At 51.6% G+C, this 55,406-nt stretch carries 63 protein-coding genes, 1 pseudogene and 1 riboswitch (2 of these 65 running past the window's edge); of the genes and pseudogenes, 28 read left to right on the plus strand and 36 right to left on the minus strand.

The genetic code is table 11. The annotated features are described in order from the left end of the window. Window positions 1-1,147, minus strand: partial view of an adenosylhomocysteinase gene (ahcY, locus tag J1836_RS07480; protein WP_207250443.1) — the 5' portion only. Its footprint begins 260 nt before the window's first position; 1,147 of the gene's 1,407 nt are visible here — the first part of the coding sequence; it begins with the start codon at window positions 1,145-1,147; its stop codon lies beyond the left edge, outside the window. 18 nt (window positions 1,148-1,165) lie between these two features. Next, a complete protein-coding gene (gene metK, locus J1836_RS07485; protein ID WP_207250444.1) occupies window positions 1,166-2,329 on the minus strand; it encodes a methionine adenosyltransferase in 1,164 nt (387 codons plus the stop codon). A gap of 23 nt (window positions 2,330-2,352) precedes the next feature. Beyond that, a riboswitch (S-adenosyl-L-homocysteine riboswitch) is annotated at window positions 2,353-2,433 on the minus strand. Window positions 2,434-2,796: 363 nt separating this feature from the next. On the opposite strand from metK, the gene tkt reads away from it, so the two are divergent. The 11 genes from tkt to J1836_RS07540 all read left to right on the plus strand — a co-directional run bounded on the left by tkt (window position 2,797) and on the right by J1836_RS07540 (window position 15,553). Continuing rightward, window positions 2,797-4,794 carry a transketolase gene (tkt, locus tag J1836_RS07490; protein WP_207250445.1) on the plus strand — a complete coding sequence of 666 codons (1,998 nt, stop codon included), beginning with the start codon at window positions 2,797-2,799 and terminating at the stop codon, window positions 4,792-4,794. 78 nt (window positions 4,795-4,872) lie between these two features. Next, a complete protein-coding gene (gene gap / locus J1836_RS07495) occupies window positions 4,873-5,877 on the plus strand; it encodes a type I glyceraldehyde-3-phosphate dehydrogenase (protein ID WP_207250446.1) in 1,005 nt (334 codons plus the stop codon). A gap of 106 nt (window positions 5,878-5,983) precedes the next feature. Then, window positions 5,984-7,165 (plus strand): phosphoglycerate kinase, encoded by a 1,182-nt coding sequence (locus J1836_RS07500; protein WP_207250447.1) that lies wholly within the window; start codon window positions 5,984-5,986, stop codon window positions 7,163-7,165. Window positions 7,166-7,273: 108 nt separating this feature from the next. Beyond that, complete coding sequence (gene pyk, locus J1836_RS07505) at window positions 7,274-8,716, plus strand: pyruvate kinase (RefSeq protein ID WP_207250448.1); 1,443 nt, start codon at window positions 7,274-7,276, stop codon at window positions 8,714-8,716. 51 nt (window positions 8,717-8,767) lie between these two features. Then, entirely contained in the window at window positions 8,768-9,832 is a 1,065-nt protein-coding gene (gene fba, locus J1836_RS07510; protein WP_207250449.1) for a class II fructose-bisphosphate aldolase, read from the plus strand. Window positions 9,833-9,972: 140 nt separating this feature from the next. After that, a complete protein-coding gene (locus J1836_RS07515; protein WP_207250450.1) occupies window positions 9,973-11,727 on the plus strand; it encodes an NADH-ubiquinone oxidoreductase-F iron-sulfur binding region domain-containing protein in 1,755 nt (584 codons plus the stop codon). Further along, entirely contained in the window at window positions 11,724-12,455 is a 732-nt protein-coding gene (locus J1836_RS07520) for a 2Fe-2S iron-sulfur cluster-binding protein (RefSeq protein ID WP_207250451.1), read from the plus strand. Before J1836_RS07515 ends, J1836_RS07520 begins: the two co-directional genes overlap by 4 nt. Further along, entirely contained in the window at window positions 12,448-12,984 is a 537-nt protein-coding gene (locus J1836_RS07525) for an NADH-quinone oxidoreductase subunit B family protein (RefSeq protein WP_207250452.1), read from the plus strand. The genes J1836_RS07520 and J1836_RS07525 overlap by 8 nt, the downstream gene beginning before the upstream one ends. Window positions 12,985-12,994: 10 nt before the next feature. Next, window positions 12,995-14,464: a Ni/Fe hydrogenase subunit alpha gene (locus J1836_RS07530; protein ID WP_207250453.1), complete on the plus strand. Its 1,470-nt coding sequence runs from the start codon at window positions 12,995-12,997 to the stop codon at window positions 14,462-14,464. Then, on the plus strand, window positions 14,461-14,922 hold the full coding sequence (locus tag J1836_RS07535) for a hydrogenase maturation protease (RefSeq protein ID WP_242632765.1): 462 nt from the start codon (window positions 14,461-14,463) through the stop codon (window positions 14,920-14,922). Before J1836_RS07530 ends, J1836_RS07535 begins: the two co-directional genes overlap by 4 nt. Window positions 14,923-15,001: 79 nt before the next feature. Then, on the plus strand, window positions 15,002-15,553 hold the full coding sequence (locus tag J1836_RS07540; RefSeq protein WP_207250455.1) for a hemerythrin domain-containing protein: 552 nt from the start codon (window positions 15,002-15,004) through the stop codon (window positions 15,551-15,553). On the opposite strand, the gene J1836_RS07545 is transcribed toward J1836_RS07540, so the two are convergent. From J1836_RS07545 to J1836_RS07570, 6 genes are all read right to left on the minus strand, one after another. Then, a complete protein-coding gene (locus J1836_RS07545; protein ID WP_207250456.1) occupies window positions 15,501-15,815 on the minus strand; it encodes a DUF2061 domain-containing protein in 315 nt (104 codons plus the stop codon). The genes J1836_RS07540 and J1836_RS07545 overlap by 53 nt on opposite strands. Further along, entirely contained in the window at window positions 15,805-17,094 is a 1,290-nt protein-coding gene (cysN, locus tag J1836_RS07550; RefSeq protein ID WP_207250457.1) for a sulfate adenylyltransferase subunit CysN, read from the minus strand. The genes J1836_RS07545 and cysN overlap by 11 nt, the downstream gene beginning before the upstream one ends. After that, complete coding sequence (cysD, locus tag J1836_RS07555; protein WP_207250458.1) at window positions 17,094-18,020, minus strand: sulfate adenylyltransferase subunit CysD; 927 nt, start codon at window positions 18,018-18,020, stop codon at window positions 17,094-17,096. Before cysD ends, cysN begins: the two co-directional genes overlap by 1 nt. Before the next feature lie 108 nt (window positions 18,021-18,128). Beyond that, complete coding sequence (locus J1836_RS07560; RefSeq protein WP_207250459.1) at window positions 18,129-18,668, minus strand: hypothetical protein; 540 nt, start codon at window positions 18,666-18,668, stop codon at window positions 18,129-18,131. 78 nt (window positions 18,669-18,746) lie between these two features. Next, entirely contained in the window at window positions 18,747-20,465 is a 1,719-nt protein-coding gene (locus J1836_RS07565; RefSeq protein WP_207250460.1) for an NADPH-dependent assimilatory sulfite reductase hemoprotein subunit, read from the minus strand. Further along, the gene (locus J1836_RS07570; protein WP_207250461.1) at window positions 20,465-21,199 is read right to left on the minus strand and encodes a phosphoadenylyl-sulfate reductase; all 735 of its coding nucleotides are present in this window, start codon (window positions 21,197-21,199) and stop codon (window positions 20,465-20,467) included. The genes J1836_RS07565 and J1836_RS07570 overlap by 1 nt, the downstream gene beginning before the upstream one ends. Before the next feature lie 169 nt (window positions 21,200-21,368). Here J1836_RS07570 and J1836_RS07575 point away from each other — a divergent pair, with 169 nt between their 5' ends. Both J1836_RS07575 and J1836_RS07580 read left to right on the plus strand, forming a co-directional pair. Further along, complete coding sequence (locus tag J1836_RS07575; protein ID WP_207250462.1) at window positions 21,369-21,701, plus strand: helix-turn-helix transcriptional regulator; 333 nt, start codon at window positions 21,369-21,371, stop codon at window positions 21,699-21,701. Then, a complete protein-coding gene (locus J1836_RS07580; RefSeq protein WP_242632766.1) occupies window positions 21,688-22,923 on the plus strand; it encodes a type II toxin-antitoxin system HipA family toxin in 1,236 nt (411 codons plus the stop codon). The genes J1836_RS07575 and J1836_RS07580 overlap by 14 nt, the downstream gene beginning before the upstream one ends. A gap of 15 nt (window positions 22,924-22,938) precedes the next feature. On the opposite strand, the gene J1836_RS07585 is transcribed toward J1836_RS07580, so the two are convergent. Then, on the minus strand, window positions 22,939-23,214 hold the full coding sequence (locus J1836_RS07585; RefSeq protein WP_207250463.1) for a hypothetical protein: 276 nt from the start codon (window positions 23,212-23,214) through the stop codon (window positions 22,939-22,941). 50 nt (window positions 23,215-23,264) lie between these two features. Here J1836_RS07585 and J1836_RS07590 point away from each other — a divergent pair, with 50 nt between their 5' ends. The 3 genes from J1836_RS07590 (at window position 23,265) to vapC (ending at window position 24,660) form a co-directional block, all read left to right on the plus strand. Then, complete coding sequence (locus J1836_RS07590) at window positions 23,265-23,558, plus strand: EamA family transporter (protein ID WP_207250464.1); 294 nt, start codon at window positions 23,265-23,267, stop codon at window positions 23,556-23,558. Window positions 23,559-24,025: 467 nt separating this feature from the next. Then, the gene (gene vapB, locus J1836_RS07595) at window positions 24,026-24,262 is read left to right on the plus strand and encodes a type II toxin-antitoxin system antitoxin VapB (protein WP_207250465.1); all 237 of its coding nucleotides are present in this window, start codon (window positions 24,026-24,028) and stop codon (window positions 24,260-24,262) included. Beyond that, the gene (gene vapC / locus J1836_RS07600; RefSeq protein WP_207250466.1) at window positions 24,259-24,660 is read left to right on the plus strand and encodes a type II toxin-antitoxin system tRNA(fMet)-specific endonuclease VapC; all 402 of its coding nucleotides are present in this window, start codon (window positions 24,259-24,261) and stop codon (window positions 24,658-24,660) included. Before vapB ends, vapC begins: the two co-directional genes overlap by 4 nt. Window positions 24,661-24,723: 63 nt before the next feature. Here vapC and J1836_RS07605 read toward each other — a convergent pair whose 3' ends face one another. The 8 genes from J1836_RS07605 to J1836_RS07640 all read right to left on the minus strand — a co-directional run bounded on the left by J1836_RS07605 (window position 24,724) and on the right by J1836_RS07640 (window position 32,427). Further along, complete coding sequence (locus J1836_RS07605) at window positions 24,724-26,541, minus strand: hypothetical protein (RefSeq protein WP_207250467.1); 1,818 nt, start codon at window positions 26,539-26,541, stop codon at window positions 24,724-24,726. A gap of 130 nt (window positions 26,542-26,671) precedes the next feature. Next, window positions 26,672-28,249: an IS66 family transposase gene (gene tnpC, locus J1836_RS07610; protein ID WP_242632653.1), complete on the minus strand. Its 1,578-nt coding sequence runs from the start codon at window positions 28,247-28,249 to the stop codon at window positions 26,672-26,674. 50 nt (window positions 28,250-28,299) lie between these two features. After that, window positions 28,300-28,614: an ABC-three component system middle component 2 gene (locus J1836_RS07615; protein WP_207250468.1), complete on the minus strand. Its 315-nt coding sequence runs from the start codon at window positions 28,612-28,614 to the stop codon at window positions 28,300-28,302. Beyond that, on the minus strand, window positions 28,607-29,695 hold the full coding sequence (locus J1836_RS07620) for an ABC-three component system protein (protein WP_207250469.1): 1,089 nt from the start codon (window positions 29,693-29,695) through the stop codon (window positions 28,607-28,609). The genes J1836_RS07615 and J1836_RS07620 overlap by 8 nt, the downstream gene beginning before the upstream one ends. A gap of 287 nt (window positions 29,696-29,982) precedes the next feature. After that, the gene (locus J1836_RS07625) at window positions 29,983-30,396 is read right to left on the minus strand and encodes a GNAT family N-acetyltransferase (protein WP_207250470.1); all 414 of its coding nucleotides are present in this window, start codon (window positions 30,394-30,396) and stop codon (window positions 29,983-29,985) included. A 7-nt stretch (window positions 30,397-30,403) separates the two neighbouring features. Next, window positions 30,404-30,799: a lactoylglutathione lyase gene (gloA, locus tag J1836_RS07630; RefSeq protein ID WP_207250471.1), complete on the minus strand. Its 396-nt coding sequence runs from the start codon at window positions 30,797-30,799 to the stop codon at window positions 30,404-30,406. Between the two features lie 86 nt (window positions 30,800-30,885). Then, window positions 30,886-31,485, minus strand: coding sequence for a flavodoxin family protein (locus tag J1836_RS07635; protein ID WP_207250472.1), 600 nt, complete (start codon window positions 31,483-31,485; stop codon window positions 30,886-30,888). A gap of 105 nt (window positions 31,486-31,590) precedes the next feature. Beyond that, window positions 31,591-32,427, minus strand: a complete 837-nt coding sequence (locus J1836_RS07640; protein ID WP_207250473.1) for an IolE/MocC family protein — start codon at window positions 32,425-32,427, stop codon at window positions 31,591-31,593. Window positions 32,428-32,468: 41 nt separating this feature from the next. Between J1836_RS07640 and J1836_RS07645 the strand changes: the two genes are divergently transcribed. After that, the gene (locus J1836_RS07645; RefSeq protein ID WP_207250474.1) at window positions 32,469-32,723 is read left to right on the plus strand and encodes a hypothetical protein; all 255 of its coding nucleotides are present in this window, start codon (window positions 32,469-32,471) and stop codon (window positions 32,721-32,723) included. Between the two features lie 38 nt (window positions 32,724-32,761). Here J1836_RS07645 and J1836_RS07650 read toward each other — a convergent pair whose 3' ends face one another. Genes J1836_RS07650 through J1836_RS07660 form a run of 3 tightly spaced genes read right to left on the minus strand, consistent with a single transcriptional unit; the run spans window position 32,762 to window position 34,877 of the window. After that, the gene (locus J1836_RS07650) at window positions 32,762-33,112 is read right to left on the minus strand and encodes a DUF695 domain-containing protein (protein WP_207250475.1); all 351 of its coding nucleotides are present in this window, start codon (window positions 33,110-33,112) and stop codon (window positions 32,762-32,764) included. Continuing rightward, entirely contained in the window at window positions 33,109-34,686 is a 1,578-nt protein-coding gene (tnpC, locus tag J1836_RS07655; protein ID WP_242632653.1) for an IS66 family transposase, read from the minus strand. Before tnpC (J1836_RS07655) ends, J1836_RS07650 begins: the two co-directional genes overlap by 4 nt. 50 nt (window positions 34,687-34,736) lie before the next feature. Then, the gene (locus J1836_RS07660) at window positions 34,737-34,877 is read right to left on the minus strand and encodes a hypothetical protein (protein ID WP_207250476.1); all 141 of its coding nucleotides are present in this window, start codon (window positions 34,875-34,877) and stop codon (window positions 34,737-34,739) included. Window positions 34,878-35,029: 152 nt separating this feature from the next. On the opposite strand from J1836_RS07660, the gene J1836_RS07665 reads away from it, so the two are divergent. Together J1836_RS07665 and J1836_RS07670 are read left to right on the plus strand one after the other, a co-directional pair. After that, complete coding sequence (locus J1836_RS07665; RefSeq protein ID WP_207250477.1) at window positions 35,030-35,320, plus strand: helix-turn-helix domain-containing protein; 291 nt, start codon at window positions 35,030-35,032, stop codon at window positions 35,318-35,320. Next, window positions 35,317-36,552, plus strand: coding sequence for a type II toxin-antitoxin system HipA family toxin (locus J1836_RS07670; RefSeq protein WP_207250478.1), 1,236 nt, complete (start codon window positions 35,317-35,319; stop codon window positions 36,550-36,552). Before J1836_RS07665 ends, J1836_RS07670 begins: the two co-directional genes overlap by 4 nt. A gap of 12 nt (window positions 36,553-36,564) precedes the next feature. On the opposite strand, the gene J1836_RS07675 is transcribed toward J1836_RS07670, so the two are convergent. Together J1836_RS07675 and J1836_RS21980 are read right to left on the minus strand one after the other, a co-directional pair. Continuing rightward, the gene (locus J1836_RS07675; protein WP_242632767.1) at window positions 36,565-38,601 is read right to left on the minus strand and encodes a COR domain-containing protein; all 2,037 of its coding nucleotides are present in this window, start codon (window positions 38,599-38,601) and stop codon (window positions 36,565-36,567) included. Window positions 38,602-38,637: 36 nt separating this feature from the next. Next, window positions 38,638-39,279 (minus strand): annotated as a pseudogene (locus J1836_RS21980) (leucine-rich repeat domain-containing protein); the annotation flags it as partial. A gap of 156 nt (window positions 39,280-39,435) precedes the next feature. On the opposite strand from J1836_RS21980, the gene J1836_RS07680 reads away from it, so the two are divergent. Further along, window positions 39,436-40,212, plus strand: coding sequence for a hypothetical protein (locus tag J1836_RS07680; RefSeq protein WP_207250479.1), 777 nt, complete (start codon window positions 39,436-39,438; stop codon window positions 40,210-40,212). 31 nt (window positions 40,213-40,243) lie between these two features. Here J1836_RS07680 and J1836_RS07685 read toward each other — a convergent pair whose 3' ends face one another. Both J1836_RS07685 and J1836_RS07690 read right to left on the minus strand, forming a co-directional pair. Then, entirely contained in the window at window positions 40,244-40,813 is a 570-nt protein-coding gene (locus tag J1836_RS07685; RefSeq protein ID WP_207250480.1) for a DUF2239 family protein, read from the minus strand. Between the two features lie 79 nt (window positions 40,814-40,892). Next, window positions 40,893-41,180 (minus strand): DUF1294 domain-containing protein, encoded by a 288-nt coding sequence (locus tag J1836_RS07690; RefSeq protein ID WP_207250481.1) that lies wholly within the window; start codon window positions 41,178-41,180, stop codon window positions 40,893-40,895. 135 nt (window positions 41,181-41,315) lie between these two features. Here J1836_RS07690 and J1836_RS07695 point away from each other — a divergent pair, with 135 nt between their 5' ends. Continuing rightward, complete coding sequence (locus J1836_RS07695; RefSeq protein WP_207250482.1) at window positions 41,316-42,983, plus strand: diflavin oxidoreductase; 1,668 nt, start codon at window positions 41,316-41,318, stop codon at window positions 42,981-42,983. Between the two features lie 14 nt (window positions 42,984-42,997). On the opposite strand, the gene purU is transcribed toward J1836_RS07695, so the two are convergent. From purU to hisF, 11 genes are read right to left on the minus strand one after another with little or no spacing between them, the layout of a single operon-like run. After that, window positions 42,998-43,858 carry a formyltetrahydrofolate deformylase gene (purU, locus tag J1836_RS07700; RefSeq protein ID WP_207250483.1) on the minus strand — a complete coding sequence of 287 codons (861 nt, stop codon included), beginning with the start codon at window positions 43,856-43,858 and terminating at the stop codon, window positions 42,998-43,000. A gap of 14 nt (window positions 43,859-43,872) precedes the next feature. Further along, window positions 43,873-44,562: a tRNA (guanosine(46)-N7)-methyltransferase TrmB gene (trmB, locus tag J1836_RS07705; RefSeq protein ID WP_207250484.1), complete on the minus strand. Its 690-nt coding sequence runs from the start codon at window positions 44,560-44,562 to the stop codon at window positions 43,873-43,875. A 15-nt stretch (window positions 44,563-44,577) separates the two neighbouring features. Continuing rightward, window positions 44,578-45,360: a thiazole synthase gene (locus J1836_RS07710; RefSeq protein WP_207250485.1), complete on the minus strand. Its 783-nt coding sequence runs from the start codon at window positions 45,358-45,360 to the stop codon at window positions 44,578-44,580. A gap of 17 nt (window positions 45,361-45,377) precedes the next feature. Then, a complete protein-coding gene (gene thiS / locus J1836_RS07715; protein ID WP_207251496.1) occupies window positions 45,378-45,578 on the minus strand; it encodes a sulfur carrier protein ThiS in 201 nt (66 codons plus the stop codon). Then, window positions 45,578-47,110, minus strand: coding sequence for a 2,3-bisphosphoglycerate-independent phosphoglycerate mutase (gpmI, locus tag J1836_RS07720; protein WP_242632768.1), 1,533 nt, complete (start codon window positions 47,108-47,110; stop codon window positions 45,578-45,580). The genes thiS and gpmI overlap by 1 nt, the downstream gene beginning before the upstream one ends. Window positions 47,111-47,162: 52 nt before the next feature. Continuing rightward, window positions 47,163-48,194: a twin-arginine translocase subunit TatC gene (tatC, locus tag J1836_RS07725; protein ID WP_207250487.1), complete on the minus strand. Its 1,032-nt coding sequence runs from the start codon at window positions 48,192-48,194 to the stop codon at window positions 47,163-47,165. Further along, window positions 48,178-48,477: a Sec-independent protein translocase protein TatB gene (tatB, locus tag J1836_RS07730; RefSeq protein ID WP_207250488.1), complete on the minus strand. Its 300-nt coding sequence runs from the start codon at window positions 48,475-48,477 to the stop codon at window positions 48,178-48,180. Before tatB ends, tatC begins: the two co-directional genes overlap by 17 nt. A gap of 13 nt (window positions 48,478-48,490) precedes the next feature. Further along, window positions 48,491-48,724: a twin-arginine translocase TatA/TatE family subunit gene (gene tatA / locus J1836_RS07735; protein ID WP_207250489.1), complete on the minus strand. Its 234-nt coding sequence runs from the start codon at window positions 48,722-48,724 to the stop codon at window positions 48,491-48,493. Window positions 48,725-48,759: 35 nt separating this feature from the next. Continuing rightward, on the minus strand, window positions 48,760-49,083 hold the full coding sequence (locus tag J1836_RS07740; protein WP_207250490.1) for a phosphoribosyl-ATP diphosphatase: 324 nt from the start codon (window positions 49,081-49,083) through the stop codon (window positions 48,760-48,762). A 15-nt stretch (window positions 49,084-49,098) separates the two neighbouring features. Further along, window positions 49,099-49,620, minus strand: a complete 522-nt coding sequence (locus J1836_RS07745; RefSeq protein WP_207250491.1) for a hypothetical protein — start codon at window positions 49,618-49,620, stop codon at window positions 49,099-49,101. Between the two features lie 4 nt (window positions 49,621-49,624). Then, the gene (gene hisF, locus J1836_RS07750; RefSeq protein WP_207250492.1) at window positions 49,625-50,398 is read right to left on the minus strand and encodes an imidazole glycerol phosphate synthase subunit HisF; all 774 of its coding nucleotides are present in this window, start codon (window positions 50,396-50,398) and stop codon (window positions 49,625-49,627) included. Between the two features lie 223 nt (window positions 50,399-50,621). On the opposite strand from hisF, the gene J1836_RS07755 reads away from it, so the two are divergent. Continuing rightward, on the plus strand, window positions 50,622-51,140 hold the full coding sequence (locus J1836_RS07755) for a hypothetical protein (RefSeq protein WP_207250493.1): 519 nt from the start codon (window positions 50,622-50,624) through the stop codon (window positions 51,138-51,140). 69 nt (window positions 51,141-51,209) lie between these two features. On the opposite strand, the gene hisA is transcribed toward J1836_RS07755, so the two are convergent. Continuing rightward, window positions 51,210-51,944, minus strand: a complete 735-nt coding sequence (hisA, locus tag J1836_RS07760; protein WP_207250494.1) for a 1-(5-phosphoribosyl)-5-[(5-phosphoribosylamino)methylideneamino]imidazole-4-carboxamide isomerase — start codon at window positions 51,942-51,944, stop codon at window positions 51,210-51,212. 61 nt (window positions 51,945-52,005) lie between these two features. On the opposite strand from hisA, the gene msrA reads away from it, so the two are divergent. The 6 genes from msrA to J1836_RS07790 form a co-directional block, all read left to right on the plus strand. Then, window positions 52,006-52,506: a peptide-methionine (S)-S-oxide reductase MsrA gene (msrA, locus tag J1836_RS07765; RefSeq protein ID WP_242632769.1), complete on the plus strand. Its 501-nt coding sequence runs from the start codon at window positions 52,006-52,008 to the stop codon at window positions 52,504-52,506. 1 nt (window position 52,507) lies between these two features. Next, entirely contained in the window at window positions 52,508-53,557 is a 1,050-nt protein-coding gene (gene queG / locus J1836_RS07770; protein WP_207250496.1) for a tRNA epoxyqueuosine(34) reductase QueG, read from the plus strand. Window positions 53,558-53,664: 107 nt separating this feature from the next. Then, the gene (locus J1836_RS07775) at window positions 53,665-53,958 is read left to right on the plus strand and encodes a hypothetical protein (protein WP_207250497.1); all 294 of its coding nucleotides are present in this window, start codon (window positions 53,665-53,667) and stop codon (window positions 53,956-53,958) included. 169 nt (window positions 53,959-54,127) lie between these two features. Beyond that, a complete protein-coding gene (gene pdxH / locus J1836_RS07780; protein WP_207250498.1) occupies window positions 54,128-54,760 on the plus strand; it encodes a pyridoxamine 5'-phosphate oxidase in 633 nt (210 codons plus the stop codon). Continuing rightward, window positions 54,757-55,221 carry a methyltransferase family protein gene (locus tag J1836_RS07785; protein WP_207250499.1) on the plus strand — a complete coding sequence of 155 codons (465 nt, stop codon included), beginning with the start codon at window positions 54,757-54,759 and terminating at the stop codon, window positions 55,219-55,221. Before pdxH ends, J1836_RS07785 begins: the two co-directional genes overlap by 4 nt. 10 nt (window positions 55,222-55,231) lie before the next feature. Further along, window positions 55,232-55,406 carry the 5' portion of a DUF3298 and DUF4163 domain-containing protein gene (locus J1836_RS07790; protein WP_207250500.1) on the plus strand. The gene runs 653 nt beyond the window's last position, so only the first 175 of its 828 coding nucleotides appear in the window; the start codon lies at window positions 55,232-55,234; the stop codon falls past the right edge of the window.

Raw genomic sequence — 55,406 nt, forward strand, 5'->3', positions numbered from 1 at the left:
AGCCTAAGTTCACTAAACGCCCTTTTGCCAGCAGCGTGATGCGCTTGCCGTCGGGGAAGATTACGTGGTCAACTTGTGGTTTGATTTCATCCCACTCGTACTGTTCCAGTGAAGCAACGTCAATTTCGTTATCGAAGTGACCGATATTGCAGACGATAGCTTCGTTTTTCATCGCTGCCATGTGGTCATGGTTGATGACGTGGAAGTTGCCCGTTGCGGTCACGAAAATGTCGGCTTTGTCAGCCGCGTATTCCATCGTTACTACGCGGTAGCCTTCCATTGCCGCTTGCAGGGCGCAAATCGGGTCAATTTCTGTGACCCAGACTTGTGCAGACAGCGCACGCAATGCTTGGCAAGAACCTTTGCCCACGTCGCCGTAGCCACAAACCAGTGCCACTTTGCCCGCAATCATTACGTCGGTAGCACGTTTGATGCTGTCGACCAGTGATTCACGGCAACCGTACAAGTTGTCGAATTTGGATTTGGTAACGGAATCGTTGACGTTGATCGCTGGGAATTTCAGCTCGCCGCGTGCGTGCATTTGGTACAAGCGATGTACGCCCGTGGTGGTTTCTTCGGTAACGCCACGGATTTCCGCCAAACGGGTGCTGTACCAGTTCGGTGAAGTTTCCAGACGTTTGCGAATTGCGGCGTACAGGAAGGTTTCTTCTTCAGACTCAGGTTTGGCAACCAAGCTAGGGTCAACTTCAGCGCGTGCGCCCAAATGCAGCAGCAGCGTAGCATCGCCGCCGTCATCCAGAATCATGTTGGCTTGTTCGCCATTCGGCCACTCGAAGATTTTGTGGGTGTAATCCCAGTACTCTTCCAGCGATTCGCCTTTGTACGCGAATACGGGGGTGTCAGTCGCCGCAATAGCCGCCGCTGCGTGGTCTTGCGTAGAGAAGATGTTGCAAGAAGCCCAACGCACGTCTGCTCCCAAGGCTTTCAGGGTTTCAATCAGCACGCCCGTTTGGATGGTCATGTGCAATGAACCAGCAATACGCGCCCCAGCCAATGGCTTGGTTTCAGCGTATTCGCGGCGAATCGACATCAAACCCGGCATTTCGTGTTCAGCCACGTTGAGTTCTTTACGACCCCAAGCAGCCAAGCCCATATCAGCGACGATATAGTCGTTAAAAGTAGTCATGTTGTAATCTCCTAAATCTTACAGGCCAGCGGCAGAGCGCAGGGCAGCAGCTTTGTCAGTACGTTCCCAAGGCAGGTCAAGGTCGTCACGACCGAAGTGACCATAAGCCGCCGTACCACGGTAAATCGGGCGCAGCAGATCCAGCATTTTGGTGATGCCATAAGGACGCAGGTCGAAGTGTTCGCGTACCAGATTTTCGATCAGGGTTTCATCGACCTTGTTAGTGCCGAAGGTTTCAACCGTGATGGAAGTCGGTTGCGCAACACCGATAGCGTAGGAGACTTGAATTTCGCAACGATCTGCCAAGCCAGCCGCGACGATGTTTTTCGCCACGTAACGACCTGCATACGCCGCAGAACGGTCAACTTTGGATGGGTCTTTGCCGGAGAATGCGCCGCCGCCGTGACGTGCCATACCGCCGTAAGTGTCAACGATGATTTTACGCCCGGTCAGGCCGCAGTCACCCACAGGGCCGCCGATTACGAAGTTGCCAGTGGGGTTGATGTGGAATTTAGTGTCTTTGTGTAGCCATTCAGTTGGCAGAACAGGGAAAATAACGTGTTCCATCACACCTGCACGCAGGTCATCCAAGCTGATGTCTGGGCTGTGTTGGGTGGACAAAACTACTGCGTCGATGGCAACGATTTTGCCGCCTTCGTAACGTACAGTAACTTGGGATTTTGCATCTGGGCGCAGCCAAGGCAGTGTGCCGTTTTTGCGCATATCTGCTTGTTGCTTCACCAGACGGTGGGCGTAAGTCAAAGCGGCTGGCATTAATACGTCGGTTTCATTGCTGGCGTAACCGAACATCAAACCTTGGTCGCCCGCGCCTTGATCTTCAGGTTTCGCACGGTCAACGCCCATCGCGATGTCAGGGGATTGCTTGCCGAGTGCATTGATGACAGCGCAAGTGTGACCGTCAAAGCCAATTTCGGAATTGTTGTAGCCGATATCATTGACCACGCCACGCACGATGCCTTCGTAGTCGATTTCAGCATTGGTGGTGATTTCGCCCGCGAGGACTACCATGCCAGTCTTAGTCAAGGTTTCGCACGCAACACGCGCCAGTGGATCTTTGGCAATGATTGCATCCAAAATGGCATCGGAAATTTGATCCGCCATTTTGTCTGGGTGACCTTCAGAAACAGACTCAGACGTGAAAAGATAACTTCTCTCAGTCATTACAGATTCTCCTTAAAAAAATAAATGACTGAGCGCCGTTAACCCTTACGACCACAGCTTGAGCCTGGCGGAAATAACCTTCCGTCGCAACGCTCCTCAAGGGTGGTATCTAAATTCAGTGCGATATGATAGACGAAACACTCACGACTTGCATCATACGATATGTCGTGCAAGTACAAAAAATCCCCCTAATGTTTGCGCTGTCTATCCAACAAGGGAGAGTTGCCCATGCCATAGAAGTCCGACACAATACAAGTACTTTACTCTTCCCTGAATAATAAATATACGGAGAGTTCCTGTTACTGCTTTAGGTCGCGCTTGAGTGGTAACAGTCTGTGAAAAAAATGTGAACCTGTTGCTGCGTTGCGTCATAATAGATGCAGCCAATACTAGGATTACGCCTTGCTGTTGCCCATCATTCCGTCGATGGGTTAAAACGAGACTTTGAAACTACAGGAGACCCGTCAATGACTACACGCCGTGAGCTGGCTAACGCAATCCGCGTCTTGGCTATGGATGCCGTACAAAAAGCAAATTCCGGTCATCCGGGCGCACCGATGGGCATGGCAGACATTGCCGAAGTCCTCTACAACGATTTCATGTCCCATAATCCACAGAATCCTACTTGGGCAAACCGTGACCGTTTCGTCATGTCCAACGGTCATGGCTCAATGCTGCCGTACTCCGTGCTGCACCTGACCGGCTACGACCTGAGCATGGACGACCTGAAAGCGTTCCGCCAATTGCATTCTAAAACCCCAGGCCACCCTGAGTACGGTTATGCACCGGGCGTTGAAACCACCACAGGCCCACTCGGTCAAGGTATCACCAACGCTGTCGGTATGGCATTGGCTGAAAAAATCCTCGCAGCGCAATTCAACAAGCCGGGTCACACCATTGTTGACCATTACAGCTATGTGTTCTTGGGCGATGGCTGCTTGATGGAAGGTATCTCCCATGAAGCGTGTTCATTTGCTGGCACAATGGGCTTGGGCAAACTGATTTGCTTCTACGACGACAACAATATCTCTATCGACGGTGAAGTGGATGGCTGGTTCACCGACAATACCCCTAAGCGTTTTGAAGCTTACGGCTGGCACGTGCTGAGCGTTGACGGTCACGATGCTGACGCGATCAAAGCAGCAACCGAAGCAGCGAAAGCAGAAACCGGTAAGCCTTCCATGATTTGCTGCAAAACCACTATCGGTTTTGGCTCTCCGAACAAGGCTGGTTCACACGATTGCCACGGCGCACCACTGGGTGACGCTGAAATCGCGTTGACTCGCCAAGCATTGGGTTGGACTAACGCTGAACCGTTTGCGATTCCTGACAATGTTTACGCAGGTTGGGATGCTAAAGCGAAGGGTGCTGCGGCTGAAGAAGCATGGAACGGCACGTTTGCAGCTTATGCAGCGGCTTACCCAGCAGAAGCGGCTGAATTCAAGCGTCGTATGGCTGGCGAATTGCCTGCTAATTGGGCTGAAGCATCTGCGGCAGCGATTGCAGCTATTGATGCGAAAGCTGAATCTCCGGCTACCCGCGTGGCTTCCAAAAATGCACTGGATGCGTTTGCACCATTGTTGCCGGAATTCCTCGGCGGCTCGGCTGACCTGACACCTTCCAACAACACTTTCAACAAGTCCAGCAAGCACATCAGTGCAGGCCACGGCAAAGCGCAAGATTTCAGCGGTAACTACCTGTCTTACGGTGTACGCGAATTCGGTATGAGCGCGATCATGAACGGTATGGCATTGCACGGCGGTTTGCTGCCTTACGGCGCGACGTTCCTGATGTTCTCCGAATACGCACGTAATGCCCTGCGTATGGCGGCGTTGATGAAGATTCAAAGCATCTTTGTTTACACCCACGACTCCATCGGTCTGGGCGAAGACGGCCCTACGCATCAGCCAGTTGAGCAAATCCCAACGCTGCGCATGATCCCGCGTATGTCGGTTTGGCGTGCGTGTGACGCGGTAGAAACTGCCGTTTCTTGGAAACATGCGATTGAATACAAAGGCCCTAGCACGCTGATTTTCTCGCGCCAAAACCTGAAGCATCAGGTACGTGATGCGGCGACGATTGCCAATATCGCTAAAGGCGGCTACGTGTTGAAAGACACCGACGGCACACCTGACGTGATCGTGATTGCTACCGGTTCTGAAGTCGAATTGGCAATGCAAGCAGCGGCGAAATCTGACAAGAAAGTGCGCGTGGTTTCCATGCCTTCTTGTGACGTGTTCGATGCGCAAGATGCGGCGTACAAAGAATCGGTGTTGCCTGCCGCCGTCACTGCTCGCGTTGCAGTCGAAGCAGCCATCGGCGATGCTTGGTACAAGTACGTGGGTCTGAACGGCAAGGTCATTTGCATGACCACGTTCGGCGAATCTGCACCGGCGGATCAGTTGTTCAAGCAGTTTGGTTTCACTGTTGACAACGTTCTGAACGCTATCAACAGCGTCGCGTAAGCAAAATGACACCCGGCGGCTTTTCTGAGGAGGGAAGCCGCCAACTATTTTATCTGGTTAATTTTCGAGGAGTTCTTCATGACAATTAAAGTTGGTATCAATGGTTTTGGCCGTATCGGTCGTATGGCTTTCCGCGCAATTGCAAAAGATTTCCCCGGTATCGAAGTAGTCGGTATCAATGACCTGCTCGCACCTGATTATCTGGCATACATGCTGAAGTACGACTCCGTACACGGTCGTTTCAATGGTGATGTTGCGGTTGAAGGCAGCAACTTGGTGGTAAACGGCAAGACTGTACGTCTGACGGCTGAACGCGATCCTGCTAACCTGAAGTGGAGCGACATCGGCGTAGACATCGTGCTGGAATGCACTGGCTTCTTCCTTGACGACGCTGGCTGCCAAAAGCACATCGAAGCGGGCGCGAAGAAAGTGGTTATGTCTGCTCCTTCCAAAGATAGCACCCCAATGTTCGTTTACGGCGTAAACCACACCACTTACGCAGGTCAAGCGATCATTTCTGCTGCATCTTGCACCACTAACTGCTTGGCTCCTGTTGCTAAAGTTCTGAACGACAACTGGGGCATCAAGCGTGGTCTGATGACGACTGTTCACGCTGCAACCGCTACTCAGAAAACTGTTGACGGCCCTTCCATGAAAGACTGGCGCGGTGGTCGTGGTATTTTGGAAAACATCATTCCATCTTCAACTGGTGCGGCTAAAGCAGTTGGCGTGGTTCTGCCAGAGCTGAAAGGCAAACTGACCGGTATGGCATTCCGCGTGCCGACTTCTGACGTTTCCGTGGTTGACCTGACGGTTGAGCTGAACAAAGAAGCAACTTACGCTGACATCTGCGCAGCTATGAAAGCAGCCGCTACCACTGGCGACATGAGCAAGACACTGGGCTACACCGACGAGAAAGTGGTTTCCACTGACTTCCGTGGCGTTGGCTTCTCTTCTATCTTTGATGCCGAAGCCGGTATCGCGTTGGATAGCACATTCGTGAAAGTCGTGGCTTGGTACGACAACGAATACGGCTACACCGCTAACATGCTGCGCTTTGTTGAGCACGTAGCAGCGAACTAAGGTTCAAGGGTGGGCGGGGAATCCCTCGCCCTCCTTCCTAGATCCGTCACATAAATCATCCCGCGCTTTATTTGACTGATTTGATTTCTGCAAGGAGTTCCACCACATGGCTTTCATCAAAATGACCGATCTGGATCTGAAGGGTAAACGTGTTCTGATCCGTTCCGACCTGAATGTTCCTGTCAAAGACGGCAAAGTCACTTCCGACGCACGTATTACTGCTTCAATGGCGACCATCAAGTTCGCAATGGATGCGGGTGCAAAAGTCATGGTGACTTCTCACTTGGGTCGTCCGACCGAAGGCGAGTGGTCTGAAGCGGTTTCCCTGAAGCCGGTTGCTGATAATATTGCAGCGCGTTTGGGGTCAGACGTGCGCTTGATCAAGGATTGGGTTGAGGGTGGTTTTGAGGTAGCTGACGGCGAATTGGTCGTGCTGGAAAACTGCCGCGTTAACAAAGGCGAAAAGAAAAACGTTGAAGAAACCGCCAAGAAATACGCGGCGCTGTGTGATGTATTCGTGATGGATGCGTTTGGTACTGCGCACCGTGCTGAGGCTTCAACTTACGGCGTAGGCATGTTTGCTCCGGTTGCAGCAGCAGGTATGTTGTTGACCGAGGAATTGCTGGCGTTGGATAAAGCATTGGCAAACCCGGCGCGTCCAATGGTGGCTATCGTTGGCGGCTCTAAAGTTTCTACTAAGTTGACCGTGTTGGAAGCGTTGTCTGAGAAATGTGAACAGTTGGTGGTTGGCGGCGGTATTGCGAATACTTTCCTGAAAGCTACCGGTCACAACGTGGGCAAGTCTTTGTGCGAAGATGATTTGGTTGACACAGCCAATGCGCTGATCACCAAAATGACCGCACGCGGCGCAATCATCCCCATCGCAGTGGATGTGGTTTGCGGCAAGAAATTCGACGCTAACGAACCAGCGGTTCTGAAAGACGCGAAAGATGTGGCTGACGACGACATGATTTTCGACATCGGCCCTAAATCTGCACAAGAACTAGTCGACATTATCATGAACGCTGGCACTGTCGTCTGGAATGGCCCGGTCGGTGTATTCGAGTTCGACCAATTCGGCGAAGGCACGAAAGCGATTTCAATGGCAATGGCTGAAACTAAAGCGTTCACATTGGCAGGCGGCGGCGACACTATCGCTGCGATTCAGAAGTACGATATTTACGACAAAATCTCCTACATCTCCACTGCGGGCGGTGCATTCCTCGAATACCTCGAAGGCAAAGTCCTCCCTGCGGTTGCCATGTTGGAAAAACGCGCTGAAGGTTAGTACCTTCCGTTAGGGGCAATTCATGAATTGCCCCTACAATCCCACACAAATGACATAAAACAAGCATAAACTTAAGCACTTTACAGCACACAGTTAATAGGTATTACATTGAGAAGGACTAAAATTGTAGCGACTATGGGGCCAGCTACAGACACGCCGGAAGCGATTGAAGCGATCATTCGGGCGGGTGTGGACGTGGTGCGGATGAACTTTTCGCACGGTACACATGCTGAACATGCTGCTCGCGCCCAATTAGTACGTGAATTAGCCGCTAAAGTGGGGCGCGTGGTGGCTATCCTTGGCGACTTGCAAGGTCCTAAATTACGCATTGCCCGTTTTAAAGACGGTAAAATTACCCTGAAAGTCGGTGATTCGTTCATTTTGGATGCGGAACTGGCGAGTGACGTTGGTGATCAAGAACGCGTCGGCTTAGGCTATAAGGAATTGGTCAACGACGTGAGCGCTGGGGATGAACTCTGGCTGGATGATGGACGCATTGTGTTGGAAATCGTTGCGGTGAAGGGGCAGGAAATCCATACCCGCGCCATCAACGGCGGTATTCTCTCCAATAACAAGGGCTTGAATCGGCGCGGCGGCGGTTTGAGTGCTGAAGCGTTGACTGACAAGGACAAGGAAGACATTGCGGCGGCGGCGAGCATTGGCGTGGATTTCTTGGCAGTGTCGTTTCCGCGTTGCGCCGATGACATCCACGAGGCACGGCGTTTGGCATTGGAAGCAGGCTGCAAAGCAGCGATTGTTGCCAAAATGGAACGCGCTGAAACGATGGAGGCGGCGGTTCGGGATGAAATTATCCTTGCCTCTGACGTGATTATGATTGCACGCGGCGATTTGGGCGTGGAAATCGGCGATGCGAAATTGCCGCAAGCGCAGAAATGCTTGATCAGCCGTGCGCGTACTTTGAATCGTGCGGTGATTACCGCGACGCAAATGATGGAAACCATGACCGAAAATCCGATCCCGACGCGGGCGGAGGTCTTCGATGTGGCAAATGCGGTAATGGATGGCACGGATGCGGTGATGCTATCCGGCGAAACGGCTACGGGGAAACACCCCGCGCTGGTTGTCAAAACCATGGCGGCAATTTGCAAAGAAGCGGAAAATTCTAACGAGACTCGTCAATCGGGACACCGTATGAATGAACGCTTTGGACGCATCGACGAAGGCATTGCAATGGCGACCATGTACACCGCGAATCACATGGGTGTGCGTGCGATTGCCGCCTTGACTGAATCGGGCGCAACTCCGTTGTGGATGTCGCGGATTCGTTCGGGGATTCCGATTTACGCGCTGACTTCCAACGATGAAGCGGCACGGCGGGTGTGCATGTATCGCGGGGTTTATCCGGTGAAATTGCATGAGCCGATGAAAGACCCGAAAATAGCGAATCGTCAAGCAGTCGAGTTAATGATAGAAGAGGGCATCGTGGAAAACGGTGATCTGGTTATTATTACCAAGGGCGATTTGATGGGCGCGAAGGGGGGTACGAACCAAATGAAGATCCTGCGCGTCGGCGAACACCAGAACGGTTAAGATAAATACTATAGATGTTAATAGTTTAAGCAACATTTCGAGGAGAACAACATGGCTCTGATTTCATTACGTCAATTACTGGATCACGCGGCTGAAAACGGCTACGGGATGCCAGCGTTCAACGTCAACAACATGGAGCAAATCCACGCCATCATGCAAGCGGCTGATGCGTGCAACTCCCCTGTTATCCTGCAAGGTTCTGCTGGTGCGCGTTCTTACGCAGGCGAACCATTCCTGCGTCACTTGGTACTGGCTGCGGTTGAAATGTACCCGCATATTCCAGTGGTTATGCACCAAGACCACGGTTCTGAACCAGCAGTTTGCTTCCGTTCCATCCAGTCTGGCTTCTCATCCGTGATGATGGATGGCTCGTTGATGGCGGATGCGAAAACTCCTTCAAGCTACGAATACAACGTTGAAACTACCCGTAAAGTGGTTGAACTGGCTCATGCTTGCGGCGTTTCTGTGGAAGGCGAACTGGGTTGCTTGGGTTCACTCGAAACCGGCATGATGGGCGAAGAAGACGGTCACGGTGCAGAAGGTGTATTGGATCATTCCCAATTGCTGACTGACCCAGAAGAAGCGGCTGATTTCGTGCGCAAAACTGGCGTTGACGCGCTGGCGATTGCGATTGGTACTTCACACGGTGCATACAAGTTCACCAAGAAGCCTACCGGCAATGTATTGCGTATCGACCGTGTGAAAGAAATCCACGCTCGCATCCCTACCGTTCATTTGGTTATGCACGGCTCTTCTTCTGTGCCAGAAGATTGGCTCGAAATCATCAATAACTACGGCGGCGATATGGGTCAAACCTACGGCGTACCGGTTTCTGAAATTGTTGAAGGTATCAAGCACGGTGTGCGTAAAGTTAACATCGACACTGACTTGCGTATGGCATCGACTGGTGCAATCCGTAAGCACTTGTTTGACAACAAGGCTAACTTCGACCCACGCAAGTTCCTGAAAGAAGCAACCAAAGCGATGTCAGGCATTTGTAAAGACCGCTTTGAAGCGTTTGGTTGTGCCGGTCAAGCCAGCAAAATCAAACCAGTTTCACTGGAAGTCATGTTTAATGAATACAAAGCTGGCAAGCTCGACCCGAAAGTGTCTTAATGCCGCTTAACGCATTGCGTTGAAAAGGGAGCTGCGGCTCCCTTTTCGTTTTGCCCAGATTGCTTGAGTTAAGTCATACATTGGTTGCAGGGTGGCGTTACAATGTCCATCTAGACACGCAATAAAACGAGTCATCTGCCATGCCAAAATCATTATCTTCTGGCGCAGGTCAGCAACCTCACGACCATTTATTACACCGCTTGCATGATTTGCAAAGTCGCTTCTTGCATATCCCTCCACTGGAAATAGCCCCTCTCGCTACCGAGCTGGATTTACCCGTCAGTCAGGTGGAATCCGTGATTGATTTCTACAGCTTTTTCCACCGCAGCCCACGCGGGCGTTTCGACATCCTGTTCAGTAATTGCACCAGTTGTGGCGGCCTGACGCTGATGCAGCAATTGTGCGGTTTGCTGGGTGTGCAACCCGGTGTGACCCGTGCCGATGGCATGGTCAGCATTGACCAGACTTCGTGCGTGGGCATGTGTGATCAGGGTGCTGCTGTGTTGGTCAATGGGCGTACTCTGGTCAGACTGACTGCCGCACAATTGCCGCATCTGGCGCAATTGGTGAACACCGCCACACCGCTGGATGAATGGCCTGCCGACTGGTTTGCAGTGCAGGACAATATCCGCCACGCCGGTTTGTTGCTCAACGATACCTTGTCCGCTGGCGACGGATTGCGGGCAGCGGTTCAGGCTGGTGCAGATCAGTTACTGGCTGAAATCAGGCAAGCCAGCCTGCGCGGGCGCGGTGGGGCTGGTTTCCCCACTGCCATGAAATGGCAATTCTGCCGCGATGCCACCGCCCCGGAACATTACGTGGTGTGCAATGCCGACGAAGGCGAACCCGGCACCTTCAAGGATCGGGTATTGCTGCACAGTTACGCACAGCAAGTGTTTGAAGGCATGGCGTTATGTGCTTACGTGATCAAGGCGCAGCATGGTTTCCTCTACCTGCGCGGTGAATACCGCTACCTCGTGCCATCACTGGAAGCCACGCTCGACGCAATGCGAACTGCCAATCTGCTGGGTGAAAATATCCTCAACCAGCCCGGTTTCAATTTCGACATCAGCATTGTGCTGGGTGCGGGCGCGTACATTTGCGGCGAAGAATCGGCGTTGCTCGAATCGTTGGAACAAAAGCGCGGTGTGCCACGGGTACGCCCGCCGTTTCCGGTGACGCACGGCTATTTGGGGCAGCCGACGGTGGTGGATAACGTAGAGACACTGGTTGCCGCTGTACACATTGCGGTGCACGGGGGGGAATGGTTTCGGGCGCACGGCACAGCGCAATCCGCAGGCAGCAAGGTCTTCAGCGTCAGTGGCGACTGCACTGCACCCGGCATTTACGAATACCCCTTTGGCATTAGCGTGCAAGATTTGCTGGAAGCGTGCGGTGGGCAAGACGCGCAAGCCGTACAAATCGGCGGGCCTTCTGGCACATTGATCGGGCGGGCGGAATTTGGGCGCAAACTGGCGTTTGAAGACCTCGCCACTGGCGGCTCGATCATGATTTACAGCGCACAGCGCGATTTGCTGGCGGTGGTGCGCAATTTCACCCATTTCTTTGCCCACGAAAGCTGCGGGTTCTGCACGCCTTGCCGCGTCGGGACACCGTTGTTGCGCAAGTACCTCGACAAGATCGCGTCAGGGCATGGCACGGTTTACGACCGTGAGGAAATGGCGCGGTTGGGCAAGCTGGTAAAACGCCGTTCGCATTGCGGGCTGGGGCAAACCGCCGCCAATCCGCTGCTGGATTTGCTGGCGAAATTCCCGCAAGTCTACGCCGAACGCTTGCTGCATCAGGATTACGAGCCGTTCTTTAATCTGGATGCGGCACTGACTACTACCCGCGAGTTGACCCACCGCGATGATGCGGAGGCACATTTGTCATGAGTAATACCTTGTTTATTGATGGGCAAGAAATCCCTTTCGCGCCCGGACAAACCATCATGGATGCTTCATTGGAAGCAGGCATCTACATCCCGCACCTGTGCCACAAACCGGGGCTAACCCCGCACGGCAGTTGCAAGCTGTGTACGGTGGAAGTGGACGGGCGCAGTGTTTCCGCCTGTACTTTGCCCGCTGCGGCTGGGATGAAAGTCGACAATAACACCCCCGCCTTGCAGGAAGTGCGCAAGACGCTGGTGCAGATGCTGTTCGTGGAAGGCAACCATTTATGCCCAACCTGTAGCAAAACCGGCGACTGCACCCTGCAAGCCCTCGGCTACCATTTCGGCATGTTGGACGGGCATTTCCCGCCGTTTTACCCGCGCCGTGAGGTGGATGCTTCCCACCCCGACCTGGTGCTGGATCGTGACCGTTGCGTGCTGTGCGAATTGTGCGTGCGTGCCAGCCGCGAACAGGACGGTAAAAACGTGTTCGCCATCAGCGGGCGCGGCGCAAGTGCACACATTATCGTCAACACCTCCAGCGGCAAACTGGGCGACAGCGATTTGACGTTGGACGATGCCGCCGCGCATATCTGTCCGGTCGGGGCAATCCTGCCGAAAAATCATGGCTGTGAAGTCCCGTTTGGGCGGCGCACCTTCGACCTGCATTCGGTTGCCGAATCCGATGTTGCCCACGTTGGTCTACAAAAAACGGAGCATCACGATGAGTAAGATCCGTATTGCCACTACCTCACTGGCAGGTTGTTTCGGTTGCCACATGTCGTTTCTGGACATGGATGAGCGGCTGGTCGGCTTGCTGGAATACGTCGAGTTTGACCGCTCCCCCCTCACCGACATCAAGCATTGCCAGCCCTGTGACATTGGTCTGGTGGAAGGCGGCTTGTGTAATGCCGAAAACGTGCATGTACTGCGCGAATTCCGCCAGCAATGCAAAATCCTGATTGCGGTTGGGGCGTGCGCCATCAACGGCGGCGTGCCCGCGATGCGCAACCATTACACGGTGCAGGAATGTCTGGAAGAAGCCTATTTAAACGGCGTGGGGGTGGATAACCCGATGATTCCGTCTGACCCTGAATTGCCGCTGCTGCTGTCCAAGGTTCACCCCCTGCATGAAGTGGTGCGGGTGGATTACTACCTGCCGGGCTGCCCACCATCGGGCGATGCGTTTTTCACCATTCTGAGCGACTTGTTGGCGGGAAAAGAACCTTCTCTGCCGAAAGCCATGCTGCATTACGATTGAGGGTCTGGACATGGAACACACTGCAAGCAACACGCGCCGCATCGCCATTGACCCTGTATCGCGGGTGGAAGGGCACGGCAAGATTACCCTGCTGCTGGATGCCGACAACCATGTGCAGGAAGCGCGTTTGCACATTGTCGAATTTCGCGGCTTTGAGAAATTCATCCAAGGTCGCCCCTACACCGAAGTGCCTTATTTTGTGCAACGGCTGTGCGGGATTTGCCCGGTTTCGCATCATCTGGCAGCGGCGAAAGCGGTAGACCAGATTGTTGGGGTGGATGAACTGACCCCAACCGCCACCAAGCTGCGCCGCCTGATCCATTTCGGGCAGGTATTGCAATCGCACGCGCTGCATTTCTTCCACCTGTCGTCGCCCGATTTCCTGTTCGGGTTCGGCTCGAATCTGGCGCACCGCAATATCGTCGGTGTGCTGGAAGATTACCCCGACATTGGTCTGAAAGGCGTAAAACTGCGTAAATACGGGCAGCAGGTGATTGCTGCAATTGCAGGCAAGCGCATCCACGGCGCGGCGGCTATTCCCGGCGGCATGAACAAAGCCTTGAGCGATGACGAGCGTAAAGCCCTGCTGGTGGATATTGCCGATATTATCCGCTGGTCGCAGGATGCGGTCACACTCAATGAAACCATCCACCTGCAACACCCGGAAAACCACGCTTTCGCCACCCTGTCGACCAACTATCTGGGCATGGTCGGGGCGCAAGGTGAACTGGAGTTGTATCACGGTGGCTTACGCGCCCGACGTGCCGATGGTAGCGATATTTTCGACCAGTTCGATTACCGCGATTACGGTTCCGCCATCCGCGAAGAAGTGCGCAACTGGTCGTACATGAAATTCCCTTACCTCACTGCGATTGGCAAGGACAACGGCTGGTATCGGGTCGGGCCACTGGCGCGGGTCAACCTGTGCGACAGCATTCCCACCCCGCTGGCGGAAGCGGCGCGGGTACGCTTCCGTGCCTTTGCGGGTGGTGCGTATGTGCATGACACGCTGGCGTTCCATTGGGCACGGATGATCGAAATGCTGCATTGCGCCGAAGCGATTCAGGAACTGCTCAACGACCCCGATATTACGGGGACGGATTTGGTGGTAACGGGCGCAAAACGGGCGCAAGGGATCGGCGTGATCGAAGCCCCACGTGGCACGTTGTTCCATCACTATCAGGTCAATGAGCAAGGCTTGATTGAAAAGGCCAACTTGATTGTTTCCACTACCAGCAATAATCAGGCAATGAATGAATCAGTACGTTCGGTGGCTAATCAGTACCTCGATGGGCATGAGATTACCGAAGGCTTGCTCAATCATCTGGAAGTGGCGGTGCGGGCGTATGACCCGTGTTTGTCGTGCGCTACCCATGCGCTGGGCAAAATGCCATTACAGGTGGAAGTGGTGAGCGCGACGGGAGAAGTCCTCAATCGTGTCAGCAAAAACATGGATGGCGTGGTGGAGTGCGCATTGTGAGTGCGCTGCCCCCGATTCTGCTATTTGGTTATGGCAATCCGGGGTGTGGCGATGATGCACTGGGGTCGTTGTTGCTGGAAGCAATCGCCGCCCAAGACTTGCTGGGTGTCGAATGCCAAACCGATATGCAGCTCCACGTTGAGCACATTACCGACTTAGTGGGGCGCGAATACGTGCTGTTCATGGATGCGGATATGAGCTGTGCTGCGCCGTATGTCGTGGAACAACTCACCGCGCAACAGGATAGCAGTTACACCAGTCATGCGATATCACCTGCGGCGGTGCTTCATGCCTTCCGGCAAGTGTATGGGGTGGATGCGCCGCCTGCGTATTTGTTGCACATACGCGGTTATGCGTTTGAGCTAGGGGATGCGTTAACGGCACAAGCGGCGGAGAATCTGAAGGCAGCGCTAGCATGGGTGCAGCATTTTGTTCGTGAAAAAGCAGAGAAAATATGATTTTTGTCGCTTATATCGCCTACTGATTCCCCTATGATCAGTGTGCATCGCAACATTTTTCGGAACAAGGAGCATCACTATGCATAAGATTATGACCGACCTGCATCAAGATCATGTCAATCTGGCAAAGTTGTTGACGTTGCTTGAGCAACAAGCTGACTTACTCGCTACGGGCGGGGATGCCGACTTACTGTTAATGACCGATATTGCTGATTATATTCGCCGCTATTCCGACCAGATTCACCATCCGAAGGAAGACACCATTTATGAGGTGTTTAGTGCCCGTTCTAGCGAAGCGGCAACGGTGATTGCTGGTGTGCTGCTGGAACATCAAGACTTGCCAACGATTACGCAAGCCTTCCAAGGGTTGCTGGATAACGTGATCAATGACAGTGCGATCTTGAGCCGCCAAGAGCTACAGGGCAAAATCACGGCATTCATTGAGGCGCAGAAAGCCCACCTGAACACTGAGGAAGCTGAGCTATTCCCGCTGATTAATAGCACTTTGGAAGCGGCTGATTGGGTTGCCGTCGAACAATCCGTTGAGGCGCATAGCGACCCGCTGTTTGGGCATCAGCTCATGGAGCGTTATCGCAATGTGCATCACTTGGTGATGCAGCAACAGGCGTAAGCTTTTCGCGCCCTAGATGAAGCCGATTCCAAATGCGTTCATGGGCGTAATACAGGAACATTTTAGTCAGCACTTCCGTCAAGCCAATGGCAATGGCGGTGCTGATATTGCTCGTAAACAACCACGACAAAATAATGGTGTCGATAGTGCCTGTCACCCGCCACGAAATGGCTTTTACCAAGCTACGAATAGGGCGTTCCCGCCCAGTGTGCAGAATTTCTTCCGCTGCTTCTTCGGTTTTTAACCAACGATCAAGCAACATAAATATTCTCCTGTAAAATCATTCCCGCACCGACGGTATTATTGGTGCTTTCATCAATCACGATGAATGCACCTGTGCCACGATTATCCGCATACGCATCTATAAACAACGGTTGCGCCAGTTTGAAAGTGACGTTGGCAATATCGTTCATCGCCAATTGGTTCACTGCTTGTTTTTCCAAACTGTTCACGTCCACGCGGTAAGCAATCTCTGCCAGCTTCGCTTTGGTAGCGCGGGTGGTGTGGCGGATCAGGTAAGTCCGCGCCCGATCCAGCGGGCTTTCCGCCAACCAGCACACGGTTGCTGCCAATTGCTTGGTTTGCGAAGGTAACTCGCCGGTTTTCACGATCATGTCACCCCGTGAAATGTCGATTTCATCCGCCAGCAACAGCGTGACCGATTGCTCGGTGGCGGTATCGGCTAATGCTGCGCCGCCGAGTTCAATCGCCTTCACCGTGCTGCTTAAACCGGAAGGCAACACCGTTACGCTGTCACCCACGGCAATGCTGCCGGATTCGACCCGCCCCATGAAACCTCGGTAGTCATGCAAGGCGGGATTGCTGGCATCCTGCGGGCGACACACGTATTGCACCGGGAATCGGAACGCAGCGGCATGGCGGCGCTGTGCACTCGGCGTGGTTTCCAGAATCTCCATCAGGGTTTGGCCTTGATACCAGTTCAGGTTCTCGCCACGATCCACCACCATGTCGCCGTTGAGGGCGGAGAGTGGGATGAATTGCACCTCGCGAATCCCCAACTGTCCGGCAAAATCCAGATAATCGCGTTTGATTTCCTCGAAACGTGCCTGACTAAACTCGACCAAATCCATTTTGTTCACCGCCACCAGCAAGTGCGGAATGCCCACCAAATGCGCCAAATACGAATGGCGACGCGTCTGGGTCAACACACCTTTCCGCGCATCCACCAAGATAATCGCAAGGTTGGCGGTGGAAGCGGCTGTCACCATGTTGCGGGTGTATTGCTCATGCCCCGGCGCATCGGCAATGATGAATTTGCGCGTGCCAGTGGTGAAATAGCGATACGCCACGTCAATGGTAATGCCTTGCTCGCGTTCGGCTTGCAAGCCATCGGTGAGCAATGACAAGTCCACCTCCTGCATTCCGCGCCGTTGCGAGGTTTTGGTAATGGCGCTCAGGGTATCCGCCAGAATCGCTTTAGAATCAAACAGCAAGCGCCCAATCAGGGTGCTTTTGCCATCGTCGACACTGCCGCAGGTCAACAGGCGCAGCAAGCCGTGGTCTTCAATTGGATGTGTCATTAGAAATACCCCTCTTTTTTGCGTTGTTCCATGGCTGCTTCGGAGGCTTGGTCATCCAAGCGGGTCGCGCCGCGTTCGGTAATGGTGGTGGTCGCCGTTTCCGCAATAATCTTTTCAATCGAATCCGCGTTAGAAATCACTGGCGCAGTACAGGTAATGTCGCCGACGGTGCGGAAGCGCACTTGCAGGTCGATGATTTCCTCGCCCGCTTTTGCGGGGGTAATGTCGGTCACTGGCACGATGGAACCTTGGCGGTACACAATCGGGCGGTTGTGCGCGAAGTAAATGCTGGGTAATTCTAGATTTTCGCGCTCGATGTATTGCCACACATCCAGTTCCGTCCAGTTGGAAATCGGGAAAGCGCGGATGTTTTCACCCTTGTGACTGCGGGCGTTGTACAGATTCCACAGTTCGGGGCGTTGGTTTTTCGGATCCCATTGCCCGAATTCGTCGCGGAAGCTCATGATGCGTTCTTTGGCACGTGCCTTTTCTTCGTCGCGGCGTGCGCCACCGATGCAAGCGTCAAAACCGTGTTCCTCAATCGCTTCCAGCAAGGTGACGGATTGGTGTTTGTTGCGTGATTCGCCTGTATGTTTAAGCACGACTGTGCCACGCTGCATGGAATCTTCCACCGAACGCACGATTAGGCGTTCGCCGATTTCAGCGGCTTTGCGGTCGCGGAAGGCGATGACTTCGGGGTAGTTATGCCCGGTGTCGATGTGCAGTAAGGGAAACGGGAAACGTCCGGGGCGGAAGGCTTTTTCCGCCAAGCGCAGTAAGCAGATGGAATCTTTTCCGCCGGAAAACAGCAACGCGGGGTTGCTGCATTGCCCCGCCACTTCGCGCAGGATGTGGATAGCTTCGGCTTCGAGCCAGTCGAGGTGACTGAGAATTCGTTGCTGAGGTTTTAATGCTGTGAACAACATAACGTTGCATCCTAGGTAAACTTGAATGCAACGCAGTATCCGGTAATTGCTTAATTTAAAAAAACGATAAAATTAGATGTTTATATCTTGATAACAGATTAAGAAGGACTAGATGAGCTTCAGCAACTCGGCACGGAGCTTGTCTGCCTCGCGCCGCCCGTCTCTCGACCCAGTAATGGCGGTATACCATTCAGAAAATAAGCTGCGAAAGTCGGCGTGGGTTTGTGCATTCTGTAAGCGCCCTAGCAAGGCGCTAGAGCCAAACGAGCCGACAAATACGCTCAACGTATTACTCATGAAATTACGCACTTGCTGGATGTGTAGTGGGCTATTGGTTGGGGGCAAGGGTCTGAATTCACCATCAGAAACGGGAACAGTGGCAGGTACTGTTTCAGGTGAGGCAACGGCTGCTGCTGGGGATGGCGTTGGGGTGCGGTTGGTGCTTGAGGCACGATAGATGTAGCCATCTTGTTCGAGTTGTAATAAGGCTTGTTGGAGATTATCCACTCTGGGTAAGGTTTTTAACTCATCGATATTGCGCTTACCATTGACAAAAATAAGCACGCGCCGCAATACCGGAGGTAGCCCTCCGGCTTTGGTTTCCACTTCGTCATAGCCTTTAGCTGTTTTAGTATATAAGGCATCCATGATTACGCTCCTCCTCTGTGATGTCGGCGACATCAGCCTGTAACATTCTAGTGTATTCAGGACGGTTTAGCGTAAATTCTAGACGAAGTGCAAATAGCCTTGGCGAACCACGAAATCCCCGAATGGCTCGCTGTCAATGCGCTGGGCGGCAAAGTCAGCAAATAGCCTGTCGAGTGTGCTCAAAATAGCCGCTTCGTCGAGGTTCTCATGGTACAGCGTATTCAAGCGGTCGCCATTGCTGCTTGCCCCCAGATACAGGTTGTAACGTCCCGGCGACTTGCCAATCAAACCAATTTCACCCAGCACCGAACGCCCACAGCCATTCGGACAGCCGGTCATGCGGATTTTGATGTCAGCATCACGCAAGCCGTGTTTATCCAACGATACTTCCAGCTTGCTGATCAATTCGGGCAAATAACGTTCGGCTTCCGCCATCGCTTGCGGGCAGGTATTGAGCGCGACGCAGGCAATGGAATTGCGCCGCAAGCCGGATAAATGGCTGGCATCGGCAGCATAGCCGTGCGCTTGCAGCGTATTTTCCACGGTGTCGATGTCGTCTTCGTGCACCCCGGTCAGGATCAAGTTTTGGTTGCCCGTCATGCGAAAACCGCACAGGTTTTGCTCGGCAATGCGGCGTAAGGCGGATTTCAGGCGGTGGGTGTCATTGTCCAGCACGCGCCCGTATTCGAGCCGCAAACCCAGATGCCACAAGCCATCGGTAGTGGAATGCCAGCCAAAACGGTCGCCCGTGGTTGCAAATTCAAAGGCACGGACTTTGCCCAGCGCAAGGCCTAAACGTGCGTTGAGTTCTTGCTTAAACCAGTCCAGCCCGTACTGGTCGAGGGTGTATTTGAAGCGTGACAGCTTGCGGTCTTGGCGGTTACCGTAATCGCGTTGGATCGCAACGGTGTGGAAACACACATCCAATACCTGTTCCGGTGTACAAAAACCAATCGTCGAGGCCAGCCGTGCGTAAGTGTCGTTACGCCCAAACGTAAAGCCCAAACCACCGCCTACCGCGACGTTGAAGCCTGCCAGCTTGCCGTTTTCTTCAATCGCAATCAGCCCGATGTCGTTGGCATAGATGTCCATGTCGTTGAACGGTGGAATCGCAATCGCAATTTTGAATTTACGCGGCAGGTAATGCTTGCCGTACAGCGGTTCGATTGCTTCCGCTTCACCGCCTGCCACCAGCGTTTTGCCCTCGGCTTCGTCTAACCAGATTTCGTGGTAGGCACGCGAACGTGGCAGCAAATGGTCGCTGATCTTTTGCGCCCACGGGAACACTTCGGCATGGAAGTTCGACAGGGTGGGGTCGGGTGCACACATCACATTGCGGTTCACGTCGCCACAGCCTGCAATGCTATCCAGCAAGGCAGCATCCATTGCTTGGATGGTGTTTTTCATGTCGAACTTGATAATGCCGTGGAACTGCAAGGCTTGGCGCGTGGTTATGCGTGACGTGCCATTGCCGTAGCGGTTGCTGATGTCGTCCAGCTTCACCCATTGGTCGGCGCTTAAATCGCCACCCGCCACGCGCAGGCGGATCATGAAGGAATACGCCGGTTCGAGCTTTTTGTCTTGGCGATGCAGACGCACGTCGCGGTCATCCTGCATGTATGAGCCGTGGAATTTCACCAATTGCACATTGTTTTCGCTGATTGCGCCCGTCAGCGGATTGTGGAAATCCTCCACCAGATTGCCGCGTAAGTAGTTGCTGCGGTCTTTAATGTGTTCGACCGCAGAACCGTTGGGGGCGAGGGCATTCAAGGGTTTGGGTGTTGCCGTGCGTTCCATTAAGCTGCCTTTTTCAACGGGTTGTGTGTGCCATCGTGCAAGCCGCATTCTTGGTTGTGGGATTCCCACCACCAGCGTCCGGCACGCTCGTCTTCGCCTTCGGTAATCGCACGGGTGCACGGGGCGCAGCCGATGCTGGGGAAACCTTGTCCGTGCAGTGGGTTGTAGGGGATGGCGTATTGGCGAATGTAGCCCCACAATTGCGCCGAGGTGGCATTCAGCAACGGGTTGAATTTAATCAATTCGCGCTGCGCGTCCGTTTCAAACAAGTTCATGTCGGCACGGAAACTGGATTGTGCCGCCCGTAAGCCAGTGATCCACACTTGTGCGCCTTTGAGTGCGCGGTTGAGCGGCTCGATCTTGCGGATGGTGCAGCATTCTTTGCGGTTCTCGACCGATTCGTAAATCGCGTTGATGCCTTTGATGGTGACGTAATGCTCAAGCGCTGCGGTGTCGGGGTAATAAGTTTTGATTTGTTTGCCGTACTTATTGCGGGTGGCATCGAGCGTGTCGTAGGTTTCCTTGAAATTGCGTCCGGTATCCAGCGTGAATACCTCGATGTCCAGCCCGTTGCGGAAAATCGCGTCGGTAATCACTTGGTCTTCCAAGCCGAAACTGGTGGAAAACGTGATCTTGCCCTCGAAACGTTGGCGTAACGCAATTAATGCCTCGTCCAACGTCAGCTCAGCGAAGTCAGCGTGCAAGGTTTGCAGCGGTGCAGTGTTTAATGTCATGGCTCTGTTACCTCAGGGGAAGCTTGAATGAGGGCAGTATCCACGAAATCTTAAAGCGAAAAAAACGATATAATTCGATATGGTTATCTTGTAAATAGATTTATTGGGTTCTGTTAATTCATAAAATGCTTGCTATAATTAACGTTAACTAAGATTAGGCATGGTAAATATGACAAAGATTCCTAGCTTATCGACTCGCACTCGAACAACGTTGCAAGTTTTTGGCGGCATGATCCGTGCGGCGCGTCTGGAACGCAAAATGCCCCAGCAGGAGTTGGCAGAACGTTTAGGGGTCAGCCGCCAAACGGTCAGCATCCTTGAAAAGGGCGATGCAAAAGTTGCCATCGGTACGGTATTTGAAGCGGCTGCCATCGTGGGTATTCCCTTGTTGGCAGATAATGCTCGCGATTTACAGCGCTTGTCGACCACAGTTGCTAGTCTTGCCAGCTTGTTGCCAGAACGGGCACGCACACCACCAGTGGAGCTAAATGATGATTTCTAAGCCGCACCATGCCGAGAGCGCTTATGTCTGGGTTTGGCTGCCTGAACAATCTGAACCAGTAGTGGCTGGTAGGATTATCAGGCAAGGACAACTGCACGCATTTACCTATGGGAGAAGCTATCGTGAGCGGGCAGATGCTATTGCTCTGTCACCGTTTGAATTGCCTTTGCGTGGCGGCACATTTCAGCCGGAAGGTTTGAATACCATCCATTCCTGCCTGCGGGATGCTGCACCTGATGCGTGGGGGCGGCGGGTTATCAGCTACCAGTACGCTAGTTTCACCCCAGATGAACTCGACTATTTATTGCTATCAGGCAGTAACCGTATCGGGGCGCTAGATTTCCAACACAGTGGCACAGAATATCAACCGCGACAGCTCCAGAAAACCGAACTGCAAGACCTGCTCCTCGCAGCGGGGATGATCGACAGCGGCAAGCCATTGCCTCCAGAACTGGATATTGCACTGCGGCACGGTACGAGTGTCGGTGGCGCACGCCCTAAAGCCCTGATCAGCGATGGGCAATACAGCTACATTGCTAAATTTAGTATCTCCACCGATCACTACGACATAGTGAAAGCTGAGTATGTCGCTATGCAACTGGCTAAACAGATAGGGCTAAGCGTTGCCGACACACAACTGACAACCGCACTGGGCAAAGATGTTTTATTGGTAAAGCGCTTCGACCGCATTCATCAGACAAACCAGATACATCGCCGTATGTTGCTGAGTGGTTTGAGCCTGTTGGGTTTGAATGAGATGGAAGCGCGGTATGCCAGCTACCATGACCTCGCCGACCTGATTCGTCAACGGTTTGCTAACCCTACCGCGACTTTGCACGAACTGTTTCAGCGCCTAGTGTTCAATATCCTGATGGGCAATACGGACGATCATGCCCGTAACCATGCCGCTTTCTGGGATGGCAAAACCTTGCAACTCACGCCTGCTTATGATTTGTGTCCACAACTGCGATCCGGGCGTGAAGCAACTCAAGCCATGCAGATTGGCGGTTCACAGGGTAACTTCTCAACGCTGGAAAATATCCTGTCAGTTTGCTATGTTTTCCAACTGACAACCGCAGCAGCACAGGACAAAATCGACCAGCAAGTTGCCACTATTCGGCGGAACTGGGTGGCAACCTGCGAAGCGGCGGGCATGGGGGAAATGGAGCGTAAGCGTTTGTGGCAACGTGCGGTGTTTAATCCATTTTGTTTTGGGCAGTAGCCCTTTTTCGATAGATTATAGAACATTCACCAAATGGTTTTTTTCCAGAATCTTGTAAATGTTTGTGCTCGATTTAGATAGTTTTTGAATATCGCCAAAGTTGGGAATTTCGCCATTATCCAGCCGCCGCTCCCATTCGGTGATTTCCATATCCATGTATTCCAGCAGCTTGATGGAGCAGCCATGACTACAGGTTTCGGCGCATAGCTGTTGCTCGCTCATGGCAAACGGGAAGTTTGCACGGATTTGCTGGATAATGTTGCGCATTACCACGGTTGTTTTGGGTTTCATGTCTGCTGCTCACCTCTGCCGCTTTGCTGGGAATATAGCACCAACCTTGAATGATGAGAATCTGCTGCCTCATTCCGCTGTGGTGGAAAACGCCGGATGCGCTGCAATGGCTGCTGCTGATCAGCATGGGCGCGTTCGGTGCGATTGGGCATTTCCTGCTAATCAAGGCGTATACGCTGCTCCCCGCTGCGGAACTGTCACCGTGGCTGAATGCGCAGGTGGTGGCGGCGACGTTGTTCAGCGTGTTCCTGTTTCAGGATGTGCTGGGGTGGAATTTCTTTCTTGGCACTGGGCTGATTGTGGGCGCGGGAGTTTTGTTGTGGTGGCAGAATCGGCGTGCTTAAACATATCGAAACGGCACATTGATCAGCTTTTCACTCACCAAGCCCAGTCGCTCGTTATTTTTTCATACCTTGCAATTTAAAAGGTTGACTTTTATTTTACAAGGTAAGTTGACGGGCATTCTGAGATGCAGAAAACACCTGCTGGCAGGCTGATCTATTGCCAAATGCCAAAACACCCTTGTTTTTCATCCAAAAAAAGCTCAAAACTACCTTGTGTTTTATACTTTAACGGATAATTTCACGACTATGCATAGGGGTATTGTCGTCGCCACTGTATTTGGCGGGGGAATGCCATCGGGTGGTTGCTGCGTATGCTGAAACAGCGACGCACATCAAGTCTGTATGAATATCGAAATACCGTCACGTTTAAAGAAGGCGGCGTTAATGCACGCCGTTATTGGCAGTGGCAAAGCTTGATGCCAAAGTATATACTAATAATATATATTTCAACGTAAGGGAGGAAGCTCATGCAAACCGCAACCTTGTTTCAAAATGGCGCAAGTCAGGCCGTGCGCATCCCCAAAGAATTCCGTTTTGAAGGTAAGGAAGTTGCCATAAAGAAAATCGGCAACAACCTGATATTGCACCCTATCTGCAATTCATGGGACAGCTTGTTCAAGAGCCTTGAGCAATTCTCAGCCGATTTCATGACGGATGGACGCGAACAACCCGCACAACAACAACGCGAAGACCTGTTTGCATGAACTACCTGCTGGACACCAATATCTGCATCTACCTCATCAAGCGCAAACCGTCCGAAGTGCTCCAGCGCTTTCGGCAACTGCAACCCGGCAGTGTTTTCATTTCATCCGTGACCACTTCGGAGCTTTACTACGGTGCGCAGAAAAGCCAGCGGGTACAAACCAATCTGGAAGCCCTGAACAATTTCCTGTTGCCGTTCCGTATTGTGGATTACGACGAATCCGCCTCTTTCCTGTATGGTGAACTGCGTGCTGATTTGGAAAAACGCGGGCAGCCGATTGGGCCGCTGGATATGATGATTGCCGCCCATGCGCTGAGTCTGGATGTGCCGCTGGTGACGAATAACACCAAAGAGTTTGAGCGGGTTAAGGGGTTGAAGCTGGAGAACTGGGTGGGCTAGGTGTTTGAGGAAATACAATAGGGGATAGCTAAACGTCTTTCTAATTACGGTCACTGCAAAATACTAATTTATAGGAAAAAAACCATAACGACCAATATTTTCGTTTTTGGAAAAATGGATATAATTCATTTCTGAATGAAGGCACTCATCTGGTTCTTGGTTATCGAATATAATAATCTGACTATTTTTATAATAATCGCAAAGATCACGATAAAATGCATAAATTAAATCATTAGCCAAGAAAACCTCCTCATCCTTTATTTCAACAGATTCATCTCGTTTGCGATACGTAGTTAGTGGAGAGTCGAGGATGATAAATCCCGGATGCCGTCCTTTCGGAATAAGATACTCCATCAGGCCAATAATAATTGCCGCAAAACAAATAGCTCTATAACCTTTGCCAAAGTGACTTCTAGGCTTTCCAGCGACAACTATATCTCTAGTATCAATATCAAAAACAGTATCATTACCATTTGGAAAGCCCCATCGGACTAATATTTTTTTAATTTCCTCGGAAAACTGTTTCGTCTCTTTTGAGAAATCATCAAGTTTATAAGTATCTGAAATATCATTATATGCAACTTGTAAGCGCCCAATTTCTTCCAGTATATTTTGCCGTTTCTTTTCTTGATCTCGTTGCTGCCTAAATTTAGATCGAGTCAAGTCAAGGTCTCGTAAAAGTTTACGATTTACTTTTAGTTTGTTACCAACTGTCTCTTCCAGCAATGCATCAATTCTGCCAACCTCATTCATATAAGCAGTGAGTTCTATCTTACGTTTATCTATAAAGTTCTCAGTGTTACGTATTGTTGAACGCAAATCCTTAATATGTTTGTCAAGCTTAATAATTTCTGCCATATTTCCCTGAATAATGGTGTCAACATCAATCTCTTTTTCTTCTGTAAGCTCGCTGCCACACATAGGACAATTTACAATCTTTTGTTGTTCGATATAAACAACCGCTTCAGAATTGGCTTCTAAACGTTCACGATCTGAAAGATATTTTTTTTCTAGAATCCTAAATCGCCCAATTAAAATATCATCATTAGTAATCATCCGGCTTATTGAATTAGCATTATCCCGGAATTGGTTTCGTTCGGTCACGAGTAAATTATTAGATGCAATAAGTTGATTGAGTTCTTCTTCGGCTTGTTCATAGGTGATTTCCAATCCTTGAAGTATCTCGTCTAGTTTTATAAGTGATTTTTTTGCATCTTCTTCGCTTGGGAAAAACTGTCTTAAAAAATCCTCAAGATTATCTAACTTTTGTTTAGCATTCGTCTTTGATATTTTATCTTCTTTTGCATCGAGAATTTTTGAATCATCTTCTCCAGTCAACAAGGTTTTTAAAAGTGATAATTCTTGTGTCTTTTCTGTGTTTTGACCTTTCCCTAATGGGGAACTCTCTGAAATGATACGTGTCTCATCTACCAGAAAAATCTTTTCTAAAATACGTAGTGTCAATGCAGAATGGTTCATTGATTCCTTGCCTTTAGCAAGTACTTTATTACCAAGATTAAATTGATCAAGAAAGAATCTAGATAGATTTGGGGATCCTTTATGCGATGGCTTTAGAGTGGTTGCCATATTATTATTGGTTAACTCAATGCATGTAATGTCTGATTTTTCCCTAAGCTCCCTTGATAGAGTAAAGCGAGATTTCTTATCATTTGTTTCAAAAGTTACTTCGAGATGTGTATAACCATTAGCTTGTTCAATTGGTTTGGGCGGAGCATCTGCGCCAAAAATAAACTGAAAGCATTTTATAATATATGATTTTCCAGTATCAGAAGCACCAGCAACAACATTTAGACTTGCTTCAAATTCAATGATGGCACTTTTCTTTCCTGCACCTTTTACTTCAACTTTCTTTATGATCATATTTCGCTCTTCGCCAAATCAATAACACTCATATTTATGATCCACTGTTTGTTATCAGACAACCAATTGAGTCGCTCCCAAGCCTTTTTGTAATAATCAGCTTTTAGACATGAAACAAAGTCGTAATTGATCACATCCCCACCCCTTGCGGTAAAGCGGGCAGGGCAAAGCCAGCGCGGGCAGCGGTAATAACACTGGCAAGATAAGCCAAGGCAGACTGTCCACGTTTGCGGCAAGTACCGATGATGCTGGCCAGCATGGCAAACGCACGGCTCCCCGTAGCACTCTTTGTGCCATGGTTGGTTTTGCGCAGGATCACCCAATGGCGCAACGCCCGCTCAGCCTCATTATTGGTCAAGGGAAGCCACGGGTGGTCAAGGATTCGGAAAATGGCATCCCAATCATTGATGAACTCTTTCGCCAGTGCCGCCGTCTTGTCATGGGCAGATACGGCATGGATCAAGCATAATGCCCTGAATTCCAGGAGTTTTGCCTGATGGCGTTGACGGATCACGTCGGTTTGCGTCCCCACCGTGCCGCCTGCTGCCCGCCAAGCGTAAATGTCGTCCTGTAATACCCTCAGCCAAGCGAGGGTGAAGTTGCCAAACGTCCGCCCGTCTTTGTCCAGTGATTCTGCCAGCCCACGGGCTTTGCGGATCAGGTGCGCCCAGCAACGCAAGCGTTTGGGGTGGTGGCGGTAAGCGGCATAGCCATCACTCATCAGCCAGCCCCCAAAGTGGGGGCTAATCACGTTGTCGAGCATTTCAATGGTGCGCTGCCCTACGTAGAAACAAACGCTGAGGGTGGTGACGAATGTCCATAGCCACAGGGCTTCGCCACGCTCTTTCCAAGAGGTTTCATCAATATACAGCACCCCGCCGTCAGCGGTGGCTTCTGCCAACAGCCCTTCCACCAAGGCATCTTCCAATGGAGAAGCACTCGCGGCTGCTTCCTCAAAACATTGCTGCAACACCCCGACACTTAGGGGAATGCCCAACACCTCCCGCAACAGTTCTTGTGTGCCACGCAGTGACAAGCGTGAGCGCAGCCGTAGGTGGACAATAAGTGCCGCCAGATTGCCCCCAATCAGCCGCCACTCGCCCACATCAACCTCCGGGTATAACGGGTCGGGAGCTTGGCGATGCGGGATATGGCGGCTCACATGACCGCAGGTGCATACGCTATCGTGAAGGTGGTGGCGGGTGGTGATGACGGTCAGTCCGGGGTTCCCATCCGTGCCAAACTGGATGTCCACACTGTCATAGGCGGTATAAATACGGGAGACAGCCGCATCCAGGGACCTGCCACAGGCTTCACATCGGCTGGGGTAATGGTGTTCGTCTGCATTGATGGGCGGATGCCATACCCGACCATAACCCGGTGCGCCGGGTTGTTTACCCGCTTTGCGTTTGGCTGGTTGGGCTGGCTTTGTGCCCGCCACAGCTTCTGGTTCCGGGGTTGGCTTTCCTCTGGCTGCACCCACCCCTTCTGTTTCGGGCAAAGCCACCGTTTTGGGTGACGTTTCCCACGGGAAACCGCTGCTGGGTGGTTTGGAGGAGTTGTTGGAGTTTTGGTTGATCTGTTCCCGCGCTTCTTTCAGGTCATGCAACAACTTGGTCGACAGGTGCAGCAGTTCCTCCGGCGTGAGCTTGGCAAGGTACTGGCTGTTAAGCTGTTTGAGGCTGTGGTCTTTCAGTTGTTGGGTCATCGGGGGAGTGTCGCAAATTTAGTGCGTTTGGGTAAGGGGGGACTGTTCAGTTACACAAAGTCTAACGTATACTCATTGCTGCAAAAATAATAACCTGACTTATCAATAAGTAAATCAATTATCCCCCTTTTGACAAAAAACTGTATTGCATCAGGTAAAGATTCACGTCGTTGTGCAATTTCTGCAATATGATTAGGCATTGCAGGATGAAGATTTTCAGGGCCACCAAACTCTTTTGAATATAATAACGCATAATCAAGAAGCACTAAATCATCCAAGTTTAACTTACAGTCTAAGGCTGTCAATATGAGAGATATTCGCGTGCCAATTTCTATGGGGTTATTAAATATTGTACGCTTATCCATGAGGTTTTCCTCTTACCCATTTGATGCGGCTTTCATTAACAAGTTGATGGCATATACCTTTTTTGTCTTGTGTTTTTATGTAATCCTTCAAAGGATGCGAAGAATAGTTAGCAATGGATGCTTGCTCTGTAGTTGAAAGATAACGCTCATAACCGTTTTCAAATTTCTTTTTAATCGTAGGAGATATAACTTCATAACACTCATCAATAAGTTCTTGATAAGAGTTATCAGGAAGCCAATCTCTCGAAAATCTTTCTAAATCTTCTGCTGCATAAAAGTTTTTACGAGCACTTTCATATTCATCCTTATAATCGTCATTATTTGATAGAGAGTAAGTATCGAGCTTTTCTCCTTCTGCATCGCTGAAAGCACGTAGTAACTCAGATGTGTAAATTATTTCATTATCTGCCAAATTACTGGGGGGAATAGGAATTTTTGGTCTTCTTTTGATTTGCGATCCAAACAGTGTCACATGAAATGGTGTATTAGAGTGCAAATCTAATATCTCCATAGGAGGAATATGATCAAATATATGAAAATTTACCGATTTTATGAAGTTCTGTAAATCATCTGTTAATTCAATATTATTATCTCGCTTGCTTGTTATTTTGCTTCGACATTCGTCATTCCATCGATTAAGCAATGCTGACTTGAGTTTTTCACTATTTCTTAGATGATTAAGCAAGTCTGTTGATATGCCTAATGGGGTAACAAAATAATATTTTACTGGGACAGTAAGTTCACCCTTGTATGCATAATATAAAAGTTTCCCAATTTCTAATAATGCTTGTGCAACGTTTAGCTTACTACTGTAATGTTTACATTGGAAGTTTTCCCATTCTCCAGATGGCAGGTTAGAGTACGCGATCACGTCGCGTCCCATATCGCCACCACCACCACAACGAACAACTTTTACATATTGTGTTTTCCAGTAATAAACCAACTCTAAGGTGAAGTCTTCCCAGCGATCAGCATCAAGAATTTTGAGGCGCGATAGTGGAGCGATTTGCTCACCATATGTAATATCTCGTGCGGTAAACAAGACTTCGTCGGATTTAGGTAATGGTATTTCTATTTCCATGCTCTTGAGTCAATAACTCACTGTAAAATTAGAAAAGTCATTGATAAATAACAAATTTATCCATTGTGATTAACAAGTTGTCTCTATAGTTTGGAGTACAAACAGGCGAAAGTTGACAACTTCTTATTTGTTCACAGCCAACCTACACTAATTGCGTGAGTGCCGTTGATATGAATCTATCATCAAGTTCACTAATTCGCTAGTACTAAAAAACATGCTATTTTTCCGACTAGAAAAGCAGTCTGTCTTGCAAGAAGGAACTTCAATGAATTTTCACTTCCCAATCATCAATGCTTCAATGTTTTCTCCCCATCCAACACCCAGCAACGCGGCATCTGCGTATATCCAATCCGCCCGTAATACGCATTCGCCGCCGGAGCTGCAATCAGTATCAGCTTGCAATGCCTGCCCAATTGCTGCTGGGTGAGGATTTGCAATTGCTTGCCGATGCCCTGTCGCTGGTAGTCTTGGTCAACTGCGAGATCAGACAGGTAACAGGCGTAATGGAAGTCGGTCATGGAACGCGCTACGCCCACCAGTTGGTCGCCATCCCATGCTGTCACCAGCAGGTTGCTGTTGTTGACCATGCCTTCCATGCACTCGCGGTCGTCAATCGGGCGGCGTTCGCCCAGCGTGGAACGCCGCAACACGTCGATGAACTGCTCGACCGCAACAGGGGCGTTGACCTTGTAGTGGATCATGCCCTCCTCAACCCCGCTGGTGCTTCTCACCAATCAGCTCAATCTGATAACCATCCGGGTCTTCGAGGAAAGCAATGATGGTCGTACCTGCATTCATCGGCCCGGCTTCGCGGATGATCTTGCCGCCCGCTGCCCGCATTTTGTCGCAGGCGGCGTACACATCCGGCACTTCCAGCGCGATATGCCCGAAAGCCGTGCCCAGTTCGTACTGGTCCACGCCCCAGTTGTAGGTCAGCTCCAGCACGGTCTGGTCGGTTTCGTCGCCATAACCGATGAAGGCAAGGGTGAATTCGCCCGCCGGGTAATCCTTGCGGCGCAGCAGTTGCATACCGAGGACGTTGGTGTAAAACGTAATCGAGCGTTCCAGATCGCCGACGCGCAACATGGTGTGAAGGATTCGCATGGTGAAACTCCTGAAAATACGATCCGTCCATTCTGCCCCGATCGGGTCATGGCAGCAAATCTACCTTGCCTGCACTGGGGGCAAACTCACAGCAGTTTCAGCGCCAGCGCCCTAGCCTTGCGTTGCACCGATTCCGGCAGCTTGAGGTGCGACTCCTGACTGATCAGCCCGGTAAACAGCTTGCCGACGGGGGCAGCGCCAATGACTTGTGCGGTCTGTTTCAGTTGCGGCAATGTGCCGAACACCCAGCGCCCCAGCAAGCCGGGCGCGGCAGACGAAGCTACCAACACTGCCTTTTTCCTGGGCAACCCGGCCTTGCGGGTTTTGGGGGCGTATGCACCCCACGGCCAGTAGGCGTACATCACCAGCCGTTCCATGAAACGCTTGAACAGCGCCGTTACACCACCGAAATTGGTCGGGGAGGCGAAGATGTAGGCATCGGCAGCTTCGATTTTATCCACCAACGCCTGCATCCCATCGTGCTGGATGCACTGACCCGGCGCTGTCCCCGGCTGTTGGGTACATTCGCGGCAGTTCAGGCAGAACTCAATCGGGTAATCGCGCAAGTTGATGGTTTCGCTGCTGGCATCATGAGCACGCAGAGTATCTGCCATCAGAGCGAGCGTCTGGTCGGTCACACCGTTGGGGCGGTAAGAACCGTTGATGATGAGGATTTGTCGGGGCATAACACATCCCTCCTGTGTTGATACTGCCAGTGTAAGTCAGCATGGCAGATCAAACGGTGACAAAAGGCATGGAACTTCCTTGGGGCAAGCTCGCCAGCTATTGGCTTACGCCAACCGTGCCATCACCAGCTCCATATTCGCCACCGCCAGCGCCGGTTTGACCTCAAACACCTTGCGGCTGTCAGGAAACTGCTGGTGCAATTGCGCCAGCGCCGTGAAGTAATCCCATGCTTGGGTGTAGTCATCCGCCCGGTTCAAACCGAGGCTTTCGCTTTCGACAAAGGTGAGATGCTGGTCGCTCAGCCCGTTGTTGGCGTGCAGGTGGAAATGGAGCCGCACGCCTTTGCCCTCCAGTTCGTGCAGCCATTGCAACCATTGCGGCAGGCTTTCCGGCGACCAAATCTTGGCATGACCGATGTCGAAACAGCAGTGGACGTAACGCAACTCCAGCCGTTCCACCAGCTCAAACAGCCACCGATAAAACGCCAGCGAGTGGAACGTATTCTCGATGTGAACCGGATGATCGTATTCCGCACAAAAGCGTTCCAACAAGCGCAATTGCCGCGTCAGATGTTCGCTCAGTGCGTCACGAAACGCCGGGCGCTGGCTGAGCGAATACTTGTGAGCGTGCATAATCGAATACGTCGAACCGAGGGTTTTGGCGGAGGCAAACTGCTGGTGCAATGCCTCCTCCTGCCGGTCAAGCCCAAACAGCGTCGCTTGGTAATGGTTGAAATGGGTGTTGACGGGGATCGGCTGGGCAGCTTCGCGCAAGGTGGCGACCACGAATTCCCAGATTTCCGCATCGCCCTGATACAGGCCAACCTCCAGCGGGCGTTGCTGGGCAATGGCGGCGTGGACGACCTGTGCCTCCTCCGGCAGGTTCTTTTTCATGATTTTGAAGCCGAATCGCTGCATGGTATTTTCCTTCATAATGATCATGATAAACTATTGGCCACCAAAATATTTTTAAGGAGAAAATTGTGACGAATGCTATCAAACTTGTATTTGCAACCGCATTAGCGCTTACCTTGAGTGCCTGTAACGAAACCAAACCCAATCCCGTTGCGCCGCCAGTAGTGGGTGGAGATCGGGATGCGCATGGGTGCATTGGTTCCGCCGGATACACTTGGTGTCAGGCAACTAACCAATGTGAACGCTCTTGGGAATTGGCAAAGCAACACCAGTTCGAGTTGACGCCAGAAGCATTCGATACGTTTTGCCAAAACAAAAAATAACCACACGCGTTGTTATCCTGACCCCTAGGGCATGAGCCTCAGCCCACCGTCGGTTTCAAGCGTTCCACCACTTTCGTCGCATATGACAGGTAGAACTCGCCTAGCGCATCGGTTTCATGGTCAAGGGTGATAGGGAGTTTAGCGCCCAAACTTTCCGCCGTATTGAGCCGGGTTTGGAAAGCGGATTTATGGCGTGCCAACCAGATAAATTCGCGGTGCGTAGGCTCGGTGAACACCATCACCAATAACGCGGCATGGTCGGCTTGCATCACTGCACACAAGGCGTTTTCAAAATCCTTCATGCGGGTGAGTTCTGCCGCACTGGGCAAGCCTTCGGCGTCGAGTTCGGTAAACTCCCACAAAATGCTGAAGCGTTCGTAATTGATCACATCCCCACCCCTTGCGGTAAAGCGGGCAGGGCAAAGCCAGCGCGGGCAGCGGTAATAACACTGGCAAGATAAGCCAAGGCAGACTGTCCACGTTTGCGGCAAGTACCGATGATGCTGGCCAGCATGGCAAACGCACGGCTCCCCGTAGCACTCTTTGTGCCATGGTTGGTTTTGCGCAGGATCACCCAATGGCGCAACGCCCGCTCAGCCTCATTATTGGTCAAGGGAAGCCACGGGTGGTCAAGGATTCGGAAAATGGCATCCCAATCATTGATGAACTCTTTCGCCAGTGCCGCCGTCTTGTCATGGGCAGATACGGCATGGATCAAGCATAATGCCCTGAATTCCAGGAGTTTTGCCTGATGGCGTTGACGGATCACGTCGGTTTGCGTCCCCACCGTGCCGCCTGCTGCCCGCCAAGCGTAAATGTCGTCCTGTAATACCCTCAGCCAAGCGAGGGTGAAGTTGCCAAACGTCCGCCCGTCTTTGTCCAGTGATTCTGCCAGCCCACGGGCTTTGCGGATCAGGTGCGCCCAGCAACGCAAGCGTTTGGGGTGGTGGCGGTAAGCGGCATAGCCATCACTCATCAGCCAGCCCCCAAAGTGGGGGCTAATCACGTTGTCGAGCATTTCAATGGTGCGCTGCCCTACGTAGAAACAAACGCTGAGGGTGGTGACGAATGTCCATAGCCACAGGGCTTCGCCACGCTCTTTCCAAGAGGTTTCATCAATATACAGCACCCCGCCGTCAGCGGTGGCTTCTGCCAACAGCCCTTCCACCAAGGCATCTTCCAATGGAGAAGCACTCGCGGCTGCTTCCTCAAAACATTGCTGCAACACCCCGACACTTAGGGGAATGCCCAACACCTCCCGCAACAGTTCTTGTGTGCCACGCAGTGACAAGCGTGAGCGCAGCCGTAGGTGGACAATAAGTGCCGCCAGATTGCCCCCAATCAGCCGCCACTCGCCCACATCAACCTCCGGGTATAACGGGTCGGGAGCTTGGCGATGCGGGATATGGCGGCTCACATGACCGCAGGTGCATACGCTATCGTGAAGGTGGTGGCGGGTGGTGATGACGGTCAGTCCGGGGTTCCCATCCGTGCCAAACTGGATGTCCACACTGTCATAGGCGGTATAAATACGGGAGACAGCCGCATCCAGGGACCTGCCACAGGCTTCACATCGGCTGGGGTAATGGTGTTCGTCTGCATTGATGGGCGGATGCCATACCCGACCATAACCCGGTGCGCCGGGTTGTTTACCCGCTTTGCGTTTGGCTGGTTGGGCTGGCTTTGTGCCCGCCACAGCTTCTGGTTCCGGGGTTGGCTTTCCTCTGGCTGCACCCACCCCTTCTGTTTCGGGCAAAGCCACCGTTTTGGGTGACGTTTCCCACGGGAAACCGCTGCTGGGTGGTTTGGAGGAGTTGTTGGAGTTTTGGTTGATCTGTTCCCGCGCTTCTTTCAGGTCATGCAACAACTTGGTCGACAGGTGCAGCAGTTCCTCCGGCGTGAGCTTGGCAAGGTACTGGCTGTTAAGCTGTTTGAGGCTGTGGTCTTTCAGTTGTTGGGTCATCGGGGGAGTGTCGCAAATTTAGTGCGTTTGGGTAAGGGGGGACTGTTCAGTTACAAGCGTTCCGGGTAGTTCCGAAACGGGAAACTCGCTCCTACATCCAGCACGCGTAACAGGTGCAAACCGTCATCGGTGGCGGCTTGTTGGACAACCGTCCACACGGGTTCGGCGGGGTTGCTAATGTTATCTGTCATGTTCATTCACCTAGGTTTGCTGCAAACTCGTCATATTAAGCTAAAGCCGCAGATGCACCTACATAACCACAAGTAAAGTTATAAGCGGCATTTTCACCTAATAGATACTATAATATCTGTTATACGCTTTTAATGACTTTAGGGATAATATAATGCCCATTACTTTCCAAGCGCCCGCCACGCTGCTGAAAACCATCGCCACCCAAGCCAAAGCGCAACGGCTGGCTGCCAACCTTACGCGGCGCACTTTGGCAGAGAAATCCGGTGTTGCCGAAGCCAGCATCAAACGCTTTGAAACCACCGGGCAAATTAGCTTTCACAGCTTGCTGAAACTCGCGTTCGCCTTGAATTGCATGGATGATTTCAACCGACTGTTTGCGGAAAAGCCGCCGCAAACCATTACTGATCTGCAAACCACGCAGCGCCAACGGGGGAGTTTATGAAACACATTACACGTTTGCGGGTGCATATCGCTGATACGACTGTGGGTGAGCTGGGAACAGATGCGCGGGGGCGGATTTATTTTCAGTATGACCCTGCTTGGCTAAAGACGGGGTTTGATCTGTCACCCGGCACGCTGCCGTTTCAGGCCAAACCGCAGCTTTCCCCAGAGCCACAGGAATTCGCTGGTTTGCACGGTGTGTTTTACGACTCATTGCCGGATGGCTGGGGTTTGTTGCTAATGGATCGGGCATTCCGTCAGCAAACGGGCTGGCAAGCGCATGAAATCACTCCGCTGGATCGGCTGGCCTACATCGGTTCACGCGCAATGGGCATACTGGAATTCGAGCCGGAAATTCCCACCGAAGCCCTGACGGAAACGGTGGATATTGCGCAACTGGCACACTCTGCCGAACAGTTGTTGCAAGGCGAAACGCCGGAAGTGTTGCAGCAATTGCAGGTGCAGGGTGGTTCTCCCGGTGGCGCACGCCCTAAAGTGACCGTCGCCTTGTCCGATCTGGCGGATGAATGCCTGTCCGGTTTCCGCGCTGTGCCGCCGGGTTACGCACACTGGATAGTGAAGTTTCGGGCGCGGGAAGATTCTCCCGATATGGGGCGCATCGAACTGGCTTACGCGAAAATGGCGCAATTGGCGGGACTGGCAATGCCGGAATGCCGTTTGTTGCGTGTCGGGCAAGATTCAAGCGCGGATGAGTTTTTTGCGGTGCGCCGTTTTGACCGCGACGGCAATACGCGGCATCACGTCCTCAGTTTGTCGGGCTATATTTACGCCAGCCATCGGCTGCCTTGCATTGGCTACGAAACCGTCATCAACGCCACCCTCAACATTACCCGCAGCGTGGCGGAAGCCGAAAAAGCCTTTCGCCTGATGCTGTTCAACGTCCTCACCCACAACAAGGATGATCACGCCAAAAACTTTGCTTTCATCCGCCGCGCCCACGGCTGGGAACTGTCACCGGCATTCGATCTGACGTTCAGCAGTGGAATCAACAACCAACACACCACCGACATTGCAGGCAGCGGCAATCCACGCCTGAAAGACATTCAGCGTGTGGCGGCAAGTTGCGGGATCAAACGCTGGCGGGAAATGCTGGAACAAGTGCGTTCAGTCACCCGACAATGGCAGGCGATTGTGGCGCAAGAAGGCGTATCAGGTGCAGAAAGCCAAAAGATTGGGGAGGCGCTGGCGGAGATTGAAGGACGGTTGTGGTAACGTTGCTTGCGGTTAGGCTTGAAGGCGTTTTTTGACCTGATCACGGATGCCTTCTTCCACGCTACCCCAGAATTCATCGGCATCATCCCATTTCGCTAGCGGTTTGCCGTCTTTGGGCAGGGCGACGATTTGCCCGATTTTGTGGTTACGCCAGCTTGCGGTGTGGCGGATGATGACCGGAATCACCACATTACCTTCATCCTGGTAGCGTTCCAATGCACGTTCCATTTCTTTGGTGAAGCAGTAGTCGGAATTGATGAAATCCGGGCTGACCAGCAGCAGGACAATATCGGCGGTATTCAATTGCTGGAAGATTTGCTCATCCACTGGCTCACCTGCAAACAGATGGCGGTCGCTCCATGCTGTGAGTGGTAAGGTGCGGTTGATGGCTTTCAGGTGTTTTTCCAGCCGCTCTTTGTGGGCTTCGTCGGCGTGGGAATAGGAGATAAACAGCTTGATGGTTTTGTCTGCGGGTTTGCTTGCGTCCAGTTTGGATGGATGTTGCATGGCTTCGTCCTTGAATTCGGGTAACAGGGTGCGCTCTGCGCCTGCTTTGCTGAGGTATTCTTGATAGCGGCGGTGCGGGCTGGTTTGTCTGACTAGTTTGCGTAGCGCGTATACCAAACGTTCAGGCTGGCTGCTACGTAATTGGAAGTGCAAACGCCCTTGGGTGGATTGCTGTTTGTTGGCGTATTCGCATTCCAGCAGCAATTGACCTTCGTCGGTTTCGCAGAAAATGCCGGTGCGCCACGGTTCGCCTTCGTAGGTTTCACCGATGCGTAAGATCATGCGCTCGATAATGCTGCGGTGCAGGAAGGGATATTCGATGTCGAGTTGCCAGTCATCCGGGCGGCTGTTTCCCCATGCGGTTTTGGCTTTGCTGATCAGTGGTAATAGGGCGGGGATGATGAATTCGCGTTCGGCGAAGGGTTTGTTGTCTAGTAGGTTTTGCAACTGCTTGGTTTCGTAGCAGATACCGCAATTGCGCATGAAATCGACATAAACTTCTTGTTCTTTGGCTTCAGCGTCTGCCCACAACAGGCTGGCATCTTCACCGATGAAACGTCCGCCCATGCGTTCGATGCGGCGGCGGTGCGGTTTGTTGGGGTCAAAGACACGGTAAACTGCATTAATTGCCCAGTTCTGGTCGAGAATGATCTGATCTTGAAACGTACCTTCGCTGTAGAACAATGCGCCGGTTTTGTGAAGATAGTTTGCGAGCCATTCAGCGTGACTGATTCCGGCTTTGATGCAAAGCTGTTTGAAATGGGGGAGGGGAATGGATTTCTGGTCAAGTTGTTTTAGTTCCCGTTGTACTTGTAGCCATGAGGTCGGTAATTCCAGACAAATCTTCTGTTTGAGTTCTTCCAGCACGGATTCAATTGCACCCCGCAAAGCAGGCATACCGCGATATTGCATCGCTGATATTTTCACTTCCTGCCGGATTTGTTGAACACCGGGCATATCGTCGCTTAATCCCGCTGGTCTGGTGGGCAAACGGTCAGCACGGTCGATCTGATTTTTGACGAGAATCACCGGGCTGTTGTTGCCTAAATCATGAATCAACTCCAGCCAATAACTGACTGGGTGGCGGGTTTCGTCCGGGTGTTCTTCGGTTTCTTCTGCCCACAGCAACAGGTACAGACAATCGTCTGATAGAAACAGGCGGTGGGTGGTGTGGTAAATTTCCTGTCCGCCAAAATCCCATAGTTGCAGGATGACAGGCTTCTCTTCTCCATCCAATGTTTGCTGAATTTCATTGATGACAATACCGTGGGTGGATTTGAACTGTTCGCTGGGGGTACGTTTGTGTTCCAGTGCATAAGCCAGTGTGGTTTTCCCAACTCGACCATTGCCAACTAGCTGAACTTTGAGTTGCTGCTGTCTTTCCGAACCTTTGTCGAGGTCTTGCCAGTAGTTTCTGATATTTTCTAGGCAGTTATCATCATCCCAAAGGTTATCAGCAACCCAAAAGTTCCGAAAAATCCAAGAAGGAATGCCATAGACAGGATTGCCGTATGCTTTAAGGTATTTAAGATTTTCAGACATAACGAGGTTGTATATCGATTCCAAATGATTGATCTGATTATTGCTACAATCAAGTGATTTCAAGGCAGATAATCCACTGAGTGGGGATAAGTTACTTATTTTGGTGTTACTACAATCAAGTAATCGCAACTGAAATAAAGCACTGAGTGGCGAAAGGTCACTGACATGATTATGGCTAAAGCAAAGCCATTGCAAGGTTGTTAATCCGCTAAGCGGAGATAGATCGCAGATATTGTTGTCCCCACAATCCAGCGCTTGTAAGGTGGACAATCCGCTGAAAGGGAATAGGTCGCTGATCTTATTACCCGTACAGAACAGAAATTGCAACGCAGGTAATCCATTGAGTGTTAAGCGGCTGATCTGGTTATATCGACAGTCCAGCGTTTGTAAGGCAGGCAGCCCGCAGAGTGGGGATAGGTCGCTGATCTGGTTTGTTGCACAATTAAATTCGGTTAGATTTTTGAGTTTTTTGATAGCTAAAGGGATTTCTTTAATTTCCCCGTATTCGTCCCTTGTATCCCATTCTTCTAAAACATTCAGCTTTTCCAACCATGTCAACTCAAAAACTTCTTCTGGTATTTCATCCAAGCCAAGACAGCTCAAATCCAGTTCGGTCGAGCGGGTGCGGCGGCATTCTTCAATGCGCTCAAGGGCGATTTCCAGCGGGGTCGGTATCATAAGCGTCAGCTAGTCAGGCATAAGGGACAATAGAGCCGATAGTAGCCGGAACAGCAGGGCTATTCAAACCGGATCAATTTGTAGTTGCCCTGACGGATGCTTGGGCATAATCTGAGCGAATGCTGATAGTTTGTCTAAACGTAGCACCGGAGGCTGATGATGGAAGTAGATGCACTCATTCAAAAAGTCCTTGAGAAGTTCGCTAAACGCAGCGAAGCACTTAGCGAGTCGGCTGATTATCCCTACCCCTTCGGGGATAATATAGAGCAACGCCTCACCCCCGCGATGGATCAATACCGTGACCTCATGCAACGTCATGCAGCAGACCTGCTGCCGCGCCTGAAAGCGTTGACGTGGGTTTTCCGCATGTACATTAACGAGGATTACCGCGTCACCTATGCTTTTGATATCAAAAGCCTTGGCACTATCCTGGCCAAGGGTGACTTGGATGCGGACACCTTCGACCCCACCAAAGTCCGGGTGAGCACTTACAACGAATACAATTGGAAATGCAATAAGCTGGTCGCGGATGCTTATGCCGTCGGTGCTGGTGTTGGCTTAAGCATTGGCAAGAGTTTAGGCGGAACAAAAACCAAAGGTGATGGCTACCCGGCAATGTATGAGTATCAGGGTAATGTTTGTTATTTGTGGGCACCACAGGCCAATGAACTCACCAAGTCAGATCGTAATCTGAGAAGCCTCACCAATGCCAGAATACCGCGAGTACGGTCTGACGCAAACGCGCTACCGGAAGTAGGCGATATTATGTGTTTCCCTGCCGAAGGTGGGCTGGGGCACTCATCGCTTTACCTTGGAAAAAAGCTGATCATTAGTGCGAAAACGGACGGGATTGACATCGAAACCGAGGAATTTGAAACCGAGATGCACGACGGCAAAGCCAGACTGCGTAAGTTTACTGGCTCCGGTAAGTAAAGAAGAAACCGTGACACCCTTTCAGCGCTAGCTAACCCTCTGCCAGCCGCAAGGCATGTTCGCGCACGTCTTGTGCCCATGTTGTCGTATGTTCACGAAATGCAGCAAGATCACCCGCAAACAAAGCACGGCTGGCTTCTTCGTAGCCCACTGCATTGCCCGCCATCGCCTGCATGAAACGGTAAGTCGCTTCCTGCGTCTGGCGCACGCGATCGGTGTCGCCACTGGCGCGCATCGCCTGTTCCACCAACTTGCGCAATACCACCGACGCGCTGCCCGGCTGGCTGGCAAGCCATTCCCAATGGCGCGGCAATAGGGTGATTTCTTTCGGCACAACCCCCAACTTAGGGCGACCGACAGTACGCGTTTCTGAGGTCGGCTCCAGCGTTGCAGCAGGTGGCAAGCGTGCCAGCACCTCATCCAGCGAGCCGCGCAAGTCGATTTCCACTGGACGACTACTGACGGCATCGAACGCCAGCACACTGACTTCAGGTTGTGCATCGGTAAACGTTTTGACAGCGGTGGCAACCTCAATGGGTGTGCCAATAGCAAGGCAACGGGTTTGCGCGAAAGCAATCCAGCGAATGGGCGTAGGCGACATAGTGATGTTTTCCTGTGGAACAAGTCGCGGTATTCTATCCGGGTAAAATGCACAATGCAATATTACCCGGATGAAATACTTATGCGTATTTAACCATTCCTGTCGTCATCAGCCACCCGATAACAGCCACATTTACCACCACGGTTACCCAAAACACGCGCTGGAATGCCGCTTTGCTGGATTTGTGGCGCAAGACTTTTTGTGCAAGCAATGCACCCGCCCAACCGCCGAGCAATGCCAAACTGTGTAAGGTACTTTCTTTAGTGCGCCAACGGTTGTGCTTCGCGGCAGATTTGTCGTGTGCATACACCAGAAACGTAATGATGCTGGCGATTAGGTAAAGGGTGAGGAGGGTGGTAATGGGCATCGCTTATCTCATCGTGATGTGGTTCATAAATTATTAGCCTTTTTTGAGATATTCATATCGTATAATATCACTTTTTTCGCTCTATGCTTTCGCGGATACTCTTGCCCATTCATTACTTTTGAAGGAGTGGCAGACATGCTGCTAAGTCCGCAACAATTCCAGCAGGTTTCTGGTGCTGTCCGTGATCTCACGCCGACGCAATTGGCTTGGGTGAGTGGCTATCTGTCGGGGTTGACCAACCATTCCGTGGTCGTGCCACCACTTGCCGCCGCTAACACGAGCTTACCGAGCCTGAAAACCACCGTACTCTACGGCAGTCAGACCGGCAACAGCAAGCGTGTCGCGGCGCAATTGTATGCCCACCTTCAAGAGAGCCATAGTGACGTGGTGTTGCAGGACATCAAATCTTATCGACCACAAAATCTGAAGCAGGAACAACGCTTGTTCGTGGTGATCAGCACGCATGGCAATGGCGAACCGCCCGATGATGCGCGGGCGTTCTTCCAATTTGTGCAGAGCGAACGTGCGCCGACGTTGGACAAGTTGCAGTACGCGGTATTGGCATTGGGTGATGCGAGTTATGAAGCGTTTTGCGAAACCGGCGTAGTGTTGGATCAGCGTTTGGCAGCCTTGGGCGCAACCCGTTTGTTGCCGCGTGTCGATTGCGACGTGGATTTTAAAGCCGCCGCTGGCACTTGGCAGCAAGCGGTCTTGCAAGCGCTTCTGGCTGAAAAATCTGACACGTACCAAGCCGAAGTGCTCAGCAATATTGTGTTGACCGATCAAGGTTCAGCTAAAGAAGTGTTTCATCTGGAATTGTCGCTGGAAGATTCCGGTATCCAATACCAACCCGGCGATATTTTGGCGGTCAACGTACCAAATGCTGCTGAATTGGTTGAACAAGTTCTGGTATTGAGCGGTTTGTCCGCCGATGACAAGGTGGTATTACACGGGCGGGAATTGCGCCTGTTTCACGCACTTCAAGAATACCGTGAATTATCCAGTGTGACGCGTCGCCAATTGCAGATGTATGCGTCGGACTTTGCGCAAACAGTGATACAGGATTGGTTGTGTGCAGCGGATTGGGTGGATGTGCTGCAAGCATTCCCCGCGCCATTAACCGCACAAGCGTTCGTGGATGTGTTACGCCCGTTGCAGCCACGGCAGTATTCGATTGCATCGAGTCCGACCGCCCACGCGGATGAAGTGCATTTGTTAATCAAGCGCGTGGTATACGATTTCCAAGGGCGCACGCATTTGGGGACGGCTTCCAATGGCTTGGCGCAAGTGAAGGCGGGGACGCGGGTGGCGGTAGCGGTGAAGGAAAATCCGCATTTCAAATTACCGCAAGACCCGCAAACGTCCATGATTATGATCGGTGCGGGCACAGGTGTAGCGCCGTTTCGTAGCTTTTTGTTTGAACGCGAGGCGCAAGGGATTCGTGGCAAAACCTGGTTATTCTTTGGTGAACAACGTTTCCGTAGTGATTTCCTCTACCAAGCCGAATGGCTACAGCTCATGGAAAACGGTACGTTGGAGCGCATGAATGTCGCGTTCTCGCGGGATCAGGCACAAAAGCACTACGTGCAACACCGCTTGCAGGAGTCTGCCGCCGAACTGTATCAGTGGTTAGCGGCGGGGGCGCATGTGTATGTGTGTGGTGATATGCACGGCATGGCGAAAGACGTGCATCAAACCTTGTTAGCGATTGTGCAAGAGCAGGGCGGTTACACTGAGGTGGACGCTAACGCACTGCTGGAGCAGTGGATAGCGGAGCGCCGTTATCAGCGCGATGTGTATTGAGTCGGTACGTGTGCTTATTTGAAAACCACGGTTTTGTTGCCATCCATAAACACACGGCGTTCAATATGCAGGCGCACCGCTTTAGCCAGCGCACTGTTTTCCAGATCGCGCCCTAACGCGGCGAGGTCTTCGGGCTGGTATGTGTGGTCAACGCGTTCGACGGATTGCTCAATGATCGGGCCTTCATCCAGATCGGAGGTGACGTAATGCGCGGTTGCCCCGATCAGTTTCACGCCCCGGTCAAACGCTTGGTGGTAGGGGCGTGCACCTTTGAATCCGGGTAGGAACGAGTGGTGAATATTGATGCACATGCCTGCCAGTTTGCGGCAAGTGTCGTCGGAAAGGATTTGCATGTAACGCGCTAGCACCACCAATTCGGCTTGGGTTTCGGTGACGATTTCCAACATGCGTGCTTCTTGCTCGGCTTTATTGGTTTTGTCGACAGGGAGACACACGAAGCGAATGCCTTCACGTTCGACCAAAGAACGTAATTCCATGTGGTTGGAGACGACGCAGACCACATTCATGTTCAAGTCGCCTTTGTTTTTGCGGTACAGCAAGTCGACTAAGCAATGGTCGGCTTTGGATACCATCAGAATAACACGTGGCGGACGCGTGGCATTGGTGATATGCCATTGCATCTCAAAGCGTTCGGCGATCAGGGCAAAATGGTTGCGGATGGCGCTAATGTCCGGTGACAGGGCTGCGTTGGGGCGAAACATAATGCGGCAGAAGAATTTCTGGGTCATTTCATCGTCGTACTGCGCCATTTCGGTGATGTAGCATTGCGATTCAGCGAGAAAACCGGTAACGGCAGCGACGATACCGGTTTTCGCGGGGCAAGTGACGGTAAGAATGTAGGCGTTGGCTTGCATGATTTTTGTATCGTTTAGGTTATTTTTCGATAGAGCAAATCCCAAACACCATGCCCCAGTTTTAACCCACGATTTTCAAATTTGGTCAATGGGCGCGTCTCTGGGCGCGGTGAATAAGGCGGTTCGGGCGCAAGGTTAGCAAAGTCTGGGCTGGTTTCCATAACGTCAGCCATATTGTCGGCGTAGTTTTCCCAATCAGTGGCCATGTGGAACACACCGCCCGTCTGCAAACGTGAGGCAATCAACGCGGCAAATGGCGCTTGCACGATCCGCCGCTTATTGTGCTTTTTCTTGTGCCAGGGGTCAGGGAAAAACAGTTGCACCCGATCCAGTGAGCCTGCCGGAATCCGCTTTTGCAGGATTTCGACCGCATCGGAATTCATCAAGCGCACATTTTTCAAGCCTTGTTCGCCGACTAGTTTGAGCAAATGCCCTACACCGGGGGTATGCACTTCGATACCGATGAAATCGCGTTCCGGTGCGGCGGCTGCCATTTGTGCGAGTGAATCACCATTCCCAAAGCCAATTTCCAACGTGACGGGGGCAGTGCGCCCGAACAGGCTGGGCAAATCCAGCGGCGTGTCAGCGCTTTCAATGCCAAAGACCGGCCAGAGGTTTTCCAAAGCTTCTTCTTGTGCTTTGGTGACGCGTCCTTGCCGTAAAACGAAGCTCTTGATCGCGCGATGCGGTGCTGTTGTTTCCATGATGCTGCCAATGCGTTAAAAGAACGTGCCGTCTAGCGGTGATGAGGCGGAAGCGTAGCGTTTGCGCGGCATCCGTCCGGCTAAGAATGCTTCGCGCCCCGCTTCAATGGCTTTTTTCATCGCCGAAGCCATTAGCACCGGATTTTTTGCACCGGCAATGGCGGTATTCATCAGCACGCCTGCACAGCCCATTTCCATCGCAATCGCTGCGTCAGACGCAGTGCCAACACCCGCATCCACAATGATCGGCACTTTAGCGTTTTCAATGATTTCGAGGATATTGTACGGGTTGCGAATGCCTAAACCTGAACCAATCGGTGCTGCCAGTGGCATGACGGCGACGCAGCCGATGTCTTCGAGTTGGCGGGCAATGAGTGGGTCATCGCTGGTGTACACCATGACATCAAAGCCGTCTTTCACGAGAATTTCAGCGGCTTTCAGGGTTTGGATAGTGTCGGGGTAAAGGGTTTTGGCATCGCCTAGCACTTCGAGCTTGACCAGCTTGTGACCGTTGAGTAATTCACGCGCTAAACGGCAAGTACGTACCGCATCCTCGACGTTGTAACAGCCTGCGGTATTCGGCAACAGGGTGTATTTATCCAACGGAATCACGTCGAGCAAATTGGGTTCATCCTTGTTCTGCCCGATATTGGTACGGCGGATGGCGACGGTGATGATTTGCGCACCGCTGGCTTCGGTGGCGGCTTTGGTTTCGGCTAAATCTTTATATTTGCCAGTGCCAACTAACAGGCGTGAGGAATATTCCTTGCCTGCAATGGTGAGGGTATCTTGTTGCATTGCGAGTTCCTTCTGTTTTAACCGCCGCCGATGGCGTGAACGATTTCGACCGTATCGTGGGGTTGCAATACGGTGGTGTCAAATTGGCTGCGTGGGATCAATTCTTGATTGATTTCCAGCGCGAGACGCTTGCCTTGTAATTCGAGAATGACCAGCAGTTGGGCAACGTTGGTGTCTGCCGCCACGAGGTGGGGTGTGCCATTGACGAGTATTTCCATCACTTATACGCTCCGTCGCTGCTTTGACCTTTGGTAATTTCTTCCAGCAGCAATGATTTGCCGCGCATTCCTTCCGGTTTCGGCAAGCCCATCAATTGCAACACGGTCGGGGCAAGGTTGCTCAAGCCGCCTTCAGTGGATAAGCGCCAGTTGGATTTGTCCATAATCAAGCAGGGTACGGGGTAAACGGTGTGCTGCGTATTCGGTTCACCGGTCAGTGGGTCAATGTATTCGTCGCAGTTGCCGTGATCGGCGGTCATGATCACGGAGTAATCGTGAGCAACAGCACTGTCCAGTAAACGCCCGACTTCGCGATCCAAGGCTTCGACCGCTTTGATCACCGCAGCAGGGACGGCGGTATGACCTACCATGTCACCGTTGGCAAAATTCACCACGATAAAGCAGTATTTATCCTGTTCGATGGCGTTGATGATGGTATCCGCTACTTCCTTCGCGCTCATTTCCGGCTGATCGTCGTAAGTTTCGACCTTGGGGGAAGGGATAACGATGCGTTCTTCACCCGCGTAAGTGCGTTCACGCCCACCGTTGAAGAAGAAGGTAACGTGTGCGTATTTCTCGGTTTCCGCACAATGCAATTGCTTCAAACCCGCCAAACTAATGGTTTGTGCCAAATTGGTGGCAGGGCGTTCCGGTGAGAAAATTACCGGGGCAAGCAAGCGTTTGTCGTATTCGGTCATGGTGGTGAGGGAAACCGCCTCAAAATCACCGCGATCGAAATCGGTAAAGTCGGGGTCTGCTAAGGCTTTGGCTGTTTGGCGCGGGCGGTCATTGCGGAAGTTGAAAAACAGCACCGTGTCATTGCTTTGAATCAGTTCTGCATTCGGCATAATGCGCGGTTTGATAAATTCATCAGTTTCACCTGCCGCATACGCATCATCCACCGCTTGCAAGGCGCTGCTAGCAGGCGTGCCGATACCGCGTACCATGGCATTCCACGCCAGTTGGGTGCGTTCCCAACGGTTATCGCGATCCATCGCGTAGAAACGTCCGGTGACAGTAGCAATTTCACCGCCGGTCATTTCCATCACGTTTTGAATTTGCTGAATGAACTGTTTGGCGACGCGCGGCGCCGTGTCGCGCCCGTCTGTAATGACGTGGAGTACCGGTTTGACACTGTGTTCCATGCAGGCTTTTAAGAGCGCAATGATATGGGTCATGTGGCTGTGTACCCCACCATCGGACACCAAACCGAGTAAGTGCAAGGGGCGTTTGTCCGCTTTAGCACTTTCCAAGGCATTCAACAGGGAATGGTTTTTGAAGAAGCTGCGGTCATCAATCGCATCTTCGATACGCACTAAATCTTGCCGCAAAATTGAACCACAACCAATGGTCATGTGCCCGACTTCCGAGTTACCCATTTGCCCATCCGGTAGGCCGACGGAACGCCCCGATGCATTCAATGTCGTGTGGGGGTATTGCCCGAAATAACGGTCAAAGTTGGGGGTATCCGCTTCATGTACGGCATTAAAACGCTTGCTAGGGTTAACGCCAACGCCGTCAAGAATGACCAAAATGGTTTTCCGACGGGGTACGTTTGAATGTCTTGATTTCACAATAGCCTCATCATTTATCGTGTTCTTCCTTGCGGAAATTGTCTTCCATGCGCTTGAACTCTACATCCATGCGCTCCAACTCCGCTTCCATTTCCGCATCGGTGAGTGGGCGGAAGGCTTCGTCATCGGTGGATTGCACGGGTGTGGTTTCCTCGAAAATGTACTGATCATTTTCCCACGCCGTCGCAGCGGCAGCCCCTGTGGCAGCAGCACCAGCAGCACCAGCGGTAACCGGTAAGTTGCTGTTGTGAATGGTTTGCTCTGCTTCGTGTTCGGCTTTCTCAACCTTAAAGCGCTCCAAATGTTTACCAAACACGCGGCTCAATAACAGACCCAATTCAAACAATAACCAGATGGGAACTGCCATCAGTACTTGTGAAACCACATCCGGCGGTGTTAGGAACATGGCAATGACAAAAATGCCAACAATGATATAAGGACGCGATTTTTCGAGTGTTTCGATACTGACAACACCCATGCCAATCAGCAAAATCGTAGCAACCGGCGTTTCAAAGCTGATACCAAAGGCTAAAAACATCGCTACCGTAAAATCAAGGTAAGCCGCAATATCGGGGGCGGGATTGACATTGCTCGGTGTAAACGCAATGGCAGCTTGAGAAATGGTCGGAATGACAAGGTAATAAGCAAACGCCATGCCGACATAAAATAGTCCCACACTGGAGATAAGCAAGGGTGTGATCAAGCGTTTTTCATGCTGATACAAACCGGGGGCAACGAATCCCCACACTTGGTAAAAGGTATACGGCAAAGTAATAAGAAAGGCGACTAACAACGCCAGTTTGAAAGGGATGAGAAACGGTGAAGCAACCCCAACCGCAATTAATTTTACGCCGTCAGGTAAATGGCGCATTAAAGGATCAGACAGCCAGTTATACAACTCCTGAGCGAAGGGTGATAGCACGATGAATACCCCAATAAGGGCAATCACAATACGCATCAAACGGTCACGTAATTCAAACAAATGTTCGAGGAGTGCTTTAAACCCTACCTCTTGCTCTTTAGTGTCAGTTGGGCTTGTCATGCTGTTCCAATTCCTTGCGCACAGTATTGTTCATTGCCTCGGTTTTTTCCTGCATCATGGCACGCATGTTGCGGAGTTCTTCTTCCTGTTTTTGGAACATCGTGCGCAATTCATCGGTGTGCAATTCGCGGTCAACGTCAGCCCGCGCTTTGGCAATAAAACGGCGAATTTTACCCAGCCATTGTCCCAGCGTCCGTGCTACCGTGGGCAAGCGTTCGGGGCCAATCACCAATAAAGCGACTACGCCGACGAGAAGCATTTCAAGAAAACTGCTTTCAAACATGGCTTAGTTTATCTCACACTTTTTCTTTTTCTTTGGCTTCTGAGTCGATAATGCGTCCACCGTTAGGCGCGGCTTGTTGGTTTACTTGCACATCGGGTTTTATTTCCGTTTCGTCGCCATTACTGAGTCCTTTTTTGAAGTTTTTGAGGGCTTCACCTAAATCACCGCCCATGTTGCGCAATTTTTTTGTGCCAAATAATAAAATGACAATGATCAAAATGAGCGCGAGTTCCCAAATACCAAACATCAGATGTCTCCTTTCAATGCAATTAAGAAAATAGGTTAAGCGGGGCGATTGGCTTTTTCTTCCAGACCGGATATGCCAAAGCGGCGTGCGAGTTCGTTAAGCACGTCGTCGGGGTGCAGGTTCTGCTGTGCTAGTAACACTAGGGTATGAAACCATAAGTCGGCAACTTCATACACAATCTTGTCGGGTTCACCATCTTTGGCTGCCATGACGGTTTCGGTCGCTTCTTCGCCAATTTTTTTAAGAATCGCATCCAAACCCTTTGCATAGAGTTTGGCAACGTAGGAACTGTCCGGTGCTGCTTGTTTGCGGCTTTCCAGCACTTCGGCAAGTTGAGTCAATACGGTATCATTCTTCATGGGGCGCAAGTATACCTAATTCAATTGGTGTGCGGCGACTGGTGTTTGCATTTCATGGATGCTTGGTAACAATGCGGTCATTTTCCATTCAGATTGTTGCGCAGCATCATCCAGCAATTTACACAGCAAATGCAGCAAGTCATTGGTTAATGTCAGTTCAATGCCTTTATCGGCGTTATCTTTGAGTGCCAGTTTGAGCGCACCCTTATCTTGATGCTTAAAGCCTGCCTTGACGACCAGCAACGGGTCGTTACCCAGCGGCAAATGGTCTGATTCGCGGAATGGGTGATTGAAAGCTGCTTTGCTTTGCGCCCGCTCGTGTTCAAACGCCATAATTGCTTGGCGAGAATTATAGTCGCTGTGTTGCTTGACCGACGGTGATGACATCAGCGCCTCTTGTAGTACTGGCCACAAGCGTGTCAAAAATCGGCGTGTTAGCCAGAAGCGAAATTCTTCTTCTGCCACGGTATTCATGCGCATGAGAATGCGGTCTTCTTCTTGTATGTAGCGAATTTGGATTTGTGCCGGAGCAGCCATTACATTACAACCTCATCTCGATACCTTGTGCAGCCATGTAGCGTTTCGCATCGCCCACAGTGTATTCGCCGAAGTGGAAAATACTCGCAGCCAATACCGCATCCGCCCCACCTTTGAGAATACCATCGGCTAAGTGCTGCAAATTGCCCACGCCACCCGAAGCGATGAGTGGAATGCCAACGCGATCAGTAATCGCACGCGTCAGACCCAAATCGAAGCCGATTTTTGTGCCATCCCGATCCATGCTGGTTACCAGCAACTCACCCGCGCCAAATTGCGCCATTTTTTCTGCCCATGCGACTGCATCAATGCCCGTGCGTTTGCGTCCACCGTGGGTGAAAACTTCCCAGCGATCCGGTTCGCCCAGCTCGTTGACGCGCTTGGCATCAATGGCGACGACGATGCATTGCGAGCCGAAATAGTCAGTACATTCGCGCACTAGGTCGGGGTTAGTAATCGCAGCAGTGTTAATGCCGACTTTATCTGCCCCAGCATTCAACATGCGTCGCACGTCTTCGGGCTTGCGGATACCGCCACCGACGGTAAGCGGAATGAAGACCTGTGAAGCCACAGCTTCCACCATATGAATAATGGTATCGCGGTTGTCGGAGCTGGCGGTAATGTCAAGAAAGGTGATTTCGTCCGCACCCTCGCGATTGTAACGAGCCGCAATTTCCACCGGATCACCCGCATCACGGATGTCAACGAAGTTCACGCCTTTGACAACGCGCCCGTTGTTCACGTCAAGGCAGGGGATGATGCGTTTGGCTAAACCCATGAAAGTGACCTATCGTTAAAACTCAAGCCTGTATCCTATGCTGATTGACCGTTGGTAGGCAATGCTTTGACGCTCATCCTCTTTTGATTAGATTGCTACGTCCATTCTGGAGCAGGATTTGCAGCAGAGGGAAGTGTTAAGTATTGACCTCTTACATTTGTCCTCTGACACTCAGACTTACTGAGTGAATAGGGATTTTCAATTGAGTACAAGGAGTTATGTTATGACTATCGGTCTTCTGAGTAATCTTTTCAGCCACACTTCCAACACTTCTTCCTCTAGCACTGGTTGCGGCACTAGCGCTCCAAAACCTAGCACTGGTTCTTGCGGTGGCAGCTTCGGCGGCGGCATGTTGAGCGGTGGTGGTTCATTGGGTGGTTGCTTGTCCAACATGTTTGGCGGTTTCTCTGGTGGCATCAACGGCGGATCTCATGGCGGATCAAGTTCCAACGGTGGTTCTTCTTGCGGTACTAGCACGCCAAAACCTAGCACGGGTGGCTCTTGCGGTACTGGTTCTAGCGGCAGCACTGGCGGCACTAGCAACAGCGGCAATCCTTCTTGCGGCACAAACTCTAACAGCGGCACTAGCGGCAGCAACAGCGGCAATGGTTCTTGCGGTACTGGTTCTACTGGCGGTTCTAACGGTGGCAGCTCAAGCTCCAACGGTGGTTCTTCTTGCGGTACTGGTTCTAGCTGGAGTGGTTCTTCTAGCTGGGGCGGTAGCAAAGGCGGTCGTTGCTAATTGATTAGCAATGCTTGACTTGTGACAGGGGGATGTTCGCTCATCCCCCTGTATACTATTTTGTATGGATTAAGCGTATTGGTCGACGTAGCGTTGGGCTTCTGCCAAATCAATCGTACCTTCGTAGATCGACCGACCTAAGATTGCACCCATGATTCCCTGATCTTCTACCGCACACAGCGCCTTAATATCATCCATATTGGTGACACCGCCCGAAGCGACGACGGGAATATTGATGCTAGACGCGAGTTTGGCGGTTTCTTCCACGTTCACACCCGTCATCATGCCGTCACGCGCAATGTCAGTGTAAACAATCGCACTCACGCCCGCTTGTTCAAACTGCTTTGCCAGTTCTATTGCTGATACAGAAGAGACTTCTGCCCAACCATCCGTTGCCACCATGCCGTTTTTCGCATCAATACCGACGATAATGTGACCGGGGAATTGCTGGCACAGGTCGATGACAAATTGCGGCTCTTGCACGGCTTTTGTGCCGATAATGCAATATTGCACGCCCGCTTCTAGATACGCGGCAACCGTCGCCGCATCGCGGATACCACCGCCGATTTGCACCGGAACATTCGGGAAACGTGCCGCGACGGCGCGAACGACATCGCCATTCACAGGTTTACCTTCAAACGCACCGTTTAAATCGACTAAATGCAGGCGGCGTGCGCCCGCGTCTACCCAGCGTTGTGCCATCTCAACGGGGTTGCTGGCAAATACGGTGGTGTCGTCCATACGACCTTGGCGCAGGCGTACACATTGACCGTCTTTTAAATCAATGGCGGGAATCAGTAGCATAATCACATCCTTGGTTGAGTTGTTGTATGCTACCGTTGAACCACGCAGAAAGGAAAGTGTTATGCAGCAAGCCATGTTTGGATTAGGGTGTTTTTGGGGCGCAGAACGGAAGTTTTGGCAAACGTCGGGTGTGCTTCGCACTGCTGTTGGCTACGCGGCGGGGCATACCGCCAACCCGACTTACCGCGACGTGTGTAGCGGCACGACGGGGCATAATGAAGTAGTGTGGGTAGCATTCGACCCAGAAAAAATCAGCTATGCGGCTTTGCTGACGGTATTTTGGGAAGCGCACAACCCCACGCAAGGAATGCGCCAAGGCAATGACGTGGGCGAGCAATACCGTTCGGGCATTTATACTTATTCCCCTGAGCAAATAGCCACGGCAGAAGCGAGTCGGGTACGTTATCAAGTGGCACTCACCGCAGCGGGATTGGGCAAGATCACCACAGAAATTCTCGAAGCACCGACGTTTTACCCCGCCGAAGAGTACCACCAGCGGTATTTGGAAAAAAATCCACGCGGGTATTGCGGCTTGGGTGGTACGGGAGTGACATGCGGCTAATATGCGGTTAGAGCAACTTCAAGCACTGGGGCAATCGCTCGGCTTCAATGCCGTGGGTATCAGCAATATCGACCTGTCGCTTGCCGAGCAACGTTTGCTCGATTGGTTGGCGCAAGGCTACCACGGTGACATGGCTTGGATGGCTCATCACGGCACGAAACGCAGTCGCCCCGCTGAACTCGTTCCCAACACATTAAGCGTGATCAGTGTGCGCATGGATTATTTGCCGCCGGACAGTGCTGATGCAGTGATGATCCTCAATCACCCCGAATGTGCTTACATTTCCCGCTATGCGTTAGGGCGTGATTACCACAAAGTCATCCGGCAGCGGCTGGAAAAGTTTACCCAATTGCTGCAAGCAGAGATTGGCAGTTTCGGCTACCGTGTCTTCACCGACAGCGCTCCTGTACTGGAAAAGCCGATTGCGGTGAAAGCAGGCTTGGGTTGGATGGGCAAACACACCAATATCCTCAGCCGTGAGGCGGGTTCGTGGTTTTTCCTTGGTGAAATTTATACTGACTTGCCGTTGTCAGAAACAGGCAGCGTGGCGGCGCATTGCGGGCAATGTACTGCGTGCCTCGACGTATGCCCCACGCAAGCTATTCTTGCCCCGTATACGCTGGATGCGCGGCGCTGCATTTCCTACCTCACTATCGAACATCAAGGTAGTATTCCGCTAGCCTTGCGCCCGCTCATGGGTAACCGCATTTATGGCTGTGACGATTGCCAGCTCATTTGCCCGTGGAATCGCTTTGCACAAACTTCACCCGAAGCGGATTTTGCGGTGCGTAATGGCTTGGATAGTGCGCGTTTGACTGAGCTGTTCGGCTGGAGTGAGCAAACCTTTATGCGCAAGCTGGAGGGTTCACCGATTCGGCGCATTGGCTACGCACGTTGGTTGCGCAATATTGCCGTAGCATTAGGGAATGCACCGTTTAGCGGCACGATCCTCACGTTATTGCAGCAGAAGCGCGCAGAAGTCGATGATGCCTTGGTACAAGAGCATATTCAGTGGGCAATTGAGCAACAAAAACAAGGTGATAGGCGGTAGTCTTCACGCTTTATCTATTATTTTTATCCGAATATCTGCGAATTCTATGAAAGCTGCGTGGTTTTGGGCATGATAGCTCCATCACGAACCCAAACCCAAACAACGCGATGAAAACAAAAATAGTGAGTGTGTTGTGGACGTTGCTAACGGTGGCTACATTGCCCAGTTGTGCCAGCGTGCAAGAAAATTCTTTGTATAGTATGTGGCAAGAACACGCCTACAGCGCTTACAGTATGCCCGTTCCCGCTGCGCCGATTAGCCCGTTTATGAGTGCAGTGATGCCCTACAAACCGATGTTGACAAATCCACTGGATACGGTTTCCGCATCATTGGTGAACGTGTCACGCACTGTTTCTGCGCAAGAAGATAAATTTATCGCTCAATATTACTCACTGCAATAATATAGTATGCTATAAACCCTATTTGTTAGCCCCTGGAGTCCAACGCGGACTCCACTTTGACACAAAGGTCTTAGCCCTTCCTTTGTGTCTTTTTAGCCAGACCCACTATTTTGGGTCTGGCTTTTTTATTTTCAGGTAAAATCCGCGCAAACCACTCAGGAGTGCGAGAATGGATATTGCATCATTACGCCGCGATTACACCCAATCCGGCTTAAGCCGTCAAACACTAGACCCCGATCCCTACCAACAGTTCAGTTTGTGGCTTACCCAAGCGATAGACGGTCAGGTGCTCGAACCGACTGCGATGCAAATCGCCACAGTTGCCGACGGCAAACCTACCTTACGCACGGTATTGCTGAAATCCTTCGACGCGAACGGTTTTGTATTTTTCACCAATTATCACAGCCAGAAAGCGCAACAGATGGATGCCAACCCCCACGTTGCTTTGCTGTTATTTTGGAAAGAGCTGGAACGTCAGGTAGAAATTACCGGTCGGGCAGAAAAGATCCCCACTTGGGAATCGTTACGGTATTTTGCGAGTCGTCCGCGTGGCAGTCAGTTGGGAGCTTGGGTATCGGCACAGAGTTCTATCATTACCTCGCGCAAACTGCTCGACATCAAGCTGGATGAAATGAAGCGTAAATTCAGCGCGGGTGAAATTCCGTTGCCGGATTTTTGGGGCGGCTACCGTATCGTGCCGGAAACCATCGAATTCTGGCAAGGGCGTACCAGTCGTTTGCATGACCGCTTTGAATACCGTCGTAAGGGTGACGGGTGGGAGATCGTGAGATTAGCGCCATGAATACCTTAAAGCTGAAGATTCCACCTCCGGTTTATTTGCTGGCGTTTGCGGGTTTGATGTGGGCGATACACACGGGCTTGCCGTTGTTGCATCTGATACCCGCGCCGTGGAATAAGCTGGGATTGGGGCTGATTGCGGTGGCGGTCATCGTGGATTTCTGGTCATTGGGCTTGTTTTTCCGCGCTCACACCACGTTTAACCCGCTCCACCCCGAACGCACACAAGCTTTGGTGACGACGGGAACTTACCGCTACACCCGCAACCCAATGTACGTGGGAATGCTGATTATCCTCAGCGGTTGGGGCATTTGGTTGGGCAGCGTTAGCCCTTTGCTGTTGTTGCCTGTGTTTGTGTGGGTGCTGACGGTACAACAGATTGTTCCTGAAGAAATAATGCTGGAACAAAAGTTTGGTGATGCGTATCTTGGTTACAAAGCGCGGGTTGTCCGCTGGTTGTGGTGAGGAAACTTTAATGTTAGCAAAAACAACACTCTTAGTAGCAAGTTTGCTGGCGGTGACCGGCTGTAAGTTGGAACTTCCCAGCATCGGCGGTAGCAATATCAGTGGCCCGTTAAGCGTGGAAACGGTGGAATTCCAACAGGCGGGGGGGCCGCAATGCCCTGACGCACCCGCAACCACGCCGGACA

The organism is Thiothrix fructosivorans (assembly GCF_017349355.1).
GTDB lineage: Bacteria > Pseudomonadota > Gammaproteobacteria > Thiotrichales > Thiotrichaceae > Thiothrix > Thiothrix fructosivorans.

Coding starts and splice junctions, on each gene's coding strand:
- metK (WP_207250444.1), bottom strand. CDS start 2,329: ATGACTGAGAGAAGTTATCTTTTCACGTCTGAGTCTGTTTCTGAAGGT.
- tkt (WP_207250445.1), top strand. CDS start 2,797: ATGACTACACGCCGTGAGCTGGCTAACGCAATCCGCGTCTTGGCTATG.
- gap (WP_207250446.1), top strand. CDS start 4,873: ATGACAATTAAAGTTGGTATCAATGGTTTTGGCCGTATCGGTCGTATG.
- J1836_RS07500 (WP_207250447.1), top strand. CDS start 5,984: ATGGCTTTCATCAAAATGACCGATCTGGATCTGAAGGGTAAACGTGTT.
- fba (WP_207250449.1), top strand. CDS start 8,768: ATGGCTCTGATTTCATTACGTCAATTACTGGATCACGCGGCTGAAAAC.
- J1836_RS07515 (WP_207250450.1), top strand. CDS start 9,973: ATGCCAAAATCATTATCTTCTGGCGCAGGTCAGCAACCTCACGACCAT.
- J1836_RS07520 (WP_207250451.1), top strand. CDS start 11,724: ATGAGTAATACCTTGTTTATTGATGGGCAAGAAATCCCTTTCGCGCCC.
- J1836_RS07525 (WP_207250452.1), top strand. CDS start 12,448: ATGAGTAAGATCCGTATTGCCACTACCTCACTGGCAGGTTGTTTCGGT.
- J1836_RS07530 (WP_207250453.1), top strand. CDS start 12,995: ATGGAACACACTGCAAGCAACACGCGCCGCATCGCCATTGACCCTGTA.
- J1836_RS07540 (WP_207250455.1), top strand. CDS start 15,002: ATGCATAAGATTATGACCGACCTGCATCAAGATCATGTCAATCTGGCA.
- J1836_RS07545 (WP_207250456.1), bottom strand. CDS start 15,815: ATGTTGCTTGATCGTTGGTTAAAAACCGAAGAAGCAGCGGAAGAAATT.
- cysN (WP_207250457.1), bottom strand. CDS start 17,094: ATGACACATCCAATTGAAGACCACGGCTTGCTGCGCCTGTTGACCTGC.
- cysD (WP_207250458.1), bottom strand. CDS start 18,020: ATGTTGTTCACAGCATTAAAACCTCAGCAACGAATTCTCAGTCACCTC.
- J1836_RS07560 (WP_207250459.1), bottom strand. CDS start 18,668: ATGGATGCCTTATATACTAAAACAGCTAAAGGCTATGACGAAGTGGAA.
- J1836_RS07565 (WP_207250460.1), bottom strand. CDS start 20,465: ATGGAACGCACGGCAACACCCAAACCCTTGAATGCCCTCGCCCCCAAC.
- J1836_RS07570 (WP_207250461.1), bottom strand. CDS start 21,199: ATGACATTAAACACTGCACCGCTGCAAACCTTGCACGCTGACTTCGCT.
- J1836_RS07575 (WP_207250462.1), top strand. CDS start 21,369: ATGACAAAGATTCCTAGCTTATCGACTCGCACTCGAACAACGTTGCAA.
- J1836_RS07580 (WP_242632766.1), top strand. CDS start 21,688: ATGATGATTTCTAAGCCGCACCATGCCGAGAGCGCTTATGTCTGGGTT.
- J1836_RS07585 (WP_207250463.1), bottom strand. CDS start 23,214: ATGAAACCCAAAACAACCGTGGTAATGCGCAACATTATCCAGCAAATC.
- J1836_RS07590 (WP_207250464.1), top strand. CDS start 23,265: ATGATGAGAATCTGCTGCCTCATTCCGCTGTGGTGGAAAACGCCGGAT.
- vapB (WP_207250465.1), top strand. CDS start 24,026: ATGCAAACCGCAACCTTGTTTCAAAATGGCGCAAGTCAGGCCGTGCGC.
- vapC (WP_207250466.1), top strand. CDS start 24,259: ATGAACTACCTGCTGGACACCAATATCTGCATCTACCTCATCAAGCGC.
- J1836_RS07605 (WP_207250467.1), bottom strand. CDS start 26,541: ATGATCATAAAGAAAGTTGAAGTAAAAGGTGCAGGAAAGAAAAGTGCC.
- tnpC (WP_242632653.1), bottom strand. CDS start 28,249: ATGACCCAACAACTGAAAGACCACAGCCTCAAACAGCTTAACAGCCAG.
- J1836_RS07615 (WP_207250468.1), bottom strand. CDS start 28,614: ATGGATAAGCGTACAATATTTAATAACCCCATAGAAATTGGCACGCGA.
- J1836_RS07620 (WP_207250469.1), bottom strand. CDS start 29,695: ATGGAAATAGAAATACCATTACCTAAATCCGACGAAGTCTTGTTTACC.
- J1836_RS07625 (WP_207250470.1), bottom strand. CDS start 30,396: ATGATCCACTACAAGGTCAACGCCCCTGTTGCGGTCGAGCAGTTCATC.
- gloA (WP_207250471.1), bottom strand. CDS start 30,799: ATGCGAATCCTTCACACCATGTTGCGCGTCGGCGATCTGGAACGCTCG.
- J1836_RS07635 (WP_207250472.1), bottom strand. CDS start 31,485: ATGCCCCGACAAATCCTCATCATCAACGGTTCTTACCGCCCCAACGGT.
- J1836_RS07640 (WP_207250473.1), bottom strand. CDS start 32,427: ATGATCATTATGAAGGAAAATACCATGCAGCGATTCGGCTTCAAAATC.
- tnpC (WP_242632653.1), bottom strand. CDS start 34,686: ATGACCCAACAACTGAAAGACCACAGCCTCAAACAGCTTAACAGCCAG.
- J1836_RS07660 (WP_207250476.1), bottom strand. CDS start 34,877: ATGACAGATAACATTAGCAACCCCGCCGAACCCGTGTGGACGGTTGTC.
- J1836_RS07665 (WP_207250477.1), top strand. CDS start 35,030: ATGCCCATTACTTTCCAAGCGCCCGCCACGCTGCTGAAAACCATCGCC.
- J1836_RS07670 (WP_207250478.1), top strand. CDS start 35,317: ATGAAACACATTACACGTTTGCGGGTGCATATCGCTGATACGACTGTG.
- J1836_RS07675 (WP_242632767.1), bottom strand. CDS start 38,601: ATGTCTGAAAATCTTAAATACCTTAAAGCATACGGCAATCCTGTCTAT.
- J1836_RS07680 (WP_207250479.1), top strand. CDS start 39,436: ATGATGGAAGTAGATGCACTCATTCAAAAAGTCCTTGAGAAGTTCGCT.
- J1836_RS07685 (WP_207250480.1), bottom strand. CDS start 40,813: ATGTCGCCTACGCCCATTCGCTGGATTGCTTTCGCGCAAACCCGTTGC.
- J1836_RS07690 (WP_207250481.1), bottom strand. CDS start 41,180: ATGCCCATTACCACCCTCCTCACCCTTTACCTAATCGCCAGCATCATT.
- J1836_RS07695 (WP_207250482.1), top strand. CDS start 41,316: ATGCTGCTAAGTCCGCAACAATTCCAGCAGGTTTCTGGTGCTGTCCGT.
- purU (WP_207250483.1), bottom strand. CDS start 43,858: ATGCAAGCCAACGCCTACATTCTTACCGTCACTTGCCCCGCGAAAACC.
- trmB (WP_207250484.1), bottom strand. CDS start 44,562: ATGGAAACAACAGCACCGCATCGCGCGATCAAGAGCTTCGTTTTACGG.
- J1836_RS07710 (WP_207250485.1), bottom strand. CDS start 45,360: ATGCAACAAGATACCCTCACCATTGCAGGCAAGGAATATTCCTCACGC.
- thiS (WP_207251496.1), bottom strand. CDS start 45,578: ATGGAAATACTCGTCAATGGCACACCCCACCTCGTGGCGGCAGACACC.
- tatC (WP_207250487.1), bottom strand. CDS start 48,194: ATGACAAGCCCAACTGACACTAAAGAGCAAGAGGTAGGGTTTAAAGCA.
- tatB (WP_207250488.1), bottom strand. CDS start 48,477: ATGTTTGAAAGCAGTTTTCTTGAAATGCTTCTCGTCGGCGTAGTCGCT.
- tatA (WP_207250489.1), bottom strand. CDS start 48,724: ATGTTTGGTATTTGGGAACTCGCGCTCATTTTGATCATTGTCATTTTA.
- J1836_RS07740 (WP_207250490.1), bottom strand. CDS start 49,083: ATGAAGAATGATACCGTATTGACTCAACTTGCCGAAGTGCTGGAAAGC.
- J1836_RS07745 (WP_207250491.1), bottom strand. CDS start 49,620: ATGGCTGCTCCGGCACAAATCCAAATTCGCTACATACAAGAAGAAGAC.
- hisF (WP_207250492.1), bottom strand. CDS start 50,398: ATGGGTTTAGCCAAACGCATCATCCCCTGCCTTGACGTGAACAACGGG.
- J1836_RS07755 (WP_207250493.1), top strand. CDS start 50,622: ATGACTATCGGTCTTCTGAGTAATCTTTTCAGCCACACTTCCAACACT.
- hisA (WP_207250494.1), bottom strand. CDS start 51,944: ATGCTACTGATTCCCGCCATTGATTTAAAAGACGGTCAATGTGTACGC.
- msrA (WP_242632769.1), top strand. CDS start 52,006: ATGCAGCAAGCCATGTTTGGATTAGGGTGTTTTTGGGGCGCAGAACGG.
- queG (WP_207250496.1), top strand. CDS start 52,508: ATGCGGTTAGAGCAACTTCAAGCACTGGGGCAATCGCTCGGCTTCAAT.
- J1836_RS07775 (WP_207250497.1), top strand. CDS start 53,665: ATGAAAACAAAAATAGTGAGTGTGTTGTGGACGTTGCTAACGGTGGCT.
- pdxH (WP_207250498.1), top strand. CDS start 54,128: ATGGATATTGCATCATTACGCCGCGATTACACCCAATCCGGCTTAAGC.
- J1836_RS07785 (WP_207250499.1), top strand. CDS start 54,757: ATGAATACCTTAAAGCTGAAGATTCCACCTCCGGTTTATTTGCTGGCG.